The organism is Paenibacillus sp. OAS669 (assembly GCF_014873645.1).
GTDB lineage: Bacteria > Bacillota > Bacilli > Paenibacillales > NBRC-103111 > Paenibacillus_S > Paenibacillus_S vulneris.
In genome coordinates this window covers 173,014-230,684 of sequence record NZ_JADBDR010000008.1, presented here as the reverse complement: position 1 = coordinate 230,684, position 57,671 = coordinate 173,014, and the positions used below count along the sequence as shown (strand labels likewise).

Annotated in this window: 47 protein-coding genes and 1 riboswitch (1 of these 48 running past the window's edge); of the genes, 6 read left to right on the top strand and 41 right to left on the bottom strand. The window is 51.3% G+C overall.

What is annotated here, in order from left to right; genetic code table 11:
• The 21 genes from GGC63_RS19220 to GGC63_RS19120 all read right to left on the bottom strand — a co-directional run.
• Positions 1 to 33, bottom strand: partial view of an ABC transporter substrate-binding protein gene (locus tag GGC63_RS19220; protein WP_192703674.1) — the start only. 1,275 nt of this gene lie to the left of the window's left edge; 33 of the gene's 1,308 nt are visible here — the first part of the coding sequence; it begins with the start codon at positions 31 to 33; its stop codon lies off the left edge, out of view.
• A gap of 206 nt (positions 34 to 239) precedes the next feature.
• Positions 240 to 956: a KDGP aldolase gene (locus tag GGC63_RS19215; protein WP_192703673.1), complete on the bottom strand. Its 717-nt coding sequence runs from the start codon at positions 954 to 956 to the stop codon at positions 240 to 242.
• A 43-nt stretch (positions 957 to 999) separates the two neighbouring features.
• Positions 1,000 to 2,100 (bottom strand): DgaE family pyridoxal phosphate-dependent ammonia lyase, encoded by a 1,101-nt coding sequence (locus GGC63_RS19210; protein ID WP_192703672.1) that lies wholly within the window; start codon positions 2,098 to 2,100, stop codon positions 1,000 to 1,002.
• A 26-nt stretch (positions 2,101 to 2,126) separates the two neighbouring features.
• Entirely contained in the window at positions 2,127 to 2,783 is a 657-nt protein-coding gene (locus GGC63_RS19205) for a DUF4310 family protein (RefSeq protein ID WP_192703671.1), read from the bottom strand.
• A gap of 1 nt (position 2,784) precedes the next feature.
• Entirely contained in the window at positions 2,785 to 3,573 is a 789-nt protein-coding gene (locus GGC63_RS19200; RefSeq protein ID WP_192703670.1) for a DUF4311 domain-containing protein, read from the bottom strand.
• Positions 3,574 to 3,624: 51 nt separating this feature from the next.
• On the bottom strand, positions 3,625 to 3,963 hold the full coding sequence (locus GGC63_RS19195; RefSeq protein WP_192703669.1) for a DUF4312 family protein: 339 nt from the start codon (positions 3,961 to 3,963) through the stop codon (positions 3,625 to 3,627).
• Positions 3,964 to 3,968: 5 nt separating this feature from the next.
• Entirely contained in the window at positions 3,969 to 4,334 is a 366-nt protein-coding gene (locus tag GGC63_RS19190) for a glycine-rich SFCGS family protein (protein ID WP_079912838.1), read from the bottom strand.
• Positions 4,335 to 4,339: 5 nt separating this feature from the next.
• Entirely contained in the window at positions 4,340 to 4,711 is a 372-nt protein-coding gene (locus GGC63_RS19185) for a PRD domain-containing protein (RefSeq protein ID WP_192703668.1), read from the bottom strand.
• A complete protein-coding gene (locus GGC63_RS19180; protein ID WP_192703667.1) occupies positions 4,702 to 5,835 on the bottom strand; it encodes an amidohydrolase/deacetylase family metallohydrolase in 1,134 nt (377 codons plus the stop codon). The genes GGC63_RS19185 and GGC63_RS19180 overlap by 10 nt, the downstream gene beginning before the upstream one ends.
• 2 nt (positions 5,836 to 5,837) lie before the next feature.
• Positions 5,838 to 7,790, bottom strand: a complete 1,953-nt coding sequence (locus GGC63_RS19175; RefSeq protein WP_225948326.1) for a BglG family transcription antiterminator — start codon at positions 7,788 to 7,790, stop codon at positions 5,838 to 5,840.
• 22 nt (positions 7,791 to 7,812) lie between these two features.
• On the bottom strand, positions 7,813 to 9,552 hold the full coding sequence (gene ptsP / locus GGC63_RS19170) for a phosphoenolpyruvate--protein phosphotransferase (RefSeq protein WP_192703666.1): 1,740 nt from the start codon (positions 9,550 to 9,552) through the stop codon (positions 7,813 to 7,815).
• A gap of 46 nt (positions 9,553 to 9,598) precedes the next feature.
• On the bottom strand, positions 9,599 to 9,856 hold the full coding sequence (locus GGC63_RS19165; RefSeq protein WP_192703665.1) for an HPr family phosphocarrier protein: 258 nt from the start codon (positions 9,854 to 9,856) through the stop codon (positions 9,599 to 9,601).
• Positions 9,857 to 10,192: 336 nt separating this feature from the next.
• Positions 10,193 to 10,723 carry a hypothetical protein gene (locus tag GGC63_RS19160; protein ID WP_192703664.1) on the bottom strand — a complete coding sequence of 177 codons (531 nt, stop codon included), beginning with the start codon at positions 10,721 to 10,723 and terminating at the stop codon, positions 10,193 to 10,195.
• A gap of 137 nt (positions 10,724 to 10,860) precedes the next feature.
• The gene (locus GGC63_RS19155) at positions 10,861 to 11,424 is read right to left on the bottom strand and encodes a HupE/UreJ family protein (RefSeq protein ID WP_192703663.1); all 564 of its coding nucleotides are present in this window, start codon (positions 11,422 to 11,424) and stop codon (positions 10,861 to 10,863) included.
• Between the two features lie 25 nt (positions 11,425 to 11,449).
• Positions 11,450 to 12,538, bottom strand: coding sequence for a hypothetical protein (locus GGC63_RS19150; protein WP_192703662.1), 1,089 nt, complete (start codon positions 12,536 to 12,538; stop codon positions 11,450 to 11,452).
• 123 nt (positions 12,539 to 12,661) lie between these two features.
• Positions 12,662 to 13,672 (bottom strand): Gfo/Idh/MocA family protein, encoded by a 1,011-nt coding sequence (locus tag GGC63_RS19145; protein WP_192703661.1) that lies wholly within the window; start codon positions 13,670 to 13,672, stop codon positions 12,662 to 12,664.
• The gene (locus GGC63_RS19140; protein ID WP_192703660.1) at positions 13,665 to 14,684 is read right to left on the bottom strand and encodes a Gfo/Idh/MocA family protein; all 1,020 of its coding nucleotides are present in this window, start codon (positions 14,682 to 14,684) and stop codon (positions 13,665 to 13,667) included. Before GGC63_RS19140 ends, GGC63_RS19145 begins: the two co-directional genes overlap by 8 nt.
• A gap of 14 nt (positions 14,685 to 14,698) precedes the next feature.
• Positions 14,699 to 15,790: a ComEC/Rec2 family competence protein gene (locus GGC63_RS19135; RefSeq protein ID WP_192703659.1), complete on the bottom strand. Its 1,092-nt coding sequence runs from the start codon at positions 15,788 to 15,790 to the stop codon at positions 14,699 to 14,701.
• Positions 15,790 to 17,418, bottom strand: a complete 1,629-nt coding sequence (locus tag GGC63_RS19130) for an extracellular solute-binding protein (RefSeq protein WP_192703658.1) — start codon at positions 17,416 to 17,418, stop codon at positions 15,790 to 15,792. The genes GGC63_RS19135 and GGC63_RS19130 overlap by 1 nt, the downstream gene beginning before the upstream one ends.
• A 55-nt stretch (positions 17,419 to 17,473) precedes the next feature.
• On the bottom strand, positions 17,474 to 18,355 hold the full coding sequence (locus GGC63_RS19125) for a carbohydrate ABC transporter permease (RefSeq protein ID WP_079912595.1): 882 nt from the start codon (positions 18,353 to 18,355) through the stop codon (positions 17,474 to 17,476).
• Between the two features lie 16 nt (positions 18,356 to 18,371).
• A complete protein-coding gene (locus GGC63_RS19120) occupies positions 18,372 to 19,277 on the bottom strand; it encodes an ABC transporter permease (protein ID WP_079912596.1) in 906 nt (301 codons plus the stop codon).
• Between the two features lie 219 nt (positions 19,278 to 19,496).
• On the opposite strand from GGC63_RS19120, the gene GGC63_RS19115 reads away from it, so the two are divergent.
• On the top strand, positions 19,497 to 21,761 hold the full coding sequence (locus GGC63_RS19115) for a helix-turn-helix domain-containing protein (protein WP_192703657.1): 2,265 nt from the start codon (positions 19,497 to 19,499) through the stop codon (positions 21,759 to 21,761).
• Between the two features lie 320 nt (positions 21,762 to 22,081).
• On the opposite strand, the gene GGC63_RS19110 is transcribed toward GGC63_RS19115, so the two are convergent.
• The 7 genes from GGC63_RS19110 to GGC63_RS19080 all read right to left on the bottom strand — a co-directional run bounded on the left by GGC63_RS19110 (position 22,082) and on the right by GGC63_RS19080 (position 28,954).
• Positions 22,082 to 22,873, bottom strand: coding sequence for an energy-coupling factor transporter transmembrane component T family protein (locus GGC63_RS19110; protein WP_192703656.1), 792 nt, complete (start codon positions 22,871 to 22,873; stop codon positions 22,082 to 22,084).
• Positions 22,852 to 23,760, bottom strand: a complete 909-nt coding sequence (locus GGC63_RS19105; protein ID WP_192703655.1) for an energy-coupling factor ABC transporter ATP-binding protein — start codon at positions 23,758 to 23,760, stop codon at positions 22,852 to 22,854. The genes GGC63_RS19110 and GGC63_RS19105 overlap by 22 nt, the downstream gene beginning before the upstream one ends.
• On the bottom strand, positions 23,757 to 24,569 hold the full coding sequence (locus GGC63_RS19100) for an ATP-binding cassette domain-containing protein (RefSeq protein WP_192703654.1): 813 nt from the start codon (positions 24,567 to 24,569) through the stop codon (positions 23,757 to 23,759). Before GGC63_RS19100 ends, GGC63_RS19105 begins: the two co-directional genes overlap by 4 nt.
• 18 nt (positions 24,570 to 24,587) lie before the next feature.
• Positions 24,588 to 25,082, bottom strand: coding sequence for a CD3072 family TudS-related putative desulfidase (locus GGC63_RS19095; RefSeq protein ID WP_192703653.1), 495 nt, complete (start codon positions 25,080 to 25,082; stop codon positions 24,588 to 24,590).
• On the bottom strand, positions 25,069 to 25,662 hold the full coding sequence (locus tag GGC63_RS19090) for a CD3073 family putative ECF transporter S component (RefSeq protein WP_192703652.1): 594 nt from the start codon (positions 25,660 to 25,662) through the stop codon (positions 25,069 to 25,071). The genes GGC63_RS19095 and GGC63_RS19090 overlap by 14 nt, the downstream gene beginning before the upstream one ends.
• 603 nt (positions 25,663 to 26,265) lie before the next feature.
• A complete protein-coding gene (locus GGC63_RS19085; protein ID WP_192703651.1) occupies positions 26,266 to 27,789 on the bottom strand; it encodes an alpha-N-arabinofuranosidase in 1,524 nt (507 codons plus the stop codon).
• 175 nt (positions 27,790 to 27,964) lie between these two features.
• Positions 27,965 to 28,954, bottom strand: a complete 990-nt coding sequence (locus GGC63_RS19080) for a LacI family DNA-binding transcriptional regulator (RefSeq protein WP_192703650.1) — start codon at positions 28,952 to 28,954, stop codon at positions 27,965 to 27,967.
• Between the two features lie 273 nt (positions 28,955 to 29,227).
• On the opposite strand from GGC63_RS19080, the gene GGC63_RS19075 reads away from it, so the two are divergent.
• The 4 genes from GGC63_RS19075 to GGC63_RS19060 are packed head-to-tail and all read left to right on the top strand — an operon-like array spanning position 29,228 to position 31,710.
• On the top strand, positions 29,228 to 29,596 hold the full coding sequence (locus tag GGC63_RS19075; protein ID WP_192703649.1) for a GntR family transcriptional regulator: 369 nt from the start codon (positions 29,228 to 29,230) through the stop codon (positions 29,594 to 29,596).
• On the top strand, positions 29,593 to 30,486 hold the full coding sequence (locus GGC63_RS19070; protein WP_192703648.1) for an ABC transporter ATP-binding protein: 894 nt from the start codon (positions 29,593 to 29,595) through the stop codon (positions 30,484 to 30,486). The genes GGC63_RS19075 and GGC63_RS19070 overlap by 4 nt, the downstream gene beginning before the upstream one ends.
• On the top strand, positions 30,486 to 31,169 hold the full coding sequence (locus GGC63_RS19065) for a hypothetical protein (protein ID WP_192703647.1): 684 nt from the start codon (positions 30,486 to 30,488) through the stop codon (positions 31,167 to 31,169). The genes GGC63_RS19070 and GGC63_RS19065 overlap by 1 nt, the downstream gene beginning before the upstream one ends.
• A 49-nt stretch (positions 31,170 to 31,218) precedes the next feature.
• Entirely contained in the window at positions 31,219 to 31,710 is a 492-nt protein-coding gene (locus GGC63_RS19060; protein ID WP_192703646.1) for a CcdC protein domain-containing protein, read from the top strand.
• 138 nt (positions 31,711 to 31,848) lie between these two features.
• Here the strand turns inward: GGC63_RS19060 and deoD are convergent, their stop codons facing one another.
• From deoD to GGC63_RS19005, 11 genes are all read right to left on the bottom strand, one after another.
• Positions 31,849 to 32,562 (bottom strand): purine-nucleoside phosphorylase, encoded by a 714-nt coding sequence (deoD, locus tag GGC63_RS19055; protein ID WP_192703645.1) that lies wholly within the window; start codon positions 32,560 to 32,562, stop codon positions 31,849 to 31,851.
• A gap of 218 nt (positions 32,563 to 32,780) precedes the next feature.
• Positions 32,781 to 33,905, bottom strand: a complete 1,125-nt coding sequence (locus GGC63_RS19050) for a glycoside hydrolase family 105 protein (protein ID WP_192703644.1) — start codon at positions 33,903 to 33,905, stop codon at positions 32,781 to 32,783.
• Positions 33,906 to 34,211: 306 nt separating this feature from the next.
• A complete protein-coding gene (locus GGC63_RS19045) occupies positions 34,212 to 35,057 on the bottom strand; it encodes a DUF4367 domain-containing protein (RefSeq protein ID WP_192703643.1) in 846 nt (281 codons plus the stop codon).
• Positions 35,054 to 35,620 (bottom strand): sigma-70 family RNA polymerase sigma factor, encoded by a 567-nt coding sequence (locus tag GGC63_RS19040; RefSeq protein WP_225948325.1) that lies wholly within the window; start codon positions 35,618 to 35,620, stop codon positions 35,054 to 35,056. Before GGC63_RS19040 ends, GGC63_RS19045 begins: the two co-directional genes overlap by 4 nt.
• A 92-nt stretch (positions 35,621 to 35,712) precedes the next feature.
• Positions 35,713 to 37,029, bottom strand: a complete 1,317-nt coding sequence (locus GGC63_RS19035; protein WP_192703642.1) for a voltage-gated chloride channel family protein — start codon at positions 37,027 to 37,029, stop codon at positions 35,713 to 35,715.
• 76 nt (positions 37,030 to 37,105) lie between these two features.
• Positions 37,106 to 37,165, bottom strand: a riboswitch (Fluoride riboswitch).
• 133 nt (positions 37,166 to 37,298) lie between these two features.
• Positions 37,299 to 37,700 carry an NUDIX hydrolase gene (locus tag GGC63_RS19030; protein ID WP_192703641.1) on the bottom strand — a complete coding sequence of 134 codons (402 nt, stop codon included), beginning with the start codon at positions 37,698 to 37,700 and terminating at the stop codon, positions 37,299 to 37,301.
• 161 nt (positions 37,701 to 37,861) lie between these two features.
• Positions 37,862 to 40,168: a glycosyl hydrolase family 95 catalytic domain-containing protein gene (locus GGC63_RS19025; RefSeq protein WP_192703640.1), complete on the bottom strand. Its 2,307-nt coding sequence runs from the start codon at positions 40,166 to 40,168 to the stop codon at positions 37,862 to 37,864.
• A gap of 198 nt (positions 40,169 to 40,366) precedes the next feature.
• Positions 40,367 to 47,938: a pectinesterase family protein gene (locus GGC63_RS19020; protein ID WP_192703639.1), complete on the bottom strand. Its 7,572-nt coding sequence runs from the start codon at positions 47,936 to 47,938 to the stop codon at positions 40,367 to 40,369.
• A 382-nt stretch (positions 47,939 to 48,320) separates the two neighbouring features.
• Positions 48,321 to 49,838, bottom strand: a complete 1,518-nt coding sequence (locus GGC63_RS19015) for an extracellular solute-binding protein (RefSeq protein ID WP_225948324.1) — start codon at positions 49,836 to 49,838, stop codon at positions 48,321 to 48,323.
• 14 nt (positions 49,839 to 49,852) lie between these two features.
• A complete protein-coding gene (locus tag GGC63_RS19010; RefSeq protein WP_225948323.1) occupies positions 49,853 to 50,980 on the bottom strand; it encodes a glycoside hydrolase family 105 protein in 1,128 nt (375 codons plus the stop codon).
• A gap of 63 nt (positions 50,981 to 51,043) precedes the next feature.
• Entirely contained in the window at positions 51,044 to 53,392 is a 2,349-nt protein-coding gene (locus GGC63_RS19005) for a helix-turn-helix domain-containing protein (protein WP_192703638.1), read from the bottom strand.
• Between the two features lie 151 nt (positions 53,393 to 53,543).
• On the opposite strand from GGC63_RS19005, the gene GGC63_RS19000 reads away from it, so the two are divergent.
• Positions 53,544 to 54,386: an AraC family transcriptional regulator gene (locus GGC63_RS19000; protein ID WP_192703637.1), complete on the top strand. Its 843-nt coding sequence runs from the start codon at positions 53,544 to 53,546 to the stop codon at positions 54,384 to 54,386.
• A gap of 75 nt (positions 54,387 to 54,461) precedes the next feature.
• Here GGC63_RS19000 and GGC63_RS18995 read toward each other — a convergent pair whose 3' ends face one another.
• Entirely contained in the window at positions 54,462 to 56,027 is a 1,566-nt protein-coding gene (locus GGC63_RS18995; RefSeq protein WP_192703636.1) for a glycoside hydrolase 43 family protein, read from the bottom strand.
• A 14-nt stretch (positions 56,028 to 56,041) separates the two neighbouring features.
• Positions 56,042 to 57,529 carry a glycoside hydrolase family 28 protein gene (locus tag GGC63_RS18990; RefSeq protein WP_192703635.1) on the bottom strand — a complete coding sequence of 496 codons (1,488 nt, stop codon included), beginning with the start codon at positions 57,527 to 57,529 and terminating at the stop codon, positions 56,042 to 56,044.
• Between the last annotated feature and the right edge of the window lie 142 nt (positions 57,530 to 57,671).

The following is a 57,671-nucleotide window of genomic DNA, read 5'->3' as shown; positions in this document are numbered from 1 at the left end:
TGTAAGCGCTGTTATAACAATGCTGCGTTTCATCAAGAATCCCCCTATCTTTTGAGTAAATTGGTTATTTTTGTATTATAGATCATGGAAATTATATTTTCTTCATAAAAATAGGCACAATTTGGTTATAAATTTCTTTTTTTTGTCCTTTCTTTTCAGATGCATCCATTCCTTCTACAAACAAAAACAGGGACCTACGGTTAAAAACCGTAAATCCCTGTCATCCCTAAACTGGTCTGCTATCTGCAAAAACGGGCCAGCTTCCTCACATCCTCGATGCGAGTCAAGCCCGTGGCCTTGTCAATAATGGAAGTGTAGACATGAGGAATAATATGCTCCGCACCATTGGCGGCGCACACTTCAATAACTTGGCCGATCGTATGAAGATCAATGCCGCCCGTCGGCTCGAAAATACGGATCCCGTATTTCACGGCAGCTTTGACCATAGCCGCCACCTCGTCCAGATGGTTCGTCCCTCCGATTGGATAAAACTTGACGGAATGGACACCGATTTCAGCGAGCATCGCTGCCGCAGCATCGCAGGAAACCGTTGCTTTCAAAGCTTCGCTCTGCGGTCCGGTCGTTATGATGACTTGACCCGGCGTACCGCTCGGAGTAATCAGCGCATTGACGATGGAATGTGTGCTGCCTGCGCTTTTCAATGCTCCCAGGGTATATCCTGCCGCAGGGAATACCTGGTTGACATGAGCCGGCTTCGTTTGGACAGCGACATCAGCTACCTTGTTCCACATGGCCGGATCGCCTGCGCCCAAGCCTACGGAAACAGGAACGCCCGCTTGTTGAAATTCGTGAACGGCAGCAACGGCCGCCTCTACGGTTGCGAAGTTTTTGACCATTAAGCCTACATATACATTGCCCTGTGCGGCTTCAACGATTTGCTTGGCATTGTCTGCGTCTTTCGCCAGCACGTTTAATTGAATCTTCGGATTACTCACAGTAAGTCCTCTCCTTCATATGTCCTGTTGTCGCTAGACTTCATTACTGAGCCAGTACCTCTTTAATTCTTGCGACAATGATTTGCTCCTGCCCTTCCAGTAGAGGACGAGGATCGATATTAATTAGGCCGAGATTGGCATAATGATTGCGCGTATAAACGGCAGGATTGCCTGCTTCCAGCTCTTTAATGACATCGTAAGCCGTTTTTCTCGTTACCTTGGCGTCAATGGCCAGCTGCGCGCGGTAGATGGCGCGGCCCGCTTCATCCTGAAGGATCGTACCGGTAACTCCCGGTGTATCCTTAAGCTGCTCGATCAGCCACTTCATGCGTTCCAGCTGCTTCTCGGATTCATCCGGCTTATCATCATAACGCTGCAAAGCGGTCAGGAAGCCGACAATGCCTTCCTTGCCGATTTTCATCGGTCTTGCAACCCCGTGATACTGGGCCCGGCAGGCTTCGATTAACGAGGCGCGTCCGCAGATCATGCCGGATGTAGGGCCTTCGATCGCTTTGCCCCCGCTGTAGACGACCAGATCGGCTCCCATTACGATATACTTGCGCAAATCCTCTTCAGCCGCCGCGTCGATGATCAGCGGAATCCCTTTTTCCTTGGCGATCGATATCATCGTTTCAATGGACTGCATGCCCTTTTGCACCGCATGATGCGATTTGACGTAAAACAGGGCAGCCGTGTTCTCATTCACCGCTTCGGCAATATGCGCTCTCTCCACATGGTTCGCCTGACCGACCTCCACCACTTTGCCTCCGCCGATGGCGATCATCTGCGTAATGGAAGCGCCGAAGTGAACGGCATGGCCCTTCTGGATAATAATTTCATTCGGCACTCCGCTCGTATGCGGAATGCTCTCGATCAAGGACAGCTTCGTTCCGGCGATAACTGCAGCGACGGTAATGGCCGTTCCGGCCGCAGCCCCTGTCGTAGGGCAGCCATCCTCTGCGCCGGTTACGGATGCAATGACTTTCCCTGCCGCTACCATCAATTCAGAAACATCCACGTAGTCTTTAGCGGCCGCGCTTAACGCCTCGCCAACAACCGGAGCGACGGCGCTTGCGCCGAGTGCGGTCATTTTACCGCTCGCATTGATGACTTTTCGGCAGCCGTATTGTTCGAATATACTCATGGCTTACTCCTTAGCTGAATCGTATTTTATTTCGTAATAATCGGGAAGAAGGCTCCCAGAACCATAGCTCCGATAATAGCTCCGCCGGCAATCGGTTTTTTGAAATAATAGAAGATCGCTGCGCCGACCGTCGCCCCGATGCCTACAGGAATGGATGCCATACCCGCAGAGATAACGATAAGCGGTCCCAAATACCGTCCGGCAGCGTTCCCTGCGCCCATCATCACATCAGCGCCGAAGGTGGAATTCGATGCATTGATCGTAAATTTGCGGATCATAATGATGACAAAGCCGACCAGAAACCCGAGTACGGCGCCTGTCAGCAAGGCCAGCGGGAATGAGGTTAGCGGAGCCGTAATGCCTGCACCGAGCATCAAAGCCGGAACACCGATCCCAAGGCCCGTTTGCAGCGAGCCGCCGATGTCCAAGATACCGACCAGCGGTCCTTCCAGGATACGGGCGAACAAGAAGCTCGCACCGAACGCCGCGGCTGCCCCGAAGCTTCCGCCTTTAATCCCTGCCTCCAGCAAGGCGACGATGGCAATATCATTGAAGGCCCCTACATGGTACACATAATAGAGATGCGTTCCGGCAAAAATCCCCGAAGCCAAGCAAGCGACAAACAAGGTAAACGCCCACTCCGAATACCAAAACCCTTTTTTCACTTGTTCTATTTGTTCCATCTTACTTCACCACCGATCCAAAGAATGCATGAAGATCAATCAGCCATTGCGGAATGACTTGCACGTTCAAGCTGTGCAGTAAGGCGACATCGAAGGCGCGGAAAAATCCGCTAAGAATATATAAGAGCACGACAGCAACCACGAGCGTCTTCGTAATGCGGTTCCAACCGCTGTCATCGACGCCCTTGCCGATCAGAATACCGAGCACCAGCCCAGGAACGGCATTCCCCATGACCAGATGCGCCAAGCCGCCTAACGCGGTCGCCCAGACGCCGGTTCTTTTGCCGGCATCCATCGCCGCCGTCCAGAATACGATAGGCATGATCGGATTGATCAGCCAGTTTGCCGCAGGCACCAGCACCTTGGTTGCAATTGCCTGCAGGGAGGCCGGGATCGCTGCGGCCGTAGAGTTCAGTACGGCTACGACTACGGCGCCGATAATAGCACCCACGATGGCCATCTTTTTCGGATCGTGCAGTGTTTCTTCCACGTTTTTGTTCTTCGCGAGCAGAATTGCAGCCGCCCAGTTCGGTATAATCCGATGATCGACATCCTGCGTTAATCCACCAGCACCGACAACGGAGGCCCATGCGTTGAACAAGAAGCCCAGACCGAACGAGAAATGCGCGACAGGATCGCCCTCGCAGGCGTTAAGCTCTCCGAATGTCCGGAATGCCCCCATCCCTTGAACACTGGGCGCATGAAACATCCGGGCCGCACCCGCTCCTACCCCAAACCCAACCAAAAGACCGATAATAATGGATTCGAATACTATCGTAAGAGTATTCATATGGTTCCCCCTAACTTGGTTTCCAACATCAATGGCATTCTCTCATCCCGCTCATCTCATCCGAAGAATGCGCTGTAAAGGAGGCAATGCTTCCGTCTGCTGTTCGAACGGAACCTCAGAGAGCATCACAGCCCGAATTTTCACATCCACCCGAATCGTAATGTCGTACCGGGTTCTCGTTCTTGGAAACAATAGGCCCAAAAACCGCTCTCTATAGGTGTGCTCCGTCGCCTTCAGCACCTCCACATCCTGCGGCTCAATCTGCAGCAGAATATCGGGAATCTCCTTGGCGATGTTCTTTTTCATTTGCGACAACGCATTCTGGAAAGCACCGGCCTTTGTCTCCGCCGTTCCGCTAACGATTATCGACTTCTCCATCACCTGGAACATGAGCGTTACCCCCTGTGTTTTTTGATATAAGCTTCCGTCAGCCTTCTACCCAGTTCCTCGACATCCATAAAGCCGAAGCCGATAACCTTCTTGCCGGCGTTAATAGCCGTCACTCCTGCATCAACGGAACGAAGTCCGAACTCCATCGGGTACTTGTATTTCGTATTTGCCGTTACGGCGCCCGCTCCGCCGCTGCCGCAGAAGGAGATGCCGAAGTCCGCGTTTTCCTTATGCATCACATCGCCGAGCTTCATATCTGCTCCGACGCCCGGAATAACAATCGCGATGCCGCCGGCCGCTTCGACCCCTTTTGCAACATTTTGTCCTTTACCCAAACGGTCGCCGATGACCACTTTTACTTTATTTTCCATGTCTATTACCCCTCTTCATTAAATTTGGCCGCTTCAAAATGTACGGTTAAATAAAAGATTTCCGCCGCGTCAAGCTGCCGCTCCGATGTCTTCAAAACCTGTTGAAGTACACGCTTGCTCAGGTCCACGAGTTCAGGACTCACTTCGTCAAACATTTCTTCGTCCAGCTCGGGCAAATATTCACTATTCTTCACTCTGCGCATAAAAGCCAATAAATGAATGCCGATGACTAATGTTTTCTCGTAGGATAAGTTCAAGCCGGATTCCCCGGCGATATCCGTCATGAAGTCCAGCACGGGTCGCAGCTCAGTGAGCTCTGCCTCTGTAACAGTGGTCTTCTCCGGTATTTCCTTTAGTAGGTTCTCCATCATTTGCATGGGTATATTTCTCCAGATTTCATGGTGTATTGTGCTTGGATCAGCTTGTCATAGTGCAGCGTTTCCTTCTCGGAATCGACCAGCTCGACCGGCTGCTCCACGATCTTAAGGATCGAAATGTCGGCGATCGTTCCTTCCTTTAACGTCCCGATCTCTTCAGATTTACGCAAAATTCGGGCAGGGGCCGCTGTAGTCCATTCAATAATTTGCTCGATGGAATAGCCTAGCGCCAAAAACTTGCTCATCGTCATCGTCAAGCTGTATACAGGCCCGTGAAGCCAATTTTCCAAGTACAGATCCGTGCTGATAGAATACGGCGTAATGCCTAATTCGCGGGCCTTGTTCATCGTTGCGAAGCTGAAGCTGGAGCTGCCGTGCCCGACATCGAACCGCACTCCGCGATCCAATGCGCGTTTGGCCTGCGGAATCAGCTGCCCGTGTTCATCAAGAATGCCTCCCCGTTTGCCATGAAAAGCATGGGTGACGACGTCTCCATCATCCAGCAAATCGAGAACCTCCCCCAGCTTTGGCGGGGCGTTGCCGATATGAACCATCACGGGAAGCTCCGCTCGACGGGCTACCGATTTGGCGACAGCCAGAGGATAAATCCCGTTTTCCTTCACAACCGAGCCGCTCATCCGCGCTTTGATGCCGATGATGGTGTCGGGGTATTCCGCGATGCGCTGCAGGGTGGATACGGCTGTCAGCCTGCTCATGTCCGCCAATTCGCTTCTTCCTTCCACCAGCCCCGGACTGGAAATGTTCAGCCAGGCAAGCACTTGGGTAGCACTTGGCTTCACGCTTCGTTCCAGAAACTCGGGGAAGTTCTGCTCGCCGGAGCTGCCGGCATCTGCAATGGTCGTTACTCCCTGATCGATCCCGATCGTATCCGGCTTCATCCCCATTTGAGGTACAGCCTCAAAAATATGAGCATGAATATCGATCAGGCCCGGCGTGACCAGACAGCCTTCCGCATTCACCCGCCGCAGGATTTCACCAACGGCTGTCCCCGGCTTCCAGATCCCGGCGATGCGATCTCCCTTGACGGCCACATCATACTTGCCGGAACGGCCGGTAGCCGGATCGATCACCGTTCCGTGCTCGATTAGAACGTCGATTTGCATAGTCATTCTCCTTTATCTAGAGGTTCAAAATATCTCAGAATCGCATGCAGCTCTCCCTCTGTAGCGCTTACATTTTTCCTCTGCAATACTATGTTCAATTCCTCTTTCAAAGCCATTGCCTTGATTCCTAAGAGAGGGCTCTCTCCGTACTGCGTGTAGGCCGTGCCAAAATGCAGCCGGTTGACCATAAAAAGAAGATGCAGGGTCAAGCCCTCTGCCCGCTCATCGCTCAGATAGTCTCTGAAATGAGCGATCACCTCTCTGCTAAGATCGTAGCCGGTATAAATAATGTCCTGCACCATATTCTCCAGCTGCCCTGCATCGTACGCGAGCCTTTCAGGTCTTCGAAGCCCCGCGGTGTTCCTCGCAGACGCTCTCGCCTTAGTGCTGCCGAGCTGATTCAGCTGCGCCTGTATCGCCTGAAAATCACGCTTTCTGGGAATGGAATGAATCACAACGACCGGCACGTTCACGTTCACCGGCAAAATCGAGATGACCAGGTCCACCGGCACCTGCTCCAATACCTTCTCCACATCCATCACCGAACAGGAAGCCGCGAATTGAAGGTGCTTGATTTCATTTTCAATGATCGTCATCAGCCATTTCGAAGTGCCTCTGCCCGTTCCGCATACGATAAGCGCCTTCCACTTTTGCTGTTCGGCTTTACGCTCGTAGGCTGTCTGGAAATGAAGTACGATAAAGGCGATATCCGGATCCGTCAGCTGAATTCCTATCGGCCCTAACACATCCGAGCAAGCCTGCTTCATATAATCGAACATGGACCGGTAGGAATGCATAATTTCCTTCAGCAGCGGGTTCGGCTCCACGACACCATAGCTGTGCTTCGTCAGCTTATCCGACATATGAGCCAGCAGGTTATTGAACAGCTCTTGATCCTCCGAGAAAGGAAACCGCATCTGCTCCGTCACATGCCGAATCATGTCATGGGTTATCGTGTACACATCCGGCAGACCCTCGCCCTTGCTGACCTCATATGGAAAAGGCGCAGCCATGCCGATAGCTTGCAAGCTGACGAACCATACGTCATCATCCGTCAGCGAGATCGTTTCATGCTCCGGGAGCATCGAGAGCACTCTGCGAAAAATTCGGAAGATGCTCAGGCTGTGCTCGGAGACATGCTCCTGGCTTCTCGCCTCGTTCTCCACAAATTCACCTTGCTGCCGTTGCCTTTGAATTACAATGCACAGCCGGATAAATACGCCGATGATAACTCTGTCCGACAAGAGCACGCCGATCTCGGCTTCCGTCTCCCTCACAATTCGGGACAAGGCTTCGAATAAGGCGTCCAAGTCCTGGACCGGCTCCAGAAATCTTGCCAATACCTTGTTAAAATGCAGCGCAGGCTTTTGCTGCTGGGCCACGCCTTGGACGATTTGCAGCATGTCGTTGCCGTCGAGCAAATCATGAATGACCTTCTCCAGAACGGTACGCCTTTGCCTCTCCGTTCCTATCAATCGAATGCCGAACCGGCTGCGCTCGAGCAGCAGCTGCCAGTCCCGGAAAAATGCCTCGGCAATCGCCAAATCGGACAAAATCGTATTGCGGCTGACGTCGTTTTTCTTCACCATCTCGCCGATGGTGATATGCTTGTCGCTAAGCAGCAAATCGAGAATGATACCGCGTGCGCGTTCATGCTGGTTGACGAAGACGTGGCTCCCGGAAGCCTCCAGCTTACTGAGCAGTCCGGTTCGCTCCGATTCGTCACACTCGATCCAGATGCCTTTGCTCGGATTGGAGCGCATGAAAATCTCCTGCTCCTGCAGCCAGACACGAATCGTTTCCAGATCGTATTTGATCGTCCGTTCACTTACATTGAACTGATCTGCCAGCTCCTTGACCCGCAATGGCGCAGGATCAAGGAGCATTTTTTTGAGAAGCATTCGTGAACGTGTAGAAAGTGCTATCGGACTCACCTCTGTTTGCAATAAGTTCATGTCCGACAAGTCCGCCGAGTCCTTAGGCTCTCCATTCGGCTATAGCCGGTACTCTGCTCTCCACATGAAGTTTGATTTGTTCTGAGGAGGTCATCTGGAGCACCTCTTCTGCGAGCCGCTTCATCTCATGACGATCCAGCTGATGGAGCAGCGCTCGAGCCGCGAGCACAGCCCCTCCGCTCATGCTGAACTCGTCCAGTCCCATCCCAAGCAGTATAGGTATCGCCGTCAAATTACCGGCCATTTCCCCGCACATGCCGACCCATTTGCCTTCGCGATGGGCGGCCTGAATGACGTGATCTATAATGCGGAGAACCGCTGGCTGGAACGGTTCGTTCAGATAGGCCAGACGCTCGTTCATCCGATCCGCCGCCATCACATACTGGACGAGATCATTCGTGCCGATGCTGAAGAAATCCGCTTCCTTGGCCAATTGATCGGCCACGAGTGCCGCCCCGGGCACCTCGATCATAATCCCGACTTCCATTGAGCGATTGAACTCGACGTTCTCCCGCTCCAGCTCGTTTTGCACCTCGGCGAGCAGCGCTTTCGCCTGTCTCAGCTCCTGCAGGGTAGCAATCATTGGGAACATAAGCTTAATATTTCCATAAGCGCTCGCTTTTACTATGGCACGCAGCTGCGTCTTGAACAGCTCCGTTTCTTCAAGACACATGCGGATGGCGCGGTAGCCGAGGAATGGATTCGCTTCCTTCGGCAAATCCAGGTAGGGCAGCTCTTTATCCCCTCCGATATCCAGCGTGCGGATGATAACGGGCTGATCTTTACCAAAAATCTCGGCAGCGACCTTATAGGCCTGAAACTGCTCCTGCTCCGTCGGGAATTGCTGTCTTCCCATGTACAGAAATTCGGTCCGATATAACCCGATACCTTCGGCACCGCTCTGTTTAGCCGCCAGTGCATCCTGCGCATTGCCGATGTTAGCGACTAATTCTACCCGATGCCCGTCCGCTGTCCTGCTGGGCTGTCCGTCGTATTTCTTCAGCTCGGCGCGGCGGGCTGCGAACCGGATTTGCTTGGCTTTATATTCCTTGATAATTGCCGACTCGGGATTGATATACACCTGGCCCAGGCTGCCATCCACAATGACGTAATCTCCCGTTTTCACCTGGACCGTGCCTTCCCGCGAGCCTACTACGGCGGGAATTTCCATCGAACGGGCCATAATGGCGGAGTGCGATGTCCTTCCCCCGATATCTGTAACGAAGCCGGCCGTTGAACTTCTGTCCAACTGAGCCGTATCCGACGGAGTCAGGTCATGTGCGACTAAAATAACCGGAGCACCCGATTCCTGCTGCGGCCTCGCATCCTTACCTTCGAGCAGCCTCAGCACACGGCTCGTAATATCTCGAATATCAGCTGCCCGTTCCCGCAGATGCTCATCCTCCATGCTCTCGAAAATCCCGATGATCGCCTTCGATGCATCGTCCAGGGCTGCCTCCGCATTGATGCGTTTGGAGAGGATAGCTTCCTTCGCGGCTCCCGTAAATTCTTCATCCTCGAGCAGCCAGATTTGGGACTCAAAAATTTTGGCCTGCTCTGAACCTACTGCAGCCCGGGTCTGTTCAATAAGCGCTTCCAATTGGCTTATGGCAAGCCGTATGTGTGCCTCCAGACGCTCCGCTTCTTCCTGTATTTGCTCCGGCGCGATCTCGTAGCATTCTACCGTATGAGTATCGTTCTTCAGGACCAACGCGGGTCCCATAGCAACTCCCGGTGCAGCGGCAATCCCTTGTAACAGCACAGTACCGCCACCTCCTTATCCTGTCATTCAAATCAATATCTCTTATCTATTCCAAAATCGATTCGAGCATGGCTCCGATGGCATCCAAAGCTTCCTGCTCCTGCTCTCCCTTTGTTTCCACAATCACTTTATCTCCACAGCGCATTTCCAGCGCCAGCACTCCGACGATGCTTTTCGCATTGACGCGTTTTTCGGCCTTGGTGATGAACACATCACATGGAAACGATTTCGCTTTTTTCATTACATCCCCTGCAGGCCTTGAATGGATTCCTAACGGATTCGCAATAGTAAATTCCTTCTGCATCCTCTTTCCTCCGATTATAGAATCTTGTTGATAGCTATCATATAACAGAGCAGTAAGCCGCATCTGCATTTTAACAATAACTTAACACTCCGGCCTTGCAAAGATTCAACCTTTTGCACCTTCGTTCGTGAGGCATATTGCAGGAATACATCTCTGCAATATGGGCGAGTCAGTTGAGAACCGAAAAACAAAGAAGCCGACCCTCCGTAAGGAGAATCGACTTATCGTTTCCTGTTATTGCGGGCGGCATGCACCGAAGTCACGATGAAACGATCGCTTGCCTTTGCTTGTTCATCTTCACCTGCATGAGTAATGCAATCTAATCTATGTGCGGACCTAAGCTAACGCCTGCTCTTGGTTGAGGCCATCTTGAGAATCAGATTGCCCGGACTCGGCCAGAGATGCGGCTGCCGATACAGGCGCTGCCCCTGCTCCAAGCAGTTCATTGGTTTGCACCATGATCTGGCCTTCAATAGCCCAGAACGTTCTCAGCTGCCGTTCCAGCTCGCCAAACTCCGGCTGCGAAGAAAAATTCGGGACATACCGGGCTTTATCCCAATACAGCATCGCCTGCTTGAAGCTGTCGTTCGCCGGGTAAACCAGCTGATTCGCCCATATTCCAATGGATTTAGGGGAATAGCTCTCCGTGGATAAGAAGCATTCTACGAAGCCCTGAGCCCGATAATGAAAATACAGCCCCTTGTTGAAAAAATGATAAAATCCGCTCCACGCCTGCGGAAGAAAAGATTGTCCTTTGTTGGTCATACGAAACATAATGTCCTGGATATGCTGCCCGCTGACGCTCAGCTGCAGCAGCAGGCCGTACAGCTTATCGAAGGTAGCCGCGTAAGGATTATTCCGTGCCATCGTACAAGATTCCACCTTTGCCTATGGATATCTATACTATATGCACCATAAGCCCAATCTGCTTCAGGCATTTTCGTATAGAGCTACCGCGCTCCATGAACCTCAGCAATAGTCCATCATGAGCCGCTAGCACCCAGTCACGCAGCCCATCCCAAACGCTGGATCAGCCAATACAGCCCTATGACGAAAATACATGCCGAGGTTCCCCTGAAAAACCAAGCGTATACCGGCTTTCGCCTCCGCAGCTGCACAAACAGCGGAAGCAGAATCGCAACAATTCCCAGCTGCCCTAGCTCGATCCCGACATTAAAAGAAATGAGCGAGGTGACCAGATAGCTTTGGTGAAACCCGATTTCACTTATCGCACTTGCAAATCCAAGACCATGGATCAGTCCGAACACGAACGTCAGTATCCAGCGCCAATGGAACGACTTGACGAAGAAATTTTCAACGGCCACATAGCATATCGTGAGGGCAATCCCCGCCTCGATCCATTTGGGATACACCGGCACGAGACCGAGCGCAGCGAGACAAAGAGTGATGCTGTGGGCGATGGTGAACGCGGTAATGATTTTTAATATGGCGGTAAACCGCTCCGCGGCGATAAGCAGCGCCAATAAAAAGAGCAGATGATCATAGCCGGAAAGAATATGCTCCAGCCCCAGGTTGATGTACATGAACACGACGGTCATCAAATCCATATCGCTTGCGCTTCCTTTCCATAGGTTATAGGCCCAGCCAGGCCGCCACGAACACCAGAATGAGCACAGGTTTGCGAAACCATCCGATTCCACGGTTCCAGCCGGTTGCAAGCAGCGGTCCAGCAAGCTGACGGGACCCGATATGCAGGACATACAGGATGCCGAGCCACGCAAGCCAACCGCCGGATGCATACAAAAGCAGAGAGATCATTCGGAATGAATGATCCAGCTGCAGCTGCCCGATCAATCCTGACGAACCCGTGCCCCAGGCAAGCCCGAGCAATGCGGAGACAGCCCTCCCGCTGCTCTTTGAAGCCCTGGTCCACCGGTACACCAACATGGCGCCAAGTCCAATAAGCACGGCATCATGCAGCCATGCAGCAGGTACCTTCGAAGCCAGCTTATCGGCTGCCGTAAGGCCGATCAAGCTGTACAACGAGGCCGTGGAGACCGAAGCAAATGTTTCTTTGACAGATCTCCCAGAAGCTGCGATACACAACAGGATAAGCCAGGCGAATAGACTGCGAATTATATGCTGTGCTCCGTACGCCATGTAAGTCCCTAGCTGCCCCGGATGAAACTTCGCATTGCCGTCCGGCATATAACGGACCGCTTCCGAATCCTTCTCCACAACCCAATGTCCGGCAAGCTCATGGCCTTCCTTGTACAGCTGAATGTAGTTCTGATGCCCGGCATCCAGATCATGAATAAACAGCTTGTACCGTATCGTAACATTACCGATGAACATGGGGGAATGAAAGGCAAGCACGATGCGCACAACGGTATCCTCCGTCTGCTTCTGAACAGCCGTTTGGACGCTAACCACTTCCGCATCCATTCGCTGTTCATTATTAAACAGCACAAGATGCTCCAGCACATAGGCGCTGATAGCCTCTTTATGCGCTTCAAGCTCCGCATCCTCCAACGATTGATCGCCGTTCGTATCGTACTGCAGCAGCATTGGAAACGGCAGCAGAAGTTCGTAATCTATGGTGTTCTCCTTCATAGTGACATAGGAGTACCCGTTATTGTAGTTATGCGCCTGAACGCTCAAGCAGGACAAGCAGAGCACAATCGCGAAGCCAACCATACTAGCGATGAAGCGGCGGCTCACTAAGGCACCTACCTTTCTTTTGGCATCCCGCTGCCTTATCCGTCGACAGGTCAACAACCGGACGGCAAACGGGAAACGGCGTTTACCCCAGCCTCCAGCCATGGATAAACGCCGCTCGCGTACTCATCCCATAATCTCGCTCATCGCGACGGATGCTTTTCTTTTGACGGATTCATATGCCGCCAGTGCAACGGCTGCAGACCGCATGCCGTCGTCGCCGCTGATCGGCACGGAGCCGTTTTCTTTAATCGTCCGGACAAAATCCTTCAGCATATAAGCATCCATCCGGTCGCCCCAATGGCTCCACTGGGCCTTGCCTGCATCGTTATTGTACACTTCGTTCTTTTGCCCGAACGCATCCACGCTGATCGTTCCGTTCGTTCCAATAATCTCCATCGTCACGTCGCCCCAGAACGGGAACGACTTGCTGCGCGACCAGCTTGTGTCAAGGACTGCAACAGCTCCGTTCGTGAACGTCACATGTACCATCCCGGCATCCTCGACGGGCAACTCGTGAAACAGCGTCCCCATCTCGGCATATACCCGGTCCGGCTCGCTGCCCAGAAACCAGCGCATCAGGTCCATCACATGGACCGTGTGATCCAGTACCGCTCCGCCGCCGGACAAGGCAGGATCTACGAACCAGCTGCCCGGCATCGAGCCGCGGTTCGTACCTTTGATCGCGACAATCTCTCCGATATCTCCACGGTCGACGGCCTCCTTCGCTTCAACCACCGCAGGCAGATAGCGGCAAGGGAAGGCGGTCATCAAGCGAACTCCGTTCTCTTCGCAAGCCCGGATCATAGCCTTCATCTCCTCCACCGTCGTTCCGAGCGGCTTCTCGCAAATGACGTGCTTGCCGGCCTTGGCGGCAGTTATGGTGATTCGGGCGTGATGGACGTTTTCCGAGCAGATGACGACCGCATCCAGCTGCTCCATCGCGAGCAGATCATGATAATCCTCGAAATACGGGATCCCGTACGAATCCAGTATAGGCTGTACTCTTGTCCTGCTCTCATCCGATATTCCTACGATGTCCACATCGGGCATCGATACCAGCTCACGGAAGTAGCTGCGTCCATGGGAATGGGCAAAGCTGATCATCCCTAGTTTCACTTTGTTCGGTTCAGACATGCGGCACTCCTCCCTTCAAGCCATGTGCGTCCGTATCCAGCCGGACAGGCTGGCCCGTCTTAGCCGAGGCCATGGCGGCAAAAGCGATCTCCATAGCCTTGTAAGCATCCCCTGTGCTCACGACAGGCTCCGAACCGTTACGCAGGCATTCAGCAAAATGCTCCAATTCATAATAATAGGGGTCATGGTAGGCCGGGCTCTTCGGCACCGCGACACGAGGGCGTTCCTCGTCTGACAGACGCGCTGTATGTACCCGCAGGGAAACCGCATCATCCGAATGAAACCGGAGGATGCCCTTGGTCCCGGCGAATTCGACCGCCGTCGTGAACGGGCCTGGATATCCCCAGTATCCCTCCAGATTCGCAATGGCGCCGTTCTTGTACCGGAGCGTTACCAGCGCGTAATCCAATGCTTCCGTCGTGCGTTTCATCGTGAACACCGACTCCGCCTCTCCGAAGACGCTGCGCATATAGTCGATATCATGAATCAGCAGATCGAGAATAACGCCCCCGCTTTTCTCCTCATCGTAATACCAGGACTTCGCACGTCCCGGATGGCCTCCGATCCGCTTCGTATGCATGACGCCCGGATCGCCGATAATACCTGCCCGCACCTTGGCGGCCAAATCCTTATAGCTAGGGAAAAACCTCACCACATGGGCGATAAACAGCCTGACATTGTTAAGCTTGCACGCTGCTATCATTTCCTCCGCATCCTTTAGGGACGGCGCAATTGGCTTCTCACACACAACGTGAACTCCTGCCTGCGCGGCCATCAGCACGAGCGGCTTATGCAGGTGCGTCGGCACACAGACGCTGACGATATCCGGCTGTTCTGCCGCCAGCATATCCTCGAAGCTCGTATATGCTTTCGTACCGTTCGCTAGCGCCGTTTTCTCCGCCAATTCCTTATCCATATCGCAAACTGCGGCTAATTCAACTCCGGGAACGGAGCTCCAATTGCGCGCATGGGTTCTGCCCATAATTCCGCAACCTACTACAACGGCCTTCATCTTCTGTTCTCCCCTCATTTCTCATCCATTTGCGCTCCCGGCATGGCGGACTTGATAGGACGCTTGCCTTCACGCTCCGTTATGACGTTCATCGTTCGACCGTCAGATGTAATCAACACATTCCCGTGCATTCCTGTTGAATACGCCGTAACCCCTTTCTTCTTGTACCGCTCCATCAGATTCGGACTGACGAACAGATTTTGGCTCAGTACGGAAATCTTCGGACTCACGGTATTCAGAAATACTTCCGAGGAGGATGTCGATTCGTTGCCGTGATGAGGCGCATGCATCATATCGCTCTTCAGCTTCGGTTCTGCAGAAGAGCCGATAAGCTCCAGCTCCCGATGCTTATATATATCCGCCGTGAACAGGAACGATGTATCTTTGTACGTCAGCTTGAATACCAAAGCGAAATCATTAATTTCCGCTGCCGAGTACGATTTGATTGCATCCGGCAGCGCTCCTTTCGGAGGGCTCAGCACCTCGATGAATACGTCGCTGCCCAGTTGGAAGGCAGAGCCTTCCTCAAGATAGGTCACCGGGATTTTCTTGGCGTTGACGGCTTCCATCGTACGGCGGTAGTAGCTTGAGTTGGTATAGGGAAAGTTCTCCATATAGAAGGCTTTCACTTCTTTGCTGTTCACCACCGAGGCGAAGCCGCCGATATGGTCCGAATGCGGGTGGGTATTCAAAGCTATATCAATGCTGTTAATCCCCAGCTTGTTCAAATAGTTCACTACCTGCTGACCCGCGTCATTGACTCCCGCATCAATGAGCATGGTTTTGCCGTCGGGCGACTGTATCACGATGCTGTCGCCCATCAGCACATCCCCGTCCAAGTACAAATACCGGACGGTCAGCAGCCCTTGGTGCCTCCCGGCGTCGAAGATCTCCGCGGTACGCAGCTTGTCTGCAGGCGCCGTGCTTGGTGCCGCAGTAGATGCCTCCGCAGGCTCCGACGTCCTTACCGGCTTCCATTGATGCCAGCCGACGGCAATAAGGGCGAGCAGCACCAGCACCGCCCCGGCCAGCTCGAGCCGTTTGCGCCAACGGCTCTTGCTTCCGGGAGCATCGCCTTGATTCCCTCTAGGCTCCCGCTCCGTCATTATTTTTTACTATACCTTTCGTAAGCGGCCTGGTACGTCTTCATATATTGATCGAGGCCCATTTTTTGCACCGTAGCCACATATTTATCCCATTCGTCGAACGATGCGGAGCCGTTAACGAACTTCGCTTCCATCTCGGTGACATAAGACTGAATATCCTTGCCGATCGAGGACATCAATTCGGTTTCGGTATCGGTGAAGTTGAAGTTGTTCCATATTTCCTTCACAGCGTAAGGCTGGGCTTTTTTACCGGTGGCAAGCGCCTCGGGCAGCGTCTCGGAGCCCTTGAAATATTTCTCCTGCACATAACCCGGATAGCTGCCTCCGAGCCATGTGAAGTATTTGGCCAAAGCCTGGTCCTGCGTTAAGCCTTGAGGATTTTTGGTAATGTCTTCGACATACTCGAGCTTTCCGTCAGCCCCCTCCTTATATGTCACGTCCTTCTGGCCCATGAAGTAGAACTTCGCGCCTTCCTCGCTGTAGAAATAATCCATCCATCGCAGCGTAGCTTCCGGATTTTTGTTCTTGTTGGTGATAGCAAATGCGCCGACATGGACCATAGGCACTTTGACATGAGAGTACAATTGATCGCCATGAGGCCCTTTCAGAGCGCCCAGACCGATATAATTTTTCTGATTCATCAGTGTAGCCGGATTCGGAATAACGGTGGAGCCAAGCACTCCCTTCTGTCCTTTGGCATAAAGTGCGCTGTCTTTTATCGTGAAGATTTCTTTGTCCAGCAGGCCTTCCGCGTACAGCTTGTTCACATATTGCAGCATTTCCTTATATTTCGGGTCGGTCTTCGTGAATCTCAGCTTGTTCGTGGCAGGATCAACGTCGACATAAGGATGTCCGAGTCCCCGGTTGCCAAGACCCCAAGCACCTTTCACCTGGTTGATCAGGTTGCCGATGCCGGCGCTGCTGTATGGAATTTCATCATGCTGACCGTTTCCGTTAAGATCCGTTTCTTTTACTTTCTTCAAATATTGGTAAAATTCCTCTGTCGTCTTGGGTTCTTCTATTCCCAGCTTATCCAGCCATTCCTTGTTGACCCACAGCGGAGTTCCGATCAGCATCGGCAGGAAGGTGGGATCGTAGAACGAAGGAAGCGAATAAATATTGCCGTCCGGCATCGTCAGACCCTTTTTGATATCCGGATATTTCTCCATCAGCTTCTTGAAATTCGGCGCATATTGGTCGATCAGATCATTCAGCTTGACGAAGACGCCCTGGCTTCCGTATTTGGAGAGCTCCGCTGCGGATAGTCTGGCAGAATAGAAAGCGTCCGGGTAATCGCCGCCTGCGAGAACAAGATTTTTCTTCTCGGTTAAATTTTCGAAAGGAACGAGCTCGAAGGCTACGTTGATGTTGGATTGCTTGGCGTATTCCTTCCATACCAGCGTATCCTCGAACTTATTGCCGTTGGTAGGCGATTTCCCCGTAAAAAACTTCAACGACAGCGGCTCGTTCACAATCGGCATTCCGCTTGGATTCACGTTCTTGCCCGTACCGTCGGCACCCGGCTTCGCCGCACCGCCGTTGTCGGAATTCGAGGAGCAGGCTGCAAGCATCCCGCCCGCCATCGTCATTGTAAGCATTGAAGCGATCCACTTATTGCGTTTTTTCATATCCAGTTCCTCCTCGGATCATTCCATTTTCATTATAGCGTAATCTTGTATCAAGCTAGCCTTTTATGGCCCCGACCATGATGCCCTTGACAAAATATTTTTGCAAAAACGGATACAGCAGCAGCACCGGAAGGTTCGCCACGATAACCGCCGCATACTTGATCGCCTCGGCATCCATAACGCTCTTGGCAAGTGTGGAATCGCTTACGTCCACCATCTCCTGCATCTGTCCCTGCACCAGAATTTCCCGCAGGATGAGCTGCAGCGGATATTTGGCCCGGTCTGTCAAATAGATCAGCGCATTAAAGTACGCGTTCCAGTGCCCTACACTGTAGAACAGCACCATAACGGCAAGGATCGGCGCCGATAGCGGCAGCACGATGCGGACCAGCGTCTGCATATTCGAGCAGCCGTCGATGGAAGCGGATTCCTGAATTTCATTCGGAATACTGTTCTGAAAGAAGGTCCGCATAATCACGATGTTCCACACGGACACGGCGGAAGGAATGACCAAGGCCCAGAAGGTGTTCAGCATCCCGAGCTTCTTAATGAGCAAATAAGTAGGAATCATGCCTCCGCTGAAAAACATCGTAAACAGAATGAGCGCGGTAAATACATTGCGTCCGTAAAAGTCCTTGCGGGACAACGGATACGCAGCCGCTACCGTCATGACCAGATTGATCGCCGTTCCTACCAGCGTATAGGCAATCGTGTTCGTGTAGCCGGATAAAATTTCTTTATTTTGAAAGATGCGCTCGTACCCTACCATCGTCAGCCCTTTGGGCCACAGCCATACTTCTCCCCGGATCACCATCTCCGGACTGCTTATCGAAGCGACCAGTACGAAGACCAGAGGGTACAGAACGGATGCGGTCACTAAGGCCAGAATGATATAAATGAGTATCTCGATCCCTTTATCTGCCCGGCTTTCGAGCATTGCAGTCTCCCCCTTCCTACCATAGACTCGTTTCACTTACTTTGCGCGCGATCCGGTTCACCGACAGCAGCAGCACGAAATTGACGACCGAATTGAACAGGCCGACTGCCGAGGAATAGCTGAACTCAGCCCCGAGAATACCGCTTCGGTAGACGTTCGTGGATATGACATCGGATGCGGACATATTCAGCGAATTTTGCATCAGGAATACTTTTTCAAATCCTACTCCGAGGATCGAGCCCACGTTCAGGATCAGCAGAATCACGACCGTCGGCATAATGCCCGGCAGATTAATATGCCAAATCCGCTGCAGCCGGCTGGCTCCGTCCATTCTTGCGGCTTCATGAAGCTGCGGATCGATTCCGGACAAGGCGGCCAAATAAATAATGGAGCTCCAGCCCATCTGCTGCCACACGCCCGATAACACGTAGACCGTCTTGAACCAGGCCGGATCGGTCAGGAATGCAATCGGTTCCCCTCCGAACCATTGGATCAGCAGGTTGATCATCCCGCTCTCCGGCGCAAGAAACATCATGATCATCCCGACCGCAACGACTGTCGATAAGAAATGCGGCGCGTACGTTACCGTTTGAATAAACCGGCGGTACAGGCTTGAGCGCACTTCATTAATCATAAGCGCCAGAAGAATAGGTACGGGAAAGCCGACCAGGAGCTGGTACAAGCCGATGCCCAGCGTATTTTTCATAATCCGCCAAAAGTAGAAGCTCGAGAAAAAGCGTTCAAAATGCTTGAACCCGACCCACGGACTCCCCCATATTCCTTTGGTTGCAATGAAATCCTTGAAAGCAATCTGAACCCCATACATGGGCACATATTCGAATACGATAAAGAAAATCAGAACCGGCAGGAACAGCAGATACAAGTCCGCATTTCTTCGTATTCGTTTGATCGCTGTATTCATGGTCACCTTCCTTTCTGCGTTACACGCTCTTGGTGTTCTTGTTCCTGCTTCGGATCATACGACGACTTGCGGCGTCCTGCCTATTGTCTTTTCTTTGGTTTTCCGGCTTTACCTTGGTTTCTAAAAAAGTGATAAGAATCTAAAATTTTGTTCCTTCCCTGTTGGAACCGCATCTTGTAAGATAAAGAAACAGCCAAAGTTGTCAAAGGGGTCACTCGAATGAAACGAATCCGCACCAAAAAAACTTCTTTGTTTTTTACCATTCTTATCAGCTTTTTGGTCATCATTCTGTTGTTCTTCACGTTCAACATGGTTGCGTTCGCGTTTTTTAAAAGCAAATATCAGGAGGAGCTTATCCGCTTCAACCGGCTGAGCCTGCAAAATACAGCGGAGCGTTACAACACGCATTTTGCCAGAATCAAGTCCGTGCTCTATAAAATGTATAACGATACGGATGTAACGGGCTTTAACCGGCAGCTGGCGACCAAACCGTCCAAGGACGTCGACTACCTTCAAGGGAAAAAAATTATCGAAGGCTTGCGAACCGAGGTATATACTCCGCAGCTGTTCCTGGATAATATCGTCGTGTATTTCGGCACCGGTTCCATTACATTCGATAAAGAAGGCAGCAGCAATGCGGAGGATCAGTTCAACCAGCTGTATACGAGCGGGATTTATCCATTATCGTTCTGGGAATCCCAGCTAACCCGGCAGTCCAATTTCACCCTGCTGCCCGCTTCCGGGTTTCAGACCGCCTGGAACATTCCGGACAAGAAAGAACTGCTGCCCATCAGCTTCAAGCTTCCGGACAGCAGCTATATGGTTACGGCCTATTTGGATATCAGCAAATCGCAGCAGGCGTTCTTTGACGATAACGATCATTCGCGTCAATTCATGATACTGGATAAGGACAAGGCCATGATATACCGTTCATCGGGAGAGCAATCGGACGAAGAGCTTCCTTCCTTTGCCTCCGGCCTGGATTATGAGCTGAAGAACGGCATCTATTATTTCAAGGAAAAGGACAGCGAAGGGCTCACCTATATTACGGCTGTGCCTAATGCCGCTATCGCCGCTCAGCTGAACCGGCTGATGGTTACTCTGCTGGTTATTTTCATCATGTCCATCGCGATAGCGCTTGCCGCATCTTTCTTCTACAGCAAGCGGATCAACCGCCCGGTCAAGCAGTTGATCTCCTCCATCGTGAACGGGCAAAGCGCGGATATGACCAGCTCCATCAGCGAATTCGCCTTTATCCATAAAAAAATACTCGATCTTGCAGAGGAGAAAAATATCGTTCAAACCGAGCTGTCCAGCAAGCAGTCGATACTCAAAAGCTATAATTACATTAATAAATTGAAAAGCATTAACACGGATATCAATGAGTGGAAGGATTTCATAGCCGCAGAGGAAAGCTTTACGATCGTGCTCTTCCTGCTAAGATTCCGCAGCGGTCCTTTTGACGAATTGGTGCTGAAGCAGGACCGGGCGGCTTACTATTTCCGGGAGCATATCTCGCTGATGTTCTCGGAGAAAATACCCGGATGCCACACCTTTCAGATGGAGAAGAATCAAATCTTGACGGTTATCAGCGGCCGTTATGAGCAGGAATGGATTGAAGAGGTGCTGCAGGAGCTTAAGATCGTATTCGATCGGGACAGCGACTACAGTCTGTTCACTATAGCCGTCAGCTCCTGGTTCGAGCATTCCTCCCAATTCAATCACGCCTACCGCCAGGTGCTGGAGATCGTTCGTCAGGCAAGACTGGTGGAAGAAACCCAAATCATGTTCGGCAGCCGTCCGCTCCCCGCTACCTTTACTTTAAGCCCGGCGCAGGATCAGGAATTGAACGCCTCTCTTCAGGCCGGGGATGATACGGGGGCTATTTTACTCATTGAGCGGTTTCTTGACGAAATGGCCAGCAAGGAAGCCAGCGTTACGCAGTTTACTCTATTTGCGGAATCGATCGAAGCCAAGGTTTGGAAATTTATGGATATTTATAAAATCGAGCAGGGCGATTCGTGGGCGCTTAAGCCGCTGATGCAGAAATTGAAGGACTGCTGCACGCTTATCGAATACAAGCAAGCCTACCGTGACCTGCTCCAGCTGGCAGCAGCCTTGATTACGGAGAAAAAAGGGGAAAGCGACCCGATCATTACCTTCGTTATGGACCATCTTCATACGAAGTACGGCGAAGAGCTATCCTTGGATTATTTGGCGGATAAGCTGAACATGTCCAGCGCCTACCTCTCCGTGTATATCAAGGAGAAGACCGGCACAAATTTCAGCGATCATCTGAATGATATCCGCATCCGCAAAGCCCAGGAGCTGCTGTCCGGCACCGATACCAGCATTAATGACGTTGGCCAGCAGATCGGCTACCGCAACAGCACGTCCTTCAACCGGATGTTCAAGAAGTGGACCGGAATGACGCCAAGCGAATACCGCAGAACCTCTATGGTGACGCAGGAATCGTTACATTGAATAGGACATCAACAAGTCACTTGGCCCCTCCTTCGGAGAGGGGGCCTCTTGGGCAATTGTTAGTCGCGTCCCGAATTTCCGATTCATCATCCACAACCAGCACATGATAGGTTTGCATTGTTATCATCAGCTTCATCCACCTTGCTATGTAAAGGGTATCGGGTCTACTCCAAGTCGTCCCGTCATCTTTATAGTAAAAGATAATTTTAACAAATGTACGATGAAAAGTCTGACAAATTTCTTAAGAATCCGGTATGGTGTAAATACAAAAAAAAGCTGCTCCTGAAGCAGCTATACACCCGCTTAAGAAGCAGCCCTACTTACAGCCAAACCATCAAAACAAGAAGCAATACCGACGATGCGAGTACCGCGTAGTCCTGGAATGTGAATCGATAGAGGCGGATCGGAGTCCGCCCCTCATCCCCCGTGTAGCAGCGGGATTCCATGGCTGTCGCCAAATCTTTGGCTCTTACGATCGCTAGAACGAACAATGGCACAAGCATCGGCAGGACTCCACGAAACCGGGCCAGCACCCCTTTGCGGTGAAATCCGCCTCCTCGCGCGGTCTGAGCCTTACGAATCTTATCGAATTCCTCTAGCAGAAGCGGCAGAAACCGCAGCGCTATAGAGAACATCATGACGGCTTCGTGAATCGGCACTTTCCACTTTTTCAGCCCGCTTAACAAGAGCTCTAGCCCCTCCGCCAATATGATGGGTGAGGTTGTTCTGACGACGAGCGACAAGACTATTACGATGCCGAGGATCTGTTCGCACATCAAAATCCCTTTGATGGCCCCTTCAAATGAAAACTGCAAAGGGCCCCACTGAATCATCCTCTCCCCTGGCACCGAAAGAAGCATGGCTTGGTACACCATCGTCGAAGCAAAAAACAACAGCAGGGAAAGCGTCGTTACGGCCAGCACCCGCCAAGATAATTTGGCAATCCCCCATAAAGCAATCAGCAGGATGATCATAAAGCTCTTCATACCCAAGTTGTGGGATGCAAGAAGACCTATTGCGAACAGAATTGCGGCCACGATCTTCATTCGCGGATCCCATTGTTCGAGCCAAGAGTTCTTCTTTTGATAAATCAAATAGCTTGCTGCGGCCATGATATCCCCTCGCTATCCGATTTCATTTTGCGCTGAAGCAGATCCAGGAGCACCGGTGCAACTTCACTGACATCCCAAGGACGCGGAAGCTTAATTCCGTGAGTGTCCAGCACTAGCTGGGCCAGCGCCAGTGCAGCTGGCTGCTCCCAGCCCATCGCATCCAGTACGGCCCTGTCGGATAACAGCACATCAGGCGTTCCTTCGGCTATGAAGCTGCCATCCTTCAATATCAGCATGCGGGAGGCGTGTTCCAGCATCTCTTCCAGCTGATGGCTGACCCAAAGAATCGTCGTGCCCCGCTCCTCATTCAGCTGATGGAGCATAGCGAAGAGCGCGGTTCTCGATGGATAATCAAGGCCGGCGGTCGGTTCATCTAGTATGATGATCTCCGGCTCCAGTACGATCACGCCCGCAATGGCGACACGCCGTTTCTCTCCTCCGCTCAGCTCGAACGGACTGCGCTCCGCATAGGTAGCGTAATCGAGCCCTACCGCGTTCATGGCCTGCTTGACCTTCTCGTGTTTTTGCTCCGGCGTAAGACCGCTGTGACGCAGACCGAACGCCACATCCTCCGCTACTGTGACGGAGAACAGCTGATGCTCGGGATATTGAAAAATAAAGCCGACCCGGTCAAAAAGCTCCGGCCGCTTGGCCGCATACGGATCGATTCCATCTATCAGCACGCTACCAAAGCTGGGCTTTAAAAAGCCTTTCAGCAGCTGCATAAAAGTAGATTTACCTGAACCTGATTTTCCTGCAACCGCCAGCATTTCCCCGCTCCGAACCGTTACGTTGACATGATCCAGCACAAGAGGAAGCTCCGTAACCTTCGTGTTTCTGCGTCGCTTCTTATAGGAGAAAGAAACTTCTGCCAGCTCTATATTCACAGCCATCTCCTCCATTCTTCCAGGTCGGGAGAAGCCGATATAGGGATGCCCGCTTTGCGTAAAGACAATGCAAGGCTCCGCTCGAACGGAAGCTCCAGACCGCAAGCCTCCAGCAGTTCTCCCTCCAGCAGCAGCTGTTCCGGTTTGCCGGTCGCACGGATACGTCCCTTTTCGAACAATACCAGCCTGTCGGCATTCACTACTTCTTCCAAATGATGCGTAATATAAATGACCGCAAACGGCTGTGCCCGGCGAGCCGCATGCAGGATGTCGACGAACTGTCTTCTGGCGATAGGATCGAGCATAGAGGTCGATTCATCCAGGATCAAATACCGGGGAGAGAGCGCCAGTACGGAGGCTAGTGCCAGCTTCTGCTTCTCGCCGCCCGACAAGTGTGCTACAAGCCGATCCTCATCCACCGGCAAATTCACCAGCTGAAGCGCCCATTCCATTCGCGCCCGGATATCGTGCTGCGGCCAGCCGATATTGGACAGACCGAAAGCGATATCCTCCCCGACCGTTACGCCGACCTGTTGATTTTCCGGATTTTGGAATACGATCTGCACGACACGGCGAATGGCGGAAATCCCTACTGGATCGGCTGTACTTATGCCTTCAACCGTGATGTCTCCCTTCGTCGGCAATTCGATCCCGTTCAACAGCCTTGACAAGGAAGATTTGCCGGAGCCGTTCGGGCCCAGTAAAGCTATAAATTCATTCGGAGCGATATCGAGATCGATGTCTCGCAGAGCCCATTCATCCGACTCCGCCCCGAAGTAAGAAAAAGATACGTCTCGAATCGATATCATCGGTGTTCCCGCTCCCTTCTACCCGTTCGATCCGGCTCTGGTTGAACCAAATACGCTTCTCGCATCATTCGGATCAAAGGTGCCGTCTTCTGTGTTCGGAATTTGCCAGAAGAAATCGATATGAACACCTTCTTCCGACGCTAGGGCAAGCAGGTCCTGCATAAATACACCTTTACCCGGATCGCATGAGGGACTGCCTGATATCCCGAGTCCCCCTACAATCTCATATCCGTGATCCTGATATACCTTCAGCTGCTCAATGACCGGTGCCAGAATGCGCCGATTATGCGCATGGAACTCGGGTGTATCATACTCCTCTACCGTCATAGGCGGACGTTCCGGCCCAAGGAAGGTAAACTCAGGGCACGGCAGCTGTACGATCCCGTATCCTTGCTCATCGGACCACTCTACAGCCGCCCGCATGATTCCCGGACTCCTTGCTTCATGAGATACGACGGCATTTTGATTCAATACGCAATGGGAAGCTACGATGATTTTTTTACTTCGCTTCATGGGACACACCTCGCTTCGGCAAAGTACGTCCGGAACGGCCTAGCAGCGATTGCGGAATTCCTTTGATAATGTAATAAACGAGAATAGCGGACAATATTTTATCGACCAGGTTATCGAACAGTCTCGGCAGGAAGGCAGCCGTGAATACGCTCGATCCTGCTTGCTTCAGCCACAAGACGGCAATATCCTGTGCCCCGCCGGTCAATCCCCCGAACACGCCGATCGCAATGACTGACCCTACCGCCGGGCATACAATACCCAGAATAATACCTGCAATCACCGATGAAGAGAGGGTATATCCCCGCTTCACGGAAATCCAGCCGACAACAAGACCGGCAATCGCGTTCACGACGGCAAATGGAATCGAAGTATACGATTTCGTTACACCGAGCACCAGATTTGTAAGAATGCCTACCAGCATCCCCCATAACGGCCCAAACAAAGCTGACATAAAGATCGTTCCTACTGTATCCAGAAACAAAAACGGAATTTTCAAACTGCCGACAACGGTGCCAGCGATCACGTTGATAGCGACCGCAAGAGCCCCTAATGTAATGATGACTGTTTTTTGGTTTCTCATGCCAAATTACCTCCGAGGATTCAAGAATAAAAACAATGCTTTCTTAACAGAAAGATCGTGCTTTATAAGCGAATCCGAATTCCCCCTTTGTACATAAACGAGGCAACATATTGGCGCCTTACGAATGTTCCCTACCGACGAATATAAATCCTAGTAAAGTTATAGTATAACTTGTAAATAATTTAATGAGTTTTTGCCTATTAGTCAATAGTCATTCCCCGAAATCGGAGATTTTGTCAAGAAGAAAAAAAGAACACCCTCTCTCCACTAAGGAGAGCGATGTCCTTTTTGCAATGTTTCTTCTGTAGTCACGGAAGGAAGTCAATTTTGTTTGTGGCATGCTTCCATCTTCACGGCCTGCTTTCGTATCTGTTCTTTCGTGAATCCCTGCTGCGCGCGGGCAGCCAGACGGTCACAAAATGATTGCAATATTTCTGGAACATAGGATCTCGAACGGACCTACTAAATTATTCGTCGGTAGAATCCAAGCCATGCTCATGCCACTTAAGTTCTTCCCGGTAATAAGCCTGGTTTTCCCTTGCCCATTCACATATCGCGTTCACAGGAATAAGTTTTAATGATGACCTTAGGATTGATTATGAGTTAGGTAGTAACGGTATGTTTCGCCAACCGAATCACATTCCAGGAAAATTTTGATAACGAAGCCTCGATTCTTCCATCCTTCACCTGCGCGTTGCCGCGGTTATGAGGAGCTACACGGTTGGATTGATTCACCGTATTTCTTGCTTTCACATCATCGTCTTCCAGCACGATGTGCTCGACCACTTGATAATCGTTGAAGCTGCGGACATCGCATTCCAGTAACAAGGATTCGGTCAAGTGACGGTTCACGGCGAAGATCACCAGCTCATCCTTCTCTTCGTTATATACCGCCGTCGACTCCAGGTACGGAACGTCTGTGAAATCCTTGCTATCGTATTTAGGAGACGAAACGATAGGATTTAGCGCGACGCCTCTACCGTAAACGGAAGTATGCATGTACGGATAGAAAATCGTTTGCTTCCACGCTTCGCCGCCTTTTTGGGTCATGATGGGGGCAATAACATTAACCAGTTGCGCCATGCAGGCGATTTTGACGCGGTCCGAGTGCTTAAGCAGCGTGATCAGCATGCAGCCGACAAGGATGGCATCCTCGAACGTGTAGACATCCTCCAGCTGAGGAGGGGCGATTTGCCATGGGTCCAGCTTGCGGTCGGCATCATGGGAATGATACCATACGTTCCATTCGTCAAAGGACAGGTTGATCGTTTTCTTGCTCCGTTTCTTTGCCTTTACGTAATCACAAATCGCGGTGACCGAACGGATGAAAGCGTCCATATCGAGGGAACGGGCAACAAAATTAGCCGTGTCGTTATCCTTATTGCCATAGTAAGTATGCAGCGAGATATACTCCACATGATCGTACGTATGATCCAATACCGTGGCTTCCCAATCGGCAAAGGTCTTCATCCCCCTGTTGGAGCTGCCGCAGGCAACAAGCTCGATAGTCGGGTCGACCCATTTCATGACCTTGGCCGCTTCGCAGGCGAGACGCCCGTATTCCTCGGCGGTTTTATGCCCGATTTGCCAAGGACCGTCCATTTCATTGCCCAGACACCAGGTTTTGAATTTATGAGGCTCCTTGTACCCGTGCGAAATCCGCAGATCGCTCCAGTAAGAACCGGAAGGATGGTTGCAGTATTCAACCAGATTTCTTGCGGCATCGATTCCGCGTGTTCCAAGGTTAACCGCCATATTCACTTCCGTATTGGCTTTCTTCGCCCAATCGGCAAACTCGTTCGTGCCGATTTCATTCGTTTCAATCGTTCTCCAAGCGAGCTCCAGGCGGCGGGGGCGGTTCTCCTTCGGTCCTACTCCATCCTCCCAATTGTAGCCGGATACGAAGTTCCCGCCGGGATAGCGTACCAACGGAACATTCAGCTCCTTCACCAATTCGATGACGTCCTTGCGAAAGCCCTGCTCATCGGAAAGCGGATGCTCCGGCTCATAAATGCCCTCATAAACCGCACGGCCCAAGTGCTCAACGAACGATCCATAAATTCTTTTGTCGATAGATGAGATGATGAAGTCCTTGTCCAAAATCATAGTCGCTTTGCTGCTGCTCATATCCTTGCTTCCTCCTTTTATATCCTATGTATATTTGACCGTGTGCGCACACGAAATGATGAAAAAGAAATTCCTGCTCGGGACATCCAGAATCGTGTTGTATTTGCTGCACATCCCTCTAAGCAAGCCTCTATAATCTCCGTGTGCGTGCACGTTAAAGCCAAAAAGAACCGGATCAGGTCGAATCCCCGGTAATGACTTGATACGGGAGCCGCGGTACAGGCGTGCGGGTTCCCTGCTCGATTTGCTCGATCACGCATTGTACGGCTCTGGAACCGAATTCTTCTACGGCGTATTCTACTGTAGTTAAAGCAGGCGAGACATATTTCAAAACATCAATATTATCGAAGCCCATAAGTCCGACATCGTCAGGGATGCGAATACCTCTGCCCTTCAAATGATTCATGACCTCCAAAGCGTAGATGTCACACGAGCAAATGATCGCCGTCTTCGTCCCGCTTCCAAAGTCCATCCGGCTGATAGCCCCTATATAATCCTTGTCCGTGATAACGGTCGGCTGCGCCTCGATCCCGCTTTCCTTGAGCCCTTCGAGGCAGCCCGCGAGCCGCTCTTCCTGCGTATAGATGTTTGTTTTTCCCCGGTACGCCAGCGGCGGGCATACATAGATGAACCGCTCGTATTGCTTTCGGCAAATATATCGTACGGCTTCCTTCATCGCCTGCCGGTCATCAATTCCGATGTAGCTCCAGTCGTCGGATACATAATTGCAGATCGTAACGACAGGGATGCTCAGGCTTTTTAAATAATCGTTGAAAGCTTCTCCCTGATTAATAGCAAAAATGATAATGCCGTCCACCTTGCGGAGAAGCAAGTGCTCGATGCATTTCTTCTCGTTCTCCGGATCCTTGTTCGTTAATACCAGATCGACAAAGTAGCCTTGCTGCCGTGAAGCCGCTTCTATCGAATTCATCAGCTGGGAGAAGGAACGGTTATACAAATCGAACAGCACCACGCCGATCGTCATCGTTCTTCCTTTGGCCAAGCTTCTCGCCATATGATCGGGCTGATAATTCATTTGTTCGGCGACCTGAAGGATGCGTGCTTTGGTTTTCTCGCTGATTCCCGGCCGATGATTCAAGGCACGATCTACCGTACCGGGAGATACTCCGCATAGAGCTGCAATGTCCTTAATCGTAACTCCCATAAAGCCTCCTAGCTCAGTTGCGCAGAATGAATCTATAATAGCACCGTGTGCGCACACGAAAACGATACTAAAAATAATATAGGCTCATTTTTCCAACCTGTCAATCAATATTTAAAGCTATGAATCATGAAAGTCAAAGCGAGCTCGGCTTCGTTCCTCCCCTGCTTCACCGTCAAAATAGTTAAAAGCTTATTGACAAATATGCTCATCACTTGTATGGTTAGTTACATGAGTAATTAACCAGTTTGGTAATGGAGAGTTGGTGAGTACATTATGGGGATGATAGACGACAGCCGTCCGATCTTCGTGCAAATTGCCGAAAAAATCGAGGACGACATCGTTGAAGGGCGGCTGCCCGAAGAATCGCAGGTTCCTTCAACGAATCAGTTCGCCTCCTTTTACCAGATCAATCCGGCTACGGCCGCTAAAGGTGTCAATTTGTTGGTGGATCAAGGAATTTTGTATAAAAAGCGAGGGATCGGCATGTTTGTATCGACAGGAGCCCGCAAAGAATTGCTGGAAAAAAGAAAGCATCAATTTTATAAGCAGTTTGTCGTGACGATGATCCGGGAAGCGGAGAAGCTTGGGATCACAAAGGAACAGTTGTCGGAGATGATCCAGAAAGGGGATGCCCATTCATGAGCCATGCTGTTGAGGTTCAAGGACTTAGCAAATCTTATGGCGGCGTCAAAGCGGTCGATGATATCCGTTTTGTCATCGAATCCGGCAAAATATACGGGCTGCTCGGCAGGAACGGCGCCGGAAAGACGACGATCATGCATATGATCACCGCACAGCTGTTCCCTACAACCGGGGATGTGAAAGTATTCGGAGAGGCCCCTTATGAAAATAACCGTGTTCTAAGTCAAATTTGCTTCATCAAGGAAAGCCAGAAGTATCCGGAACACTACAGAATTGAAGACATCCTAAAGCTTGCTCCAGATCTATTTCCGAATTGGGATGAGGAGTTTGCCTATTCGCTGATCGAGGAATTTCAGCTTCCCCTGAAGCGAAGAATCAAGAAGCTGTCGAGAGGAATGCTCTCCTCGGTAGGTGTTGTCATCGGCCTCGCCAGCCGGGCACCGCTGACTATATTTGATGAGCCGTATTTGGGGCTTGATGCCGTTGCCAGGAGCTTGTTCTATGATCGATTGATTGAGGATTACACGGCTTTCCCTCGAACGATTATCTTATCTACCCATCTGATCGATGAAGTCAGCCGCATGCTGGAGCATGTCATCGTCATTGATAAAGGGAAGCTGATTCTGGACGAAGATGCGGAAGCGCTGCGCGGGCAAGCGGTTGCCGTGGCAGGCCTGGCTTCTGTAGTCGATAGTTTCATTGCCGGTAAACAAACGATCTCACGCGAGCCGTTCGGCGCGTTAGTAACAGCTACCATCATGGGGAGTTTGAGTGAAGAGGAGCGTAATCGTGCGGCGGCTCTAGGATTGGAGCTTGCTCCGGTATCCCTGCAGCAGCTGATCGTTCATCTCACCAACGGCAAATTCGATAATAAGGCGGTGGAAGCCTGATGAATCGTGTTTCAGCCATAACCAAAATGCATTTAAGAGACAAATGGGTATCAATCCTTCTCCCTTGGGCCATTCTGCTTTCAAGCTTTCTTATTAACGTGTTTATTAGCTATTTGATCAATAACCGAGAGTCGTATTATACCGGCGGTCTTATATCGATATTCATAAGCATTACCATTATCGGAGCGGTCACCATAGCTCATACCTTTCCGTTTGCACTAGGCATGAGCGTACGGAGAACCGATTACTTTCTAGGTACTTCCTTAGCCGCGTTAATTGTCAATATAGCATCGGCTCTGCTGCTGAGCTTATTATCCTTTGTGGAACAAGCGACAGATGGCTGGGGGGTCAGAATGCATTTTTTCAACCTTCCTTTCATGGAGACCGTCAGCATCCTGGGGCATTTTGTGATTTACTTCGTTCTCCTGCTGCATCAGCATTTTCTTGGGTTTGCCATATCCAGTGTTCATCGCCGTTTTGGCCCGACAGGATTATTTACTTTCTTCGCGGCTGTATTAATCCTTCTTAGCGCCCTTGCGCTCTTATTAACTCACTACAAGCTATGGGTAGCAATCACTCTCTGGGTCGCCGGTCATTTTGCCTTGTTCCTATGCTGCCTGGCAATTGTGGCAATCCTCTACGGATTGGCTTCCTATGCACTGCTGCGCAGGGCGACCGTTTGAATAATACCTGCACCAACTTTGCACAATAACCTTACATTGGGGGTAGATTATGACGACTCAAACGCTAATCCAATTCATCATCATCGCTGTAGTCATCGTACTTGTCGTTTGGCTCAGATCCCGGCGCCAAGATAAGCCCATACGGAGTAAAGGCTATCGCATGCTGCTTCCTCCGGTCCTGCTTCTCGTCGTTTTCGGCTTTTCAATCCGTTCCTTAACCCAAATCCCCGATCACCCGTTTCAGCTTCCTGCGATTTGGGAGATGGTGACAGCCGGCGTTCTCGGCATCGCTCTAGGCAGTATTATGCTCTATCACACCGGGTATGAGAGGCGCGAGGACGGTTTGATCTATGCCAAGCGCAACAAAAACTTCAAGTACGTGATCATCGCGGTCATCTTGATCAGGGTGGGCTTATCCCAATATTTTAAAGGTCTGGATTATACGGAATTCACCGTATTGACTATGCTTATGGCCTATATGTACATCTGTGTTTGGCGTGTAGGCAGCTTTATGAAATTCCGTCAGGTAAGCAGCAGCTAATGTATGAACAGCAATAGGAAGGTATAACAAAAGCACCTCCAGAAGATGACGCAGAGCTGTCAGATGGCTCCAGCAAAAATCATCCTATGGAAGGTGCTTGGTTATTTTTATTACCAGGATCTTATCCCTATCCCGGCATTAATCCTCGCTAATCGCGGCTTCCAGCGCAACAACGATCATATCGTTGAATGTCGTCTGGCGTTCCTCCGCCGTCGTGTCTGCCTCGCCGCTGAACAAGTGGTCGCTGACCGTAAGAATCGATAAAGCCTGTACCCCATATTTAGCCGCGATCGTGTACAATGCGGTTGTTTCCATTTCCACGGCGAGAACGCCGTATTCAGCCATTCTTTTGACCGGTTCCATGCTGTCACGGTAAAAAGCGTCCGCTGTTAATACGCTGCCCACCTTGATAGAAAGACCCTTTTCCAATCCGGCTAAATAAGCTTGTCTCAGCAAATCAAAATCCGCATGAGGCGCAAAATCGCATCCCGGGAAAATATGCTTATTCATGTTCGAATCCGTGCTCGCCGCCATGGCGATGATCACATCACGAATTTTTACATCCTGCTGGATTCCCCCGCAAGTACCGACGCGAATCAATTTCTTCGCCCCATATTCCCGAATGAGTTCATTGACATAGATCGAGATCGACGGCATTCCCATGCCGGTTCCTTGAACGGAAATCCGTTTTCCTTTATAGGTCCCTGTAAACCCGAGCATGCCTCGGACCTCATTGTAGCAGTTGACATCTTCCAAGTACGTTTCCGCAATATGCTTGGCCCGGAGCGGATCTCCCGGCAGCAGTAATGCTTCCGCAATTTCGCCTGCTTTGGCGTTAATATGGATACTCATTCAAAATACCGTTGCATATCGACATGCAGCGGTATTCACCTCCCTTGTCCTACTTTGTTGTAATCTACGGTTACTAATGTACCATGAAAATGAAAATTGTACTAACGAAGGTTAGCTATACCCGGATGTATCCTGCTTCGTGCCAAGTAAATGGAAAAAGAGCCGCCTCCCGGCTTCTCGCCGAGGGACAGCTCTATCTACCTATTCGAATAGCCTTGTTATCTCTGCTCTTCGTCCGCTGCTTCAATTTCCAGGCAAGCCATGATGAACGGAGCGGAGCCTTTCGGATCGTCTCTGCGTGTTGGCTCACTGATATAATAAGCGTAGGAACCGTCGCGGTAAGGCTTGTTGCCAAGGCCTGCCACGCTGCAAATGTGATCCAGGTACAAATGACCGTTCTCGTCTTTGCCTACGCAGCGCTCAACAAGACCTGCATGTCCGCGGCGCGCCGCGTTCAATGCGTCTTTGCCCAAATAGCCCTTGCGCGCGCCTTTAGCCAATGCGCAGACGAACATCGAGGAGGCGGAGGCTTCCAGATAGTTGCCTTTGCGGTCTCCATGGTCCATAACTTGGTACCACAGACCGGATTCCTGATCCTGATAGCGCATGATGGCTCCGGCCAAACGGTGGAAAATACCTACGATGAGTCCGCGCTTCGGATGATCCAGCGGCAGGTAATCCAGCACGTCTACGATCGCCATCACGTACCAGCCGATAGCACGTCCCCAAAAATGAGGGGAACAGCCGGTTTCTTTGTTAGCCCAACGCTCTTCTTTGGATTCATCCCAGCCATGGTACAACAGACCGGTTGCCGGGTCGCGGGACACTTTTTCCATCAGCAAAATTTCATTGGCTACGTCGTCATACCACTCGTGCTCGCCGGACAGCTTCGCGTAAGCTGCCAGCAGCGGCGAGGTCATATAGACACCGTCCAGCCACATCTGGAACGGATAAATTTTCTTGTGCCACAGTCCGCCTTCGCTGGTGCGAGGGTGGCTCTTCAGTTGAGTTACAAGCAGCTCAATAGCTTTTTTATATTTTTCCTCGCCCGTCTTTTCATATAACAAGAATAAGGATTTGCCCTGATTGATCTGATCTACGTTATATTCGTTCAATTCGTAGGTGTCAATCGTGCCGTCCTCGCGAATAAACAGATCCATGTTCTCTTTGATGTACCGATAATACTTATCGTCTCCTGTTTTCCTCCACAGACGCTCCATTGCTGTCAGCGCGCATCCGTTTTCATAATTCCAGCTTCTTCTTTTTTGAAACGGCATATCGGAAACGATAGGATATTTTGTCATAAAGGAATCCGCCATAGCTACAGACCAAATCGTGCTCATTATCAAGTTCCTCCTCTTATAAATAAAAAGTTGGGTAGATTCGTTCCTTCTTCTTCCCATGGAAAACGGGGCCCTGCATTAGGCGCTCGCTCCTGCTTCTTGCAGCCGATTTGCCGAAATCCGAACGGCCTGCTGCATAGTGCTTCGATACTACATTAGCATATCTGCGGACAAGAAGCCTTACGTTTTTTGCTGTTTTGGAGGCAGAAATAATAGTATATTGTTCCTCGCAGCGCTGGATACGCCAGTAAGTGCCAAAAAAGCAAAAACGAGCAGGCAACTGGTCGTCACCCGCTCATGATCTCATTACCGTATGGACTCCGCGATCTTGATGACCTCATCTTTCTCGAGTCCTTTGGCTGTTAGACTGTACAATACGCCGTTCACTTCCCAATCAATAGAATGCTCGCCCGTCATGACGGCATCGACTCCATGGATCTGGATAGCCTCAATCTTATTCGTTGTGGATATTCCAAAGGCGGTTTCTTCATCGGCATGGCGCTGCTGCATGAAGATTTGCTTGCCTGTCGCCGGCTGCTTGTAATAGATATTGATGTACTTGGAGCCGCTCACGGCGCCCTGCTCATCCTTATAAAATTCAGCGCGGTCAAAAACATATCCCTCAGGCTGATAGCTTGGGAGCAGTACCTGGAAGGATGTGTACTGATTCAGCTGCTCCGGATCGCGAACAACCAGAGTATTCAATTCCGAAGCTGCCTGATCTTGCGTACTTGCCATTACCTGCTTCTTCATCTCATCGATGGGTATATGCGTTACAGAAGGCTCCGTCTGCGATACCGAAATATGGCCGAGCGAAATCGTGTTAATAATTCGGCTCACAATATCAGATGCAAATGAAGGCTGGACTATGGATAAGCTAATGATTCCAACAGCAGCCACGGATGCGGCAGAAGCCGCCAGCCGAGTCCATTTTTTCCTCGAGCCTCGGGTCTTCTTCCCGTTTTCTTTGTTCCGCATAATCCGATGGTACATCGTTTCCGGGTCGCTGCGCTGGCTATAATCGCGGTTTGCGAGCACACGGCCCAGTTCAAATAACGGCTTGTATTCACTAGCCGCAGCCGTCTCCTTCCCTGTCTCCAAATAGGAATCCATCTCATCTGCAAAGCTTCCGTGCCGCTTGGCTTGACTCATTCCAATTCCACGCTCCCCAGTGTCTTTCTTAATTTTTTCATGCTGCGGTACAGTATCACGCCCACATTGTCAACGGTGATATGAAGCAGCTCGGCAATTTCCGTATTCTTCAGCTGTGCGCCGAACTTCAGTGCGATCAGATTCCTTTCTCTAGCGCTTAAGGCTTCCAAGGCCTGCTGCAGACTGTCGTTCACTTCCCCTTCAATCGCCAGTCTTTCCGGTCCTTTTCTCCCGGATACCAGCTCCTTGAAACCGTCCAGCGAGAAAAGCCTTCGTCTTTTTTGACTGCGAAAATAATCGTTCACTACATTCCTTGCAATGGCGAACAGCCATACCTCAAAGGGAGCTTTTCCATGAGAAAATGTATCTATTTTCTTCATCGTTTTCTCAAAGATCTGGCTGGTTAAATCCTCGGCCGTATAGTGGCAATTCACACGATAGCTGGCGTAGTTATAAATTCTTTTGTAATACGATTCGAATATCCATGTAAAATAAGCTTCAACGTCTATAGGATCCATCGTTTCTTTATTTATTAAATGAGGGGATATCGCGCGCTCCTGCAATGGGGGAACTCCTTTCCAAGGAATATTACTTAGCTAAGTAATTCAACTGTAAATACGCTTCCCAAGGAAATTCATTACACCCCAATCCCATATCATTTCGTTTTTTTGGATAGCCGTTGTCTGACGGAGGCTAATGTGGCTTTGTCCGGAATCGGATGCAGTCTCGACTTGGATACGGCAATTTGCTGGGAGGTGTAGATCCCCGTATGACCCGAGAACAAATAGCTTACTGCACAAGCCATAAACATATAGAGCATGCCTTCCGACCCGAACAGCTCCATCCCCATGACGAAGCAGGCGATCGGCGTATTGGTTGCGCCGCTGAACACGGCGATAAAGCCTAATCCGGCAAGGAAAGGCGCGGAGAGGTGCAATAAATCGGCCAAGGCATTGCCCAGCGTTGCGCCTATGACGAATAACGGAGTGACTTCCCCTCCTTGAAAGCCGGCTCCGAGGGTTAATGCTGTAAATATCGTTTTCCACAAAAAGGCCCAGTGCGGAACCGGTCCCTCAAACGACTCTTGGAGCAGCGGGATACCCAAGCCCAAATAATCGCGGGTGCCGAAAAGATAGACGAGAGCAATAATCACGATGCCTCCGGCAAAGCTTCGGACCATCGGGTTTCCGAACAGCTTCGCGTACCATGCTTTGAGCTTGTGGGTCAGTTCACTGAATAAAATGCTGGCGAAGCCGAACACAACGGAGGCCAGTACAACCTTCAGCACAACCGGCACGGACAAAGCAGGAACAGGTCCCATAACGTAATGGATATGGTGAATCCCCCAGGCTGTCGTAATCAAATCCCCTACAAAGCTCGCGACGAAGCACGGAATCAGCGCTTGGTAACTGACAAGGCCGATAGCCGCTACTTCGAGGCCGAATATCGCTCCTGCAAGCGGTGTTCCGAATACCGACCCGAAGCCGCTGCTGACTCCGCACATTAAAAGCATTTTCCGGTCCGCTTCATCGACCTTGAAGAGCTTGCCGACCAGCTCCGAGAAGCTCCCGCCCATCTGGACGGCTGTCCCCTCCCGGCCAGCAGAGCCACCGAATAAATGAGTCAAAAACGTGCCAAGCAGGACCAAAGGGGCCATCCGGAACGGAATCGATTCTTGTCCGCCTTGAATCTGTTCGAGGATCAGATTGTTCCCTTTGCCTGAGTTCTTGCCTATTTTGAAATAGAAATAGCTCATCAGTGAGCCGCCGAACGGCAGCAGAAAGAGCAGCCACGGATACTGCATGCGGTGCCCGGTCGCAAAATCCAGACTCGCCAAAAACAAGGCCGAGGCCGAGCCCGATAAGACGCCTATGATTCCTCCATAGAATATCCACTTGATAAGCGATCCCAGCAATGCCAGATGCATCACTTTTTCCGCATAAAGATATGCCGTTCTTGCAAGGTTTCTCATTTCATCTATGCTCCCGTCATCGTATTCACATGGAAAGCTTCAGGCAAAAAACAGACTCCTACCAGCGACAGTAACACCACTGGTAGGAGTCATTAGCCCAAAGGCGGTTATGGCGAACTCCATCGCCCGATTCACTTTTTTTTCATTGTAATTGAAATGGCTGGAAAGGTCAATGCTTTATAGCGGTAAAGTGGGCTACTGGGTCGGCTTATGAATACCGAGCTCTGATAGCCAGTCCCTCCATAAAAATAGGAGAGGATTTCATCAAATTAAAACAGCAGCTTCATCTCATGCAATTGGTCAAAAATGATTTGGCTCACCGGCGAAACACGGTTCTTGTCATGGTAACCGAGCCAAAGCAGCTCCTCGATCTCGGAAGCAGGGCGAAGCTCGCCTTCAAAATCGGCCGTATAACAGGCCATCCGCACTATAACGCCTTCCGATTTACCATGGGCCTGGGCCTCAAATGTCCCGATAGACGATATCGTCTCCGGCTTGATTTTAACTGACAACTCCTCTTCTATTTCCCGAATTAGAGTCTCCCTATCGGTTTCACCGGGCTCCCTTTTCCCTCCGGGAATGTAATAAACCTCTTTTCCCTTGGACCTGGCGCCTAGTAATCGTCCTTCGACAACATGGATCCATGCAACTTTATCAATGGTTGGCTTCATCAATATCCCTCGATTGTTTTCTGAAAATTATAGCATGACCTGCCTTAACATCAAAACTCCGGAAAAATTCTCAGCCCCAAGCAAAGCCACAAATGCTGTAAGAATGCAATTTTGATGAAAAAAATCCGCCAAGCTTCGAAGCTAGGCGGGTTCATCTATAGTTATATAGCAATCAGGGTATAAGTATGATTCGGGTTCGCTGTAAATAAAATATCGCTGCCTGCCGTTCCTGCTTCGATCGGCTTTCCATTTTCATCTACAACTCGCACCGGTTGATCAAGTCTTACTTGGCATACTCCCCCATGGGAAGACCGGACGGTCGCCTGCTGAAGCTTGCCTTCCTGCCAATCGATCCCGATCTCGAATCCTCCTCTTGCTTTAAGTCCTTTTACGAAGCCCTGCTTCCAATCCGAAGGAAGGGCAGGAAGCAGATGGATCGCTCCCGAATGGCTTTGCAGCAGCATTTCAGCAACTCCCGCCGTGCCTCCGAAGTTGCCGTCAATTTGGAACGGCGGATGGTTATCGAATAAATTGTTGAGCGTAGACTTGCGAAGCAGCTCGTTCACGTTAAAGGACGCCTTCTCCCCGTCTCCGAGTCGTGCCCAGAAATTAATAATCCATGCGCGGCTCCACCCGGTATGACCGCCTCCATTGGCAAGCCGCCTATCCAGCGTAGCCCTCGCGGCCGCAGCAAGCTCCGGCGTCTCCCAAGGATTGATGGACGTTCCCGGGTGCAGGGCGAACAGATGGGAGATATGCCTATGTCCGGGATCTTTTTCTTCATAGTCCTCAAGCCATTCTTGAATTTGTCCGTGTCTGCCGATTTTGGTCGGCGGAAGCTTCTGCATCGTCTCTTCAAGCTGAGCGAGGAAATCCTGGTCCTTTCGAAGCAATCGGCCCGCTTCTATGCAGCCCTTGAACAGCTCGGTAATAATTTGGTTATCCATGGCCGGACCGTAACAGAGCGTTCCGGATTGACCGTTAGGAAGAATATAGGTATTCTCCGGTGAAACGGATGGAGAAGTAACCAGGTGTCCGCTTCCGTCTTCAATCAGGAAATCTAGGAAAAAGACCGCCGCTTCCTTCATCGTTTCATAAGCCTGCTCCAAAAATGCCCGGTCTTGCGTAAATTGATAATGCTCCCACAGATGAAGGCACAGCCACGCTGCACCCAGGGTCCAGTAGGTTGCCGGCAAATAAATGTCCTGCGGTGCCGTATCCGCCCATATATCCGTATTATGATGAGCGACAAAGCCGCGGCAGCCATACATAACCGACGCGGTACGGCGTCCGGGCTCCTTCATTCTTTCGATGAGATCGAACAATGGCAAATGACATTCCGACAAATTGCAGCTTTCCGCATGCCAATAATTCATTTGGGCATTGATATTAATCGTATATTTGCTGTCCCACGGCGGAAGCATCTGATCGTTCCAGATGCCCTGCAAATTGGCCGGAAGCGATCCCGGGCGGCTGCTGGCAATAAGCAGGTAACGGCCGAACTGAAAATATAGGGCGACAAGGCCCGGGTCCTTCTCCCCTTCTCTTATCCGCTCCAGCCTTTCCGGCGTAGAGAGCCCGGACAAAACATCTTGTTCGCAGCCATCTGTTCCCGGGTCCCCCAACTGTAGAACGACTCTATCGTACAAAAGCTTGTAATCCTTTATATGCTTGCTCCGAAGGGCGTCATAAGCTTGGGAAGCCACCCGTTCCAACAGCTCGTCACAAGCCTGCTCCGGATCGGAATAACGGAAGGTCGTTGCCCCTGCAAGCAGGATCGTAACGGCGTTCGCACCTTCTACCACAACGTACTCTCCGATCGTGCGGGTCGTCCCCCCCTCGGAGCATACTTTGGCTTTTAACACATAATCGGTACCGCCCGTCCCATAGCAGCTGTTACGCATAACAATAGTGTCATGAGACGTTTTCGTAGAGCAGTCCATATATTTGGCTTTTTTTCTGTCAAACCGGGAATGAAAAGAAAGGCCTTGCGGCTTATCGGTCTCCAGCCGTACCACGATGATGCCGTCTGGATAGCTGGCAAACGTTTCCCGCTTATACCGGTAACCGTCCATCAGGTAACTGCAGGACGTTATCGCCGTGTTCAGATCGAGTTCCCTTCGATATTGAAGCAGCTCCTTTTGATGGTGGTCAAAATGAAGCAGAAGATCGCCGGCGGTCATATAATGCCGCTGACTGCTGGGTGTGCCGGAGAAGGCCAGTTTGGCCAGCCGATGCGCTTCGTCCAGCCTTCCTTCAAAAAGCATCTTCCTGATGACCGGCAGATGCTCCAAAGCATCATAGTTGTTGCGATCGGAAGGGCCTCCATACCACACCGTGTCCTCGTTCAGCTGAATTCTCTCGTCCTTCACAAGGCCGAATACCATAGCGCCAAGCCTTCCGTTACCGACAGGAAGCGCTTCATTCCAGTCCCCTGCGGGGCGCTTAAACCAAATGCTCGAATTCATCCTGGCTTCATCCTTTTCTGCTTAGATTCCCGAACTGCATTGATTATACATGAAGCTGGCAGCGAATACTTTACATTTCCTTGCTCAAAAAGACGCCGATTTTTGCATATAATTGCTCGGCGGCACCCGGTAACATACCCTTTCTGCAAAATAACAAACCGCACGACCGTAAATAGATTACGACCGTGCGGTTCTTGATTAATTCATGAATTTCAGATGCTGCAGCATACGCTTCAGCATTACCGCTGCTTGTGCTCTCGTTGCAAGCTCGCCGGGCGCGAAGGAATGCTCCCCGGTACCCTGCATAATTCCTGCCTTCACGGACCAGCCCACGGAGCTGTGCGCCCAGCCGCTAATCGAAGAAGCGTCGGCATAGGCTTGAGACAAATCCGCCGTCTCTGTTGTAGCCATGCCAGCATAATTGGCGGCTCTTGCAATCATGACGGCCATTTGCTCTCTGGTAATGGTTGCGTCAGGCTGGAATTGCCCTGTTTCGTAGCCCTGCACCAATCCTGCCGCAGCCGCTGCACCAACGGCACCGGCGTACCATGCGTGGGCATCCACATCATGATATGCTGCGCCTTGCGGATTCTCGTCGAGTCCCAAAGAACGGACGAGGATAGAAGCGAATTCCGCTCGGGAAATCGAGCGATTCGGTTCAAATGTCGTCTCGGAGCTGCCTTGAACGACCCATTTGGATGCCAAGAGCTCTACCTCTTTTTGCGCCCAATGCCCCTTCAAATCTTCGAAGGCTTTGGAGGATTCGATGACAGCATACACGCCGTTGCCCGGATGCAGCCACGTTGCCTTCGCAACGCCGTTTTCCGTTACAAACAACGTCGGTACAAATCTCATTTGTCCTGTAGCCGGGTTGATGATAACACCCGTCACTTTATTCGGATCAACAGCTTTCGGGAGCACCATCGTTTTGGCTGTATAGGACCGGGTATTAACCTCTTGTTCCGCTCCTTGAGCTTTTAGCGTTAAACGATATTCCATAGGCTGTGTCAGCATGGTGCCGCCAAGCTGTTTGGCCTGGGCTTCCGCACGCTGTGCTGCTTGTTGATAGGCCGGCGCGATGCTCACATGCACTGCTGCATCCTTCGAATTCGCTGCCGCCAAACCGGATACGGCCTTCAAAGGCAGCTCATAAGAAGCTGTGCTCGTGTTAACCACAACGACTGCATTCGGCGATCCTGTCCCGGCGTTAAATAACACTTGGGAAGGCAGCGCGATATTTACTGCCGACAAAGTATTCAAGTCGAGCACTACGGCTGAAGACTTTTGCTTGGCTGCCTGGCTCAAGGCTTCAGCAAGCTTGGCTCCATCAACCGTAACTTTCGATACGACGGTGCCGTCGGTAAGAGTTTCATTCTTCACCTGTATCGCATTGGCAGGCAGCTTAACTTGACTTTCAGCAGCCGGGCTTCCTGACGATGTTTCACCGTTTCCACCAGCTGCGGAACCTCCGCTGCTGCCCCCGGACGACCCGCCGGTCGAAGGACCGCGTCCATTGCTGCTTCCGTGGGTTCTTACAGCTGCAGTTAAAGCCTGGCTCGTATTGCCAGCCGCATCAATTGCTGTCAGCTGGAACGTGTATGGCGCCGCCGGCAAAAGTCCGGTTACCTTATAAGAAAGAACATTGCCGTCAACAACCGCTTCGTTATTGTTATTCCATACAAGCTTATATTTAGCAACCCCGACATAGTCTGTGGCCGCAGGCCAGCTCAATACAACGCTCGTATTCGTTAACACGCTTGTATTTAATGTACTGCCGTTCCATTCCGGCGCCTTCGTATCCACTACCGATATGCTGACATCTGCGCTGTAGGTCGAGTACGTGACGCTCGTTACCGTCGCTTTGGCTGTTCCCGGCTTCAAGCCGCTGATGAGGCCTGCTGCGCTGATGCTCGCTGCGTCACTGCCTCCCGACCAGACCACCTTCTGGTCGACCGTCTCCGGCAGCACTGTGGCATGAACCTGCACCGAGTCTCCCGCTTCCAGCTGCACAGCAGGCTGATCTACTGTGATTCCGGTCGCTCCTTGCCCTGGCTTCGGATTAGGGTCCGGATCGACAGATGCTTTGGCTGTTGTCGCTGTAGCGCTTAAGCCCGCAGCACTCTCGTTGCCCGCACCATCCAGTGCTTTTACAAGGAACGTATACACACTATCTGCTTTCAACCCGTCTACTACGAGACTCCATACATTTCCTTGAACACTGCTGTACGGCTCTCCGTTCACATAAACGTTGTAGCCTGTTACTCCGACATAATCGGCTGCCGCCGGCCAGCTTAATGCTGCCGAGCTGCTGGTAATGCTTCCGATCGACAAGCTGCCACCTTTCCATTCCGGCGCCTTCGTATCCACTACCGTCACATTCACATCTGCGCTGTAGGTCGAGTACGTGACGCTCGTTACCGTCGCTTTGGCCGTTCCCGGCTTCAAGCCGCTGATGAGGCCCGCCGCACTGACGCTCGCTGCGTCACTGCCTCCCGACCAGACCACCTTCTGGTCGACTGTCTCCGGCAGCACTGTGGCATGAACCTGCACCGAGTCTCCCGCTTCCAGCTGCACAACAGGTTGATCTACTGTGATTCCGGTCGCTCCTTGCCCTGGTTTCGGAGGGTTCGGAATGCCCGGTATTAACCAGACGGAGTCCTTCGGATTCCAATTGTCCGTTCCTCCAAGTGTGGACTGAACCGTAAACTGCTCCGCCTCAGCGGCCGTCAATTGCTTAGACCATGTATAACGGGCGCCTGCGTTGGCTCCCGGCCCTTTGCTTGCATACTCGGCGAACCTTGCAGTCGCCTCATTCGATGTATTTCCCCAGTTGTTCCATCCGTTAGTCTTGATGTGATCCCCCATGGTACTGTTCACATAGGTTACACTGGCATACGGACGCCACGGTCTTCCAAGCTCCACTTGTGCCGTTAATCCGGGCTCGGAAGTTAACGTGCTATTAAGGAACAGATAACCTGGCTTGCCTTCATTGGACGAGGCTGCCGTTACATAACCGGAAGCCCGGCTGTGAAGGATAACATTCTCAAAAACAGCAGGAGAGCTGCCAAAAATATAATCGACACTGCCGGCGATATAGCTGTCCACAAAGTATTGTCTGCCCTTATCGGCAAACAGCGTGTCCTGATAACCGAGCAGCTTCACATTGCGGTATATCCCGCGATCCCCTTCGGAATACAGGGCTACTGCCTGGCCCGCTGTGAGCCCTGCACTGTTCTCAACCGTCATGTTCTCAAGCGTAAAATCGGTACCGCTCACCTTCAGCGTGTAGCTTCCATTGGTGCCCAGCTCTGTTCCGCCAGGCCCAGGGGTCTTGGCAGAATCGCCATTAACCAGGATCGTACCCTCGCGGCTCTCTCCGATCATCGTAATCTTATTCTTGGAAGAGCCAATATTCACCTTCTCTTTATAAACTCCGTTTTTCACCCGGATAATCGTAGGTGCAGCGCTGTTATCCTGCACCTGGTTTATCGCATCCGTAATGGTTGTATAATCTCCAGGCTCTGCGCTGTTTTGCGACACTACGATGACTTTTGCAGGGATAGCTTTCACAGGTATGGACGGATAGCTCGATCCATTCTCGTTAATGGCAGACACCGCATAATAGTACGTGCTCCCAAGCGTTAAGCCCGTATCGGTAAATGTGACCCCTGTTACGCCGTCAGCTGCTACGGAGTAAGGCCCAGTCGGGCTGGTACTCCGTACCACCTGGTACGATGCGGCTCCGGTTACATGGCTCCAGTTCAGAGTAACCGAGCCTTCGCCAGCCTCAGCCTTCAGACCAGCAGGTATTCCCGGCTGCCCTGCATCGCCGCCCGGCCGAATCGCAACGATATCCGAATCCAGGCCTGTCGCGGACAAACCGGCTGTGGAAACCTTATAATAATACGGTTTTCCATCCTCCAAATTCGTGTCTTTGAAGCTTGTTCCTGTCACATTAGAAGCAATCACAGAGTAAGTGCCGTCGGGTGAGGAGGAACGCTTCACTACATAATGGTCCGCTCCGGGAACTGCCGGCCATTGAAGGGCGATTTGACGGCTGGCCGCAACGGCTGTTACTTGCGGAGTACCGAGCGGCTCCGAGGCCGCGATGGTAATCGGTTGGGAAGCAGGTCCTTCACCGGCTACGCTGGTTGCCGTTACGACATAGGAGGACAGGGAATCGTTGGTCAAGCCGCCGATCCGGTAAGCAGTCCCTTTAATATTCGTTGCTACAACCTCATAGTTGCCTGCCGGTTGGGATGCCTTTTTGACCGTGTAATAATTGGCATTTTCCAACGGGTTCCAGCTCAAATCGATCTGGGCATTTCTTGACACCGCCTTCAGACCTTCGGGTGCCGGAGGCTTTACCGCGGTTTCCGTAGGCATGACCTGAACCTGATTGGAATTGCCCGTCTCTCCGCCAACTCCGTTAGCGGTAATAACATAGTAATACACCGTATCATTCGTAACCGTAGTATCGATGAAGGAGCTGCCGGTTACATTCGTTTGAATTACGCTGTAGGGACCTCCGTTGGTCTCGCTGCGTTTAATGTTGTAGGATTCCGCTCCTTGCGGCTCTACCCAGGTCAATTGAACAGCCCCGTTGCCTGGAACCGCCATAAGCCCTTTTGGGGTTTCAGCCGGCTCGACGTATACCTTCAAATTATCAAAGTAGAAGCTTCCGTTGCCGCCGCCAGGCGTTTTGGATAATATACGTCCGATTCCGTATTTTTTGAAATCCGTGGTCGTAAAAGCAAAGGTCTGAACAAACGCATCATCAATATAAATATCTACGCTATCCGCTGCTGCATTGGCTACCAGCTTCAAATTATGCCAAGCCTTTGTGCTTTGCGGCGGGTCCATCAATTTATAATAATTGCTGCTGCCCTTATTATAAGTTAACGTATACGACCCTGAAGCCGCAGGTGATGTAGGCTTCCTGACTTCAATGGTAAAGGCTGTCTTCTGTCCATCAGCGCTTTGCACTTGAAGCGGTACCGACGTACCGGATTCCTCCGGGAAATAAAAATCCGTTTCAATGATGACGGTCCCGTACTGAGGCGTAAACTTCCGAATAAATTGTGTGTTCACATTGGCTCTGTCGTACAAGTAAAGTGCTTTAGCTGAGGAGTTTCCCGTTGAATCTGCCGGCACTCCTGAGGCGACAACTTTATTTTTGTCGGTTTGCGGATTCGGCGACACTTCATAAAGTGCCGGTGTTGTATTCAGCTCCACATTTTCAAAGTCTTCATCTACGTAGTAAATCGGTTCCGGTTCTCCGGTGGGCTCCACACTAACCTCGGAAGAAGTAAAGCTTTCGCCCTTGCTGTTCACCGCACTGATCACGTAGTAATAAGCCTTGCCCGGTGTCAGCTTTGTATCTGTGTAATTCGTACCTACAATTCCAGTAGCGATTGCCGTATAAGGCCCTCCCGGCATATCGCCTCTTTTTACATTATAGGATTCGGCTGAAGCATCCACATTCCATGTCAGCGTTGCGGATTTATCTCCCGGGGTTCCGGTTAGTCCTGTCGGTTCCGCAGGAAAGTTTGGGTCGACCGCATCAAGTTCAACGCCGCTAAAATTCGAAGTGTTGTATTTGTTAATATCGTTATCTGCCTTCGAAGCGTCAGCAGCCAAGCCGTAGAACACCTCGTCCGGCATGTCGATCGTAACTGTGCCGATCTTTTGCCAGTTTACCGCATCTTGGGAAATGAGACCTGTGAAGTGATCGCCAAGCCGAACCAGCTTAACCCAATAAGGCGTGTTAATAAAAGCATCCGGCTCGATTCGTGCTGTATTTGCCCCGTCTGCATCGCGGGTGATCATTACTCCTTTTTTCCCCATTTTGACATAAGGGATAGACAGGAAGGCCATTTTGGAGGACGGGTCTAACGACTCGCGAATCATGACGCCCGCTTCCGCATTATCGTCATTGGCCGTAACATGCTCTACTCTCGCAATAATTTCCCCGTTGCCGGATTGCTTCTGATACGCATAGTGGAACGCATCCGCATTTCCGCCGACATCCCCCGGCGATTTCACAGTAACGGTCTTGGCATCAGCTCCAAGCTGTGTATGTCCTGGAATTCCAACGCTTCCAATATCAGCGGCTTGCCATGGGCCTAACGCCGTCGTCGTATTAACATGTATCGTCACATTATCCGATTGGGTCCCTACACCGCTATTATCAATAGCGCGGGCCACGACATAATGCGTACCGTCTTCCACGTTAGTCCAGGTAAAGCTGTATGGCGCCGACGTGTCCTCGCCCACCTTCGTTCCATCAATGAAAAACTCGACCTTGGCAATTCCGTCCTTATCGTCCGCCGAAGCGTTGATGACGACATCGCTGCCTGCTTCAGTAATCGTATTATTGGCAGGCGACGTAATGACAGCTGTCGGGTTATCCGTATTGCGGCCGGATGCATTCCCTTGGACCACCAGATCATTCAAATAAACTTCCAGATTCGTATACCCTTCCGGAGAAAGCGTCGTCGAATTGCGGTCATCCGGATTTGACGGACTCAGCCCGTGAGCCGTTTCCCACGCATCATCCATCCCGTCGCCATCCTGGTCTACGACGGAAGAGCGCACCTCCGGATATTCGGCAAAGCCGCCCACTTCTTTGGGGGAGTTAATATGCTGACCGGTGCGGTTCTTCACATCATTGATAACCCGGGCATCGATGGCATCCCGTTTAGGCAGGGTAGCGCCGGCATTGGCCAATACATTAGCATAAGCATCCTGTGCGGATTCCGGCACATAACCGGCTACATCAGCCCGCGTCGATTGCTTCGATGATGCAAGGTCAACGACGGTTTGTACGCCTTTCCAGTTATCTGCGGTTACCGCAGGGTCACCATCCATGTAATTGCCGTTAAAATACATCTTGCTCTCCGGAATCACATCCAGGAATAAAATGTTGCGTACATTGCGGTACGTGTTCGGGCCATATTTGTAATAGTTGCTATCCAGATTATAGTAGCCCTCGCCGCCGCCGTAAGAGGAAGCAATACCCCAGTTATAGATGACGTTATTGCTTGCATCCGTAATATCTAACAGCTGCTTGATGGTCGGGAAGCGCGGATTGCGGCTCACGCTGTGGGCGATCAGGTTATGGTGGAACGTCGCGTTATTTCCGCCCCATATGCCGCCGTAGCCGTGCCGCCCCTTTTGGTGGCTTGTCATCAGCATGCTTTCTTCCGATATGGACCACTGGACCGTTGTATTCGTGTTCTCATACAGACTGACGACCTCATCTACCGACCAGCTGAAGGAGCAGTGGTCAATAATTATATCTTTATGATAACGAATTCCAAAGGCATCATCCTCGCTCGCAAAACGATCCCCTAACCGAAAGCGCAAGTAGCGGATGATCACATTGTCCGCTTCAACGCTGGTCGTGTAGTCGCTGACCGTAATTCCGTCGCCAGGTGCCGTTTGGCCTGCAATGGTAATATTGGAGCCCAATATTTTGAGCGACTCCTTCAAGTGGATGGTGCCGCCGACGCGAAACACGATGGTTCGGTTGCTCTGACTAACGGCATCCCGCAGGGAGCCTGGAATGGGCGCTTCATTCTTGCTATAGTCCGCCAGAGTGTTGACAATATAGACTTCCTGACCCCGTCCGCCCGTCGTATACTTGCCGCCGCCTTCCGCACCCGGAAATGAGGGCAGCTTGACGGCTGTCGTATCCGCAGAGGCTTGACCCGGTACGAACGACGCCAGCATGGCTGCAATCAGCGCATAGCTTATTACCTTCTTCAAGTCTTTTCTCCTCCTAAAAAATCTTTGATGACCTTGGCTTGATGCATTTGATTTTGAATGCGGTTCCAATTAGCATTCAACATCCTTTTGAGCCATACACCTCCTGAAGCTTCCTGCCTGAACGTAGAATCGTTTAAAAGCGCTCAGTAAACACATTACGAACTCGATTATGCTCTGATAACGCATTCATAGCTATACCTGCAAGATAACTTCATGTTGAAACCTGCCCAATATTTACCAAAAACTGCGAATATAGCTTGTAAACAACATGCGATATGCCGGATTTAACCCAAATCCGCCAATGTAAAAAAGCACCCTGACCGTATTTGTACGAATCGGGATGCTTTTAGACTTTTCTTTAAGGGGGCCCTACGGAATGTTCTTACTGCTTACCGCCTCGCTCATAAGCCGCTTTGTATTCTTGGGCCATCTTCTCTCCGCCCGCTTGCTTCCACCTTTCGATTTCAGCCTTCCAGCCGGCTTCGTCGATCTTGCCCATGATGAAATTCGTTTCCGCGTCGCTGATAAGCTGCTCCAGCATCCGCCCTTTTTCGGAGAACGTGGCAGAATCCAGCGTTAACGCAGGGTTAACGACGATGTATTTCTCATTTTCTTTCGTGATCTGATTGTTTTTTAAATATAAATCGCTTTGCTTCATCGGCTTCGATATATTATAGCTTTCATTGCGCTGCGGCAGTGCATCACGGTACGGCTTCACCTCTCTTGCATCCGCCTCCGGGTTCAGCGGCACGGTGAATTCTCCCTTGTCTTCCCAATGCCTGCCTTCAAGCCCTTTAACAAGAAGCGTCGCCATAGGAGGGTCCATCAGCTGGTCAATAAACTTTAATATCCTTTTCAATTCGTCGACCGTTTGGACCGTATCCCTGGGAATGGCCAGGAAGCCTGCATTCCCGCTTTCCCCGGGCAGTCTTCTGCCGAAGGGTCCTTCTACCGGAGCTGCATCGATGACAGCGGTCGGCACTGCCTTAATCAGCTTGTCCTGCATGGTCTGCGCATTGCCTCCAGACATCCGGATAGCCGTACGGCCCGACTCAAAAGCTTTATCGATCTCTGTCGCATCGACAACCGCAAAATCCTGATTAATCAGCTTCTCCTCATACAGCTTGCGAAACAGCTTCATGGTGCTGAAGAAGGGCTCCGTCATGAATTCCGGGATGAATTCTCCGTTTTCTACCTTCCACTTGTTCGGGCCGCCTTGTGCTACGGTGAATCTGGTTAACGTGGAGGAAGTATCCTGGTTATATTTTTTATCCAGCATAAATCCGTAGGTATCGTCCTTGCCGTTATGGTCCGGATCACCCTTCGCCATGAGCTTGATGACGCTGTACCATTCATCGAGAGTTTGGGGCAGCTGCACGCCGAGTGCGTCGAACCAATCCTTGCGGTAATGAACGGCAGCCCGGCCCAGCTCCCGAAACAGCGGAACACCGTATATTTTGCCATTTACGGCAATGTTGTCATAATACCGCCGGTCTTGTGCAGACAAATTCTTATAATCCTTCAAATAAGGCCCGATTTCCCAAAACAAATCCGATTTCAATGCCCCCATGATTGTCGGCGTATAATTAAGCTTGATCAGCTTCGGCAGCTCGTTGGAGGCGATCATGACGTTCACCTTCTCGTCGTAGCCGGAAGTCGGAATCCATTGTATCTGCAAATCGGTCTGCGTATAGGCTTGAATCGCTTTCTCCATCTCATTGTCTTTAGGCGGGATGGCGCCCGCTTGATTCACAACAAAGGTTAGTGGATAAGCCTCATCGGAGCTCCTTTGGGCCGAACCTTTCCCCCCATCCTCTGACGTTCCGTCTGTACATGCCGTCAGCAGCACAGATAGCAGCAAAAGAATGCTCATCAGCGATGCTTTGCGTTGAATATCCATTGCCGCCCCCCTCATTAGGAACTAGTCTGGGTCACCTCTATCCCGGCCAATATAAACGGAGATACCGCTTTCGGGTCGTTATGAACAATACCTTCCCCTATATAGTAGCTGTAAGAGCCGTCACGGTAAGGGTTGCCTCCCAAGCCTGCAACGCTGTTGCACTGGGTGAGATGATATTGGCCCTCTTCATCCGTAACAACCAGATGCTTAAGCAGTCCTTGATATCCACGGACAGTCTGCTCTCTGGCTTCATTTCCAAGCAGTCCCAAACGATTGCCCTTGGCCAGGGCATAGACGAACATGGAGCTTCCCGATGATTCCAGGTAATTGCCTTCCCGTCCTGCCTGATCCAGCACCTGCGGCCACAGTCCTGTCGCCGGATCCTGCACCTTGCTTAAAGCCGCAGCCAGCTGCTGCATAACCGCCTTCAGTTCATCCCGGTTCGGATGATCCGACGGAAGACATTCCAGCACATCCGCCAGCGCCATCATATACCAGCCCATAGCCCGGCTCCAGACATGAGGCGAACGGCCCGTACCAGGCTCCGCCCACTGCTGCTGAAGCGAAGAATCCCAGCCGTGCCGGAGCAATCCGTTTGCCTCATCCCGCGTCTTCTTCTCTACCAGCAGGAGCTGATAGGCCGCTTCATCCAGCCATGCGCGGTCTCCGGTCAAAAGCCCGTAACGGGCGAGAAACGGCGAGGCCATATAAAGTCCATCCAGCCACATTTGAGAGGTGTAGCCTTTTTTGTGCCAGAAGCCCCCTTCTTCCGTACGCGGATGAGACTTCAGCTGGGACATTAGCAGCTCGATCGCTTGGCGGTACTTCTCTTCTCCCGTCGTTTTCAGCAGAAGAAACAACAGCTTTCCTTGATTGACCTGATCCAGATTGTAGTCTTCCACCTTATAATTCAGAATCGTACCGTCCTGCTGTACGAATAAATCCATCATTTCACGGATGTAATGAAGATACTGCTCATCACCGGTTATGTCATAGCAGGCCTCCATGGCTCTAAGAAAACAGCCGTTTTCATAATGCCACCGCTTGGTCAAGAATCCTCCTCCGTCCGGCTTCTTATAGCGAAGCATGAACTGTCCGGCCCACTCCAGAGGATCGGCAATCCCTTGTTTATTCCATAACATAGCTTGTTCCACCTTTCTATTTTTATAAGTCAAATGGTTACCGGTACTCCAGGGTTCAACCCGTTATGAGGACTGCTCCCTATCGAGCATCTCCCGATACTGTCCCGGTGTCGTTCCGTAGGTTTTCCGGAAATTGCGAATAAAGGCGCTAATATTTTTATATTGAAGCTTTTCGCCGATTTCCGATATTTTCATCGTCGTTGTTTCGAGCATGACCTTAGCCATACTCATCCGGTAATCGGATAAATAGTCGCTGAACGATACGCCCATCTCCTTTTTGAACACGCGGCTTAAATAAACCGGATGAAAATTCAGCGTCTCGGCGCACGATTCCAACGATATTTCGGCGTCATACAGATCGTGAATCATTTTGACGATGCGGTCCGCAATGTTCACGTACTGGGTATCCGCCTTCTCGGAGAGCATCGTAATGATCGGGACAAACAGCTTGGTTTGGAACCAAAGAGCGATTTCCTCGCGGGTTTGCAGCTTTAGGAGCTGCTCCACAGCGCCTTCTCCCTCCAGTATTTTCCTCAGGGAGACCCCTTGGTCCTGAACAATGTGCAATATGCGCGACATGAGCTGAATGAGCAGAAGATGGTGCTCGTTCATAAAACCGTCCTTATTCAGCACGGAAGACAAATATTGGTTGAAAATGTCGATCGCCTTCTCCAGCTTCACCTCCTGCAGAGCTTGAGCCAGCTGATCCTCCATCAGCTTCAGATGAGAGTAGACCTTCGACTCCACCGCTTCGTTATGCTCGATGTCCTCATAATGGGCGATGATATCAGGGCCCAGATGAATCCGGCATTTCAGTGCGGCCATGCTCTCCCCATAGGCTTTCACCGTATCGTTCAGCTGGCTGAATGCCCTGCTGATCCCGATGCTGACCTGAAGCTGCAAATAGAGCTCCACCTTGGCTTTAATCAATTCAGCAGTCTGATAAAAATAAGCCTTCACCTGCTCCGGGTCATCGACTGCCGACGCCAATAAGGTGACCTGGGAGGTTCCGAGCAGTATCGGGCTGAACCGCGTCTCCACAGGCAGCAATTCTCCCACAATATTGTTAATGGCAAAAAGCAGCAGCTCGCGATCCTGTTCCTGATACCTCGTATCCTGCAAATGATCGATTTGCAGGGTCAGCACCCCTAATCGTTTCCAATCTTTGGGGAATCCATAAAGCCCGGAACGGTACATCCGGTCGCCGTCATGGAGTTGCCCTGTAAACAGCTTCAGCACAAAAAACTCCTTCAGATGCCCGGATTGGCCCTGCATCTGTTCTTCCAACCGGCTTCGGGAGACGGCAAGCGTTTCAATGCTTTCCTTGATGTACTGCAGCTCATCCCTTTTTATGCCTTCCCGGGAAGCCTCGGGCTCGATTCTTTGCGTCAGCTCCAGCAGGCTGCGAATCGGGGAATACATTCTTCGGCTTCCGAAATAACCAATGATCAATACAACGATAAAAATAAACGAACAAGCAGCGGCTGTAAGAACCGCCGTTTTCTTCGTATCCTTCGTCATTTCGGCGATCGAAGCAACGGAGACATAGGTCCATCCGTTATACCCGGAAGAACGGTATAGCACGGCAACCTCCCTGCCGTTCATCCTGGCGTTGAAGGAGCCCTGCTGCTCCCGCGCACTGCCGCTCCTCTCCTGCACGATTCGGTTGATGTCGGCATAAGCCGCCGTGGAATCGGAGGATGCCAGGAAGGCTTGCCCCGACGAATCCAAAATATAATTCGAGCTGCTTGAGGAGCCGTGATTGGGGGTCAGCATAGCCCGAATATCCGCTGCCGCTATTTGAACGACCAGAAGCCCTCTCGGCGTGTTCGTTCTGGGAAGCAGCGGTATTTTCTCCACGAGGCTGATCGTATCGGACGCAGGGCTGCGGACGGCCCCGACAGCTTTGGAAGAAGCACCCGCCTCCAGCTGCCCGCCTGAAGGGGCGGTCCATTTCATCGTGCTCCAAAACATGCTGGCGGGATGGGCGGCATAGTTATAGATCTCACTTTTATTTTCGTACGTGCTCAGCTTCTTCATCACACCCAGGTTAACGACCCAATCCTTTTCCACATTCACAAGGTAGGCTTGCTTGATAACGGCGGTCGATTGCAGATTGGTCAGCTCAGCCGTTAGCTCTCGGACCTGCACGAAATCCTCTCCATCGAGAGACGTGTCCATAGCCGACTGAATCATAGAGGAGTTGGCCAGCTGGGTTGCAGACATTTCCAGCGATTTCAACGTTTGCTCAACCCTCATTTGGGTTTGAAGCAGCAGCTGCATGTTGGCTTCACTGACCTTTTTTTCGATATCCTGCGTCGCCAAATAATAAGATACCAAGCCGATAAACACCGTTGGAAGCGCTCCCAGCAGGAGGCTGAAGCTTAACAACCGCACTAAAAATTTGGACATGACCTTATCCCCCTTCCCGCATGTTATACCACGATACCGAGTGAAGTACCGCCCGATCAACGATATCCTAATTAGAATTAGGACGCGCCGCACTTTCCCTTGCACTTCATGCCTTGTCTTGCTATGCTAGGCGAAGAGGGGGGAACCCGCGTTGAAGACGGATTTTGAAATCCATTTTTCTAAGCAAGCCGAGAATCCAGCGATGGACATGTACCATTATCACGACTTTTATGAGATCTATTATTTGTTCGGCGGAGAACGCTACTACTATTTAGAAAATCATATATATCACGTAACCAAAGGCTCCGTTGTCTTCGTCAATAAGAACGATATCCATAAAACCCTAGAAGGCGGGGCCGGACATGACCGCGCGGTTCTTTACTTCACAGACCGTTTTTTAAGCCGGTTTCAGCCGGACCAGTTGAATCTGCTGCTGTCCCCGTTTCGTTCAAGCAGCAAGGTAATATCCTTTAATAATCAACAGCAAAGCTATATAGAAAACCTGCTTTTTCAAATGAAAAAAGAGTACATGGATACCATGCTCCCTGGCCGGGCCGAATTTTTCGAGGCGCTGCTCGTGCAGCTGCTTCTTTATACGTCACGAATATGCATGGAGTCCGATCAAATCACTCCGAAGCCGATGGACGGCAAAATGACCGAAATTATCGGGTATTGCAACGAGCATTACAGGAAACCGCTTACTCTGGAAAGCGTATCCTCCCGCTTTTTTATAAGTCCCTACTATTTCAGCCGTTTGTTCAAGCGTACTACGGGATTTCATTTTCCCGAATACATCAATACGCTGAGAATTCGTGAGGCTCAAAGAATATTAAGGGAGGACCACGGCAAAATGATCGAGGTTGCCGAGCAGGTCGGGTACTCCAGTATCACGCACTTCAACCGGACGTTTAAACAGGTAACCGGGATGGCGCCGATGACGTACAAAAAAATGATCCAGGCCTCTCCGGAAACCAAGACGCGTTCGGAGAAGTAAGAATCCGCTGTCCCTCCACAAGCGTATAGTTAAGAAGGGGACGGGACCGGCAGCCACCAGTCCCGTTAACCTTCTCTATTCGATTCGGAACCAATCGAAATCCGCATAGCCCCGTGCGTCGGCAGCCTGCCCTTGGCTCAGGCAGAACAAGCCTAGCTTAGCGCCTACCCAGTGGCCCTCTACGGCCTTGAATACATCGCCTACCGGCGTAAAGCGGCTTCCGTCCAGGCTGTATTCGAACGTGCATTGAGCTTCAAGCACAACCTTCACTCTCAAGTAAACCATCTTCGCAGTGGACGGTAACGCAAGCTTCTCCGCTGTTTCCTCGGAGGAGCCTTCTTTGTTGCCCTGACCCTTCACAAAGACAAGCTGCAGCCCTTCCTCAGCCGACTCTAACGCAAGATAGTGGTACTCATGACCGAACACGGTCAAACCCGCACGCTCTTGTGCGCTGCCTGGTGCGAATTCCAGCTTGGCGGTCGCCGTAAATTCAGGAGCAGGGAGCTTCTGGCAAAGAATGCTTGGCAGGTCGTAGAAGGTAGATGTTCCTTCCGGCAGGGGCTGCGCATGCAATCTCAGATGGCTTTCGCGCGCATCCAGCGAATACCATTCCTTCCGGTTGTTCGCCTGCCACTGCCATTGAAGACCTAACGAAGGCTTCTCGAATTCATCGCTCATATCCGGTACGGCAAACGGGTATTCGAGTCCCACATTCGGCTTCTTGTGTACGAGTACAGGCTCGCCGATTCCGTCTCCGTTGGTATCGATCCCCATAGCCGGCCAATCGTTCTCCCAGGTCATCGGCTGAAGGTGGACAATACGTCCGTAAGCGTCCCGATCCTGGAAGTGAATGAACCAGGACTCGCCGGACTCCAGCTCCACATAGCCGCCTTGGTGAGGGCCGTTCACAATGGAATCCCCTTGATGAAGTACGATTTTATCCTCATACGGTCCAAAGATGTTTTTGGAACGCAGAATGGTTTGCCAGCCTACCGCTACGCCGCCGGCCGGTGCGAAGATATAATAGTATCCGTTCCGCTTGTAGAACTTCGGACCCTCAATTGTCGGATGATCTTCCGTCCCGTCAAAGATTAGAGTGCCTTCGTCAAGCAGAGACTTGCCGTCTGGGCTCATCCGGCATACCTGCAGCTTGCTCTTGATGCCGCAGCGGCTTTTGGCAAACGCATGCACCAGGTAAGCTTGGCCGTCTTCATCCCACAGCGGGCAAGTGTCGATAAATCCTTTGACTTCCTTCACCAGGTGGAGAGGAGTCCATGGGCCTGCAGGATCCGTAGCGGTCGTCATGAAGATGCCTTCATCCGGCGCTCCGAAATAAATCCAAAACTTGCCGTCATGGTAACGAATGCTTGGCGCCCAGACACCGTCTCCATGGCGGACGCCATCGAATTCCGGCGGCAGCTCCTGGATTGCATGGCCGATCAGCGTCCAGTTGACCAAATCCTTCGAATGCAGGATCGGCAGCCCCGGAGTGCTGTTAAAGCTGGATGCGGTCATGTAGAAATCTTCCCCGACACGAATCACATCCGGGTCCGAATAATCCGCATAAATGATCGGGTTGCGGTAGGTGCCGTCACCCAAATCGGCATACCATACCGGTTTTTGTTGACTGCTTACGTTCATGTTTCCAATCTCCTTTAGTTAGATGTTATCCCGCTAATACCGGAACGGGGACCGTTGCTTACGTTACCTTCCGCATCGATAAACCGGATGCCCCGGCTGTTATGCTCCCTAAACTCCGTTCCCGGCCTGGACGTTACCCGCACGTCGCGGAACAGCACGTCCTCGGCATCAATGCAAGCAATTCCTTCATTCGCAACAACGTTCACCCGATCGAACCGCAAATTTTGCAGGAGCATTTCCGGAAGCCCGCGAAGGAATATTCCTTTATCGGCTCCTGAACAGTAAGTATCGGAAATCGAAATGTTGCGGAAGCATGGAGTTTCCTCCGTTACCGGAGCCAAATCGGCATATTCCTGCTTGATTTCATAATACATATCGAATACGATGGCATCCTTGATGATGTCCTTCATCCAAATATTCGATATGGTTATATTCTCTACAACACCGCCGCGTCCCCGCGTGCTCTTGAACCGGAGCCCGTTATCCGTTCCGATAAAGGTGCAATCCGATACCTCCACATGCCTGACGCCTCCGGACATTTCGCTGCCTACCGTAAAGCCTCCATGTCCGTGGTAAACGGTGCAGTTGCGAATGGTTACATATTCCGTCGGTACCCCTGTGCGCCTGCCCTGCTCATTCTTGCCTGATTTCAGACAGATCGCGTCATCGCCGACATCAAAGGAGCTGTTATGAATATTAGCGTAACGGCAAGATTCCAGATCAAGACCGTCCCCATTCACCGAATGCCAAGGATTGCGCACGGTTACATTGCGGATCGTCACATGCTCGCATAACCGCGGATGCAGACACCAGCTGCCCGAGTTCTGGAAGGTCGGTCCATCCAGCAAAACGTCATGGCAGTTCGTCAGCCCGACCAGAACCGGCCGCAAATACACCTTGTACGGTTCATAGGCGGCAATATCCATTATGCCCTCCGCCTGCAAAGCCTCGGTTGCCTGTCTGCCTTTGCTTGCCTCCCGGGTAGGCCACCACAAATTATTGGCGTCAACGACGCCCCCCGAGGAGACGATTTGCTTCCATTGCCGTTCGGTCATTTTATGCTTCTTCACGCATCTCCAGGCATCGCCGGATCCGTCGAAAATTCCAGCGCCCGTGATGGCTATGTCGGTTAAATTCTCTCCATATAAAGGAGGCATGGCACGTACAGCCTGCAGCCCCTCGTAATTGCTCGGAATCAGAGGGTAATCGTCAAAATCTCGGCTGAAAATAATCAGCGCTCCATCCTCGGCGTGCAGCCGCACCTTGCTCTTCAGCCTTATCGGTCCGGTCAGCCAAATTCCCTTGGGAATGATGACCGTCCCCCCGCCTGCAGCGGCACAGGCCGTCACGGCTTCATTAAAAGCATCTGTATTCTTAACTATCCCGTCGCCTTTTGCTCCGTAGTCGGTAACGGAACAGGTCCATTCAGGGAATATGGGAACACGGACATCCTCTGAACGAAAAGCCGCATCACCCGTTTCAACGATCTGTTGCTCAGTCATTATGAAGCTCCTTTTTCCATTCCAAATAAGGCCGGATCCGACTTGCTGCATGCAATATCATTGTAATGCAATCCCCCGGCACGTTCTACACAATACATGCTCAGAATGAAGCAACTTAACAATTCTTGCACTCTTGTGAATA

Excerpts from the sequence above, each read along its gene's own strand:
- GGC63_RS19210 (WP_192703672.1), bottom strand. The coding sequence starts at position 2,100 with ATGAGTATATTCGAACAATACGGCTGCCGAAAAGTCATCAATGCGAGC.
- GGC63_RS19205 (WP_192703671.1), bottom strand. The coding sequence starts at position 2,783 with ATGGAACAAATAGAACAAGTGAAAAAAGGGTTTTGGTATTCGGAGTGG.
- GGC63_RS19200 (WP_192703670.1), bottom strand. The coding sequence starts at position 3,573 with ATGAATACTCTTACGATAGTATTCGAATCCATTATTATCGGTCTTTTG.
- GGC63_RS19195 (WP_192703669.1), bottom strand. The coding sequence starts at position 3,963 with ATGTTCCAGGTGATGGAGAAGTCGATAATCGTTAGCGGAACGGCGGAG.
- GGC63_RS19190 (WP_079912838.1), bottom strand. The coding sequence starts at position 4,334 with ATGGAAAATAAAGTAAAAGTGGTCATCGGCGACCGTTTGGGTAAAGGA.
- GGC63_RS19185 (WP_192703668.1), bottom strand. The coding sequence starts at position 4,711 with ATGCAAATGATGGAGAACCTACTAAAGGAAATACCGGAGAAGACCACT.
- GGC63_RS19180 (WP_192703667.1), bottom strand. The coding sequence starts at position 5,835 with ATGCAAATCGACGTTCTAATCGAGCACGGAACGGTGATCGATCCGGCT.
- GGC63_RS19175 (WP_225948326.1), bottom strand. The coding sequence starts at position 7,790 with ATGAACTTATTGCAAACAGAGGTGAGTCCGATAGCACTTTCTACACGT.
- GGC63_RS19165 (WP_192703665.1), bottom strand. The coding sequence starts at position 9,856 with ATGCAGAAGGAATTTACTATTGCGAATCCGTTAGGAATCCATTCAAGG.
- GGC63_RS19160 (WP_192703664.1), bottom strand. The coding sequence starts at position 10,723 with ATGGCACGGAATAATCCTTACGCGGCTACCTTCGATAAGCTGTACGGC.
- GGC63_RS19155 (WP_192703663.1), bottom strand. The coding sequence starts at position 11,424 with ATGGATTTGATGACCGTCGTGTTCATGTACATCAACCTGGGGCTGGAG.
- GGC63_RS19145 (WP_192703661.1), bottom strand. The coding sequence starts at position 13,672 with ATGTCTGAACCGAACAAAGTGAAACTAGGGATGATCAGCTTTGCCCAT.
- GGC63_RS19140 (WP_192703660.1), bottom strand. The coding sequence starts at position 14,684 with ATGAAGGCCGTTGTAGTAGGTTGCGGAATTATGGGCAGAACCCATGCG.
- GGC63_RS19135 (WP_192703659.1), bottom strand. The coding sequence starts at position 15,790 with ATGACGGAGCGGGAGCCTAGAGGGAATCAAGGCGATGCTCCCGGAAGC.
- GGC63_RS19130 (WP_192703658.1), bottom strand. The coding sequence starts at position 17,418 with ATGAAAAAACGCAATAAGTGGATCGCTTCAATGCTTACAATGACGATG.
- GGC63_RS19125 (WP_079912595.1), bottom strand. The coding sequence starts at position 18,355 with ATGCTCGAAAGCCGGGCAGATAAAGGGATCGAGATACTCATTTATATC.
- GGC63_RS19120 (WP_079912596.1), bottom strand. The coding sequence starts at position 19,277 with ATGAATACAGCGATCAAACGAATACGAAGAAATGCGGACTTGTATCTG.
- GGC63_RS19115 (WP_192703657.1), top strand. The coding sequence starts at position 19,497 with ATGAAACGAATCCGCACCAAAAAAACTTCTTTGTTTTTTACCATTCTT.
- GGC63_RS19110 (WP_192703656.1), bottom strand. The coding sequence starts at position 22,873 with ATGGCCGCAGCAAGCTATTTGATTTATCAAAAGAAGAACTCTTGGCTC.
- GGC63_RS19100 (WP_192703654.1), bottom strand. The coding sequence starts at position 24,569 with ATGATATCGATTCGAGACGTATCTTTTTCTTACTTCGGGGCGGAGTCG.
- GGC63_RS19095 (WP_192703653.1), bottom strand. The coding sequence starts at position 25,082 with ATGAAGCGAAGTAAAAAAATCATCGTAGCTTCCCATTGCGTATTGAAT.
- GGC63_RS19090 (WP_192703652.1), bottom strand. The coding sequence starts at position 25,662 with ATGAGAAACCAAAAAACAGTCATCATTACATTAGGGGCTCTTGCGGTC.
- GGC63_RS19085 (WP_192703651.1), bottom strand. The coding sequence starts at position 27,789 with ATGAGCAGCAGCAAAGCGACTATGATTTTGGACAAGGACTTCATCATC.
- GGC63_RS19080 (WP_192703650.1), bottom strand. The coding sequence starts at position 28,954 with ATGGGAGTTACGATTAAGGACATTGCAGCTCTATGCGGAGTATCTCCC.
- GGC63_RS19075 (WP_192703649.1), top strand. The coding sequence starts at position 29,228 with ATGGGGATGATAGACGACAGCCGTCCGATCTTCGTGCAAATTGCCGAA.
- GGC63_RS19070 (WP_192703648.1), top strand. The coding sequence starts at position 29,593 with ATGAGCCATGCTGTTGAGGTTCAAGGACTTAGCAAATCTTATGGCGGC.
- GGC63_RS19065 (WP_192703647.1), top strand. The coding sequence starts at position 30,486 with ATGAATCGTGTTTCAGCCATAACCAAAATGCATTTAAGAGACAAATGG.
- GGC63_RS19060 (WP_192703646.1), top strand. The coding sequence starts at position 31,219 with ATGACGACTCAAACGCTAATCCAATTCATCATCATCGCTGTAGTCATC.
- deoD (WP_192703645.1), bottom strand. The coding sequence starts at position 32,562 with ATGAGTATCCATATTAACGCCAAAGCAGGCGAAATTGCGGAAGCATTA.
- GGC63_RS19050 (WP_192703644.1), bottom strand. The coding sequence starts at position 33,905 with ATGAGCACGATTTGGTCTGTAGCTATGGCGGATTCCTTTATGACAAAA.
- GGC63_RS19045 (WP_192703643.1), bottom strand. The coding sequence starts at position 35,057 with ATGAGTCAAGCCAAGCGGCACGGAAGCTTTGCAGATGAGATGGATTCC.
- GGC63_RS19035 (WP_192703642.1), bottom strand. The coding sequence starts at position 37,029 with ATGAGAAACCTTGCAAGAACGGCATATCTTTATGCGGAAAAAGTGATG.
- GGC63_RS19030 (WP_192703641.1), bottom strand. The coding sequence starts at position 37,700 with ATGAAGCCAACCATTGATAAAGTTGCATGGATCCATGTTGTCGAAGGA.
- GGC63_RS19025 (WP_192703640.1), bottom strand. The coding sequence starts at position 40,168 with ATGAATTCGAGCATTTGGTTTAAGCGCCCCGCAGGGGACTGGAATGAA.
- GGC63_RS19015 (WP_225948324.1), bottom strand. The coding sequence starts at position 49,838 with ATGGATATTCAACGCAAAGCATCGCTGATGAGCATTCTTTTGCTGCTA.
- GGC63_RS19010 (WP_225948323.1), bottom strand. The coding sequence starts at position 50,980 with ATGTTATGGAATAAACAAGGGATTGCCGATCCTCTGGAGTGGGCCGGA.
- GGC63_RS19005 (WP_192703638.1), bottom strand. The coding sequence starts at position 53,392 with ATGTCCAAATTTTTAGTGCGGTTGTTAAGCTTCAGCCTCCTGCTGGGA.
- GGC63_RS18995 (WP_192703636.1), bottom strand. The coding sequence starts at position 56,027 with ATGAACGTAAGCAGTCAACAAAAACCGGTATGGTATGCCGATTTGGGT.
- GGC63_RS18990 (WP_192703635.1), bottom strand. The coding sequence starts at position 57,529 with ATGACTGAGCAACAGATCGTTGAAACGGGTGATGCGGCTTTTCGTTCA.